This window comes from Buttiauxella cochleicola (assembly GCF_021283185.1).
GTDB lineage: Bacteria > Pseudomonadota > Gammaproteobacteria > Enterobacterales > Enterobacteriaceae > Buttiauxella > Buttiauxella massiliensis.
Window position 1 is genome coordinate 288358 of record NZ_JAJSOS010000003.1, and the last position, 56205, is coordinate 344562.

Annotated in this window: 60 protein-coding genes and 2 tRNA genes (2 of these 62 cut by a window edge); 24 read left to right on the forward strand and 38 right to left on the reverse strand. The window is 49.4% G+C overall.

The annotated features are described in order from the left end of the window. Together nrdD and nrdG are read left to right on the forward strand one after the other, a co-directional pair. A protein-coding gene (gene nrdD / locus LVQ76_RS06640) for an anaerobic ribonucleoside-triphosphate reductase (RefSeq protein WP_232921262.1) crosses the window boundary here: on the forward strand, positions 1-1488 show its 3' portion. Its footprint begins 663 nt before the window's first position; the window shows 1488 of its 2151 coding nt (coding positions 664-2151); its start codon lies off the left edge, out of view; the stop codon is at positions 1486-1488. A gap of 18 nt (positions 1489-1506) precedes the next feature. Then, a complete protein-coding gene (gene nrdG / locus LVQ76_RS06645; RefSeq protein WP_232921263.1) occupies positions 1507-1971 on the forward strand; it encodes an anaerobic ribonucleoside-triphosphate reductase-activating protein in 465 nt (154 codons plus the stop codon). 6 nt (positions 1972-1977) lie between these two features. On the opposite strand, the gene LVQ76_RS06650 is transcribed toward nrdG, so the two are convergent. Both LVQ76_RS06650 and LVQ76_RS06655 read right to left on the reverse strand, forming a co-directional pair. Beyond that, positions 1978-2619, reverse strand: a complete 642-nt coding sequence (locus LVQ76_RS06650; RefSeq protein ID WP_232921264.1) for an NAD(P)H-binding protein — start codon at positions 2617-2619, stop codon at positions 1978-1980. Positions 2620-2637: 18 nt separating this feature from the next. Further along, a complete protein-coding gene (locus tag LVQ76_RS06655; RefSeq protein WP_232921265.1) occupies positions 2638-3078 on the reverse strand; it encodes a YhbP family protein in 441 nt (146 codons plus the stop codon). Positions 3079-3131: 53 nt separating this feature from the next. Between LVQ76_RS06655 and LVQ76_RS06660 the strand changes: the two genes are divergently transcribed. Continuing rightward, positions 3132-3455: a GIY-YIG nuclease family protein gene (locus LVQ76_RS06660; RefSeq protein ID WP_151993001.1), complete on the forward strand. Its 324-nt coding sequence runs from the start codon at positions 3132-3134 to the stop codon at positions 3453-3455. Between the two features lie 84 nt (positions 3456-3539). Here LVQ76_RS06660 and LVQ76_RS06665 read toward each other — a convergent pair whose 3' ends face one another. Continuing rightward, the gene (locus LVQ76_RS06665) at positions 3540-4046 is read right to left on the reverse strand and encodes a GNAT family N-acetyltransferase (protein WP_232921266.1); all 507 of its coding nucleotides are present in this window, start codon (positions 4044-4046) and stop codon (positions 3540-3542) included. Next, positions 4040-4564: a ubiquinone anaerobic biosynthesis accessory factor UbiT gene (ubiT, locus tag LVQ76_RS06670; protein WP_034459662.1), complete on the reverse strand. Its 525-nt coding sequence runs from the start codon at positions 4562-4564 to the stop codon at positions 4040-4042. The genes LVQ76_RS06665 and ubiT overlap by 7 nt, the downstream gene beginning before the upstream one ends. Before the next feature lie 247 nt (positions 4565-4811). On the opposite strand from ubiT, the gene ubiU reads away from it, so the two are divergent. The 3 genes from ubiU to LVQ76_RS06685 all read left to right on the forward strand — a co-directional run bounded on the left by ubiU (position 4812) and on the right by LVQ76_RS06685 (position 7778). Continuing rightward, a complete protein-coding gene (ubiU, locus tag LVQ76_RS06675) occupies positions 4812-5807 on the forward strand; it encodes a ubiquinone anaerobic biosynthesis protein UbiU (protein WP_232864696.1) in 996 nt (331 codons plus the stop codon). Positions 5808-5815: 8 nt separating this feature from the next. Then, on the forward strand, positions 5816-6700 hold the full coding sequence (locus LVQ76_RS06680) for a U32 family peptidase (RefSeq protein ID WP_232921267.1): 885 nt from the start codon (positions 5816-5818) through the stop codon (positions 6698-6700). A gap of 82 nt (positions 6701-6782) precedes the next feature. Then, positions 6783-7778, forward strand: a complete 996-nt coding sequence (locus LVQ76_RS06685; protein ID WP_232921268.1) for a luciferase-like monooxygenase — start codon at positions 6783-6785, stop codon at positions 7776-7778. Between the two features lie 31 nt (positions 7779-7809). Here the strand turns inward: LVQ76_RS06685 and mtr are convergent, their stop codons facing one another. The 18 genes from mtr to rlmE form a co-directional block, all read right to left on the reverse strand. Continuing rightward, on the reverse strand, positions 7810-9054 hold the full coding sequence (gene mtr / locus LVQ76_RS06690) for a tryptophan permease (protein ID WP_232921269.1): 1245 nt from the start codon (positions 9052-9054) through the stop codon (positions 7810-7812). Between the two features lie 159 nt (positions 9055-9213). Further along, positions 9214-11202 carry a DEAD/DEAH family ATP-dependent RNA helicase gene (locus LVQ76_RS06695; protein ID WP_232904461.1) on the reverse strand — a complete coding sequence of 663 codons (1989 nt, stop codon included), beginning with the start codon at positions 11200-11202 and terminating at the stop codon, positions 9214-9216. Further along, on the reverse strand, positions 11195-11272 hold the full coding sequence (gene yrbN, locus LVQ76_RS06700) for a protein YrbN (protein ID WP_110510645.1): 78 nt from the start codon (positions 11270-11272) through the stop codon (positions 11195-11197). Before yrbN ends, LVQ76_RS06695 begins: the two co-directional genes overlap by 8 nt. A gap of 110 nt (positions 11273-11382) precedes the next feature. After that, complete coding sequence (nlpI, locus tag LVQ76_RS06705) at positions 11383-12267, reverse strand: lipoprotein NlpI (RefSeq protein ID WP_064514048.1); 885 nt, start codon at positions 12265-12267, stop codon at positions 11383-11385. A 117-nt stretch (positions 12268-12384) separates the two neighbouring features. Beyond that, positions 12385-14514, reverse strand: a complete 2130-nt coding sequence (gene pnp / locus LVQ76_RS06710) for a polyribonucleotide nucleotidyltransferase (RefSeq protein ID WP_232864701.1) — start codon at positions 14512-14514, stop codon at positions 12385-12387. 245 nt (positions 14515-14759) lie between these two features. Next, a complete protein-coding gene (rpsO, locus tag LVQ76_RS06715; RefSeq protein ID WP_064514052.1) occupies positions 14760-15029 on the reverse strand; it encodes a 30S ribosomal protein S15 in 270 nt (89 codons plus the stop codon). A 153-nt stretch (positions 15030-15182) separates the two neighbouring features. Then, positions 15183-16127, reverse strand: a complete 945-nt coding sequence (gene truB, locus LVQ76_RS06720; RefSeq protein WP_232921270.1) for a tRNA pseudouridine(55) synthase TruB — start codon at positions 16125-16127, stop codon at positions 15183-15185. Continuing rightward, entirely contained in the window at positions 16127-16531 is a 405-nt protein-coding gene (gene rbfA / locus LVQ76_RS06725) for a 30S ribosome-binding factor RbfA (RefSeq protein ID WP_034459684.1), read from the reverse strand. The genes truB and rbfA overlap by 1 nt, the downstream gene beginning before the upstream one ends. 68 nt (positions 16532-16599) lie before the next feature. Further along, positions 16600-19284: a translation initiation factor IF-2 gene (gene infB / locus LVQ76_RS06730; protein WP_232864703.1), complete on the reverse strand. Its 2685-nt coding sequence runs from the start codon at positions 19282-19284 to the stop codon at positions 16600-16602. Positions 19285-19308: 24 nt separating this feature from the next. Beyond that, complete coding sequence (gene nusA / locus LVQ76_RS06735) at positions 19309-20796, reverse strand: transcription termination factor NusA (protein WP_064555429.1); 1488 nt, start codon at positions 20794-20796, stop codon at positions 19309-19311. A 27-nt stretch (positions 20797-20823) separates the two neighbouring features. Continuing rightward, complete coding sequence (gene rimP / locus LVQ76_RS06740; protein ID WP_151992992.1) at positions 20824-21276, reverse strand: ribosome maturation factor RimP; 453 nt, start codon at positions 21274-21276, stop codon at positions 20824-20826. A 210-nt stretch (positions 21277-21486) separates the two neighbouring features. Next, positions 21487-21563: transfer RNA gene (locus LVQ76_RS06745), tRNA-Met, on the reverse strand. Between the two features lie 60 nt (positions 21564-21623). Next, a tRNA-Leu gene (locus LVQ76_RS06750) sits at positions 21624-21710 on the reverse strand. A 45-nt stretch (positions 21711-21755) separates the two neighbouring features. Next, positions 21756-22085 (reverse strand): preprotein translocase subunit SecG, encoded by a 330-nt coding sequence (secG, locus tag LVQ76_RS06755; RefSeq protein WP_034459692.1) that lies wholly within the window; start codon positions 22083-22085, stop codon positions 21756-21758. Between the two features lie 234 nt (positions 22086-22319). Beyond that, positions 22320-23657 (reverse strand): phosphoglucosamine mutase, encoded by a 1338-nt coding sequence (glmM, locus tag LVQ76_RS06760; protein WP_034459694.1) that lies wholly within the window; start codon positions 23655-23657, stop codon positions 22320-22322. Continuing rightward, the gene (gene folP / locus LVQ76_RS06765; protein ID WP_232864704.1) at positions 23650-24498 is read right to left on the reverse strand and encodes a dihydropteroate synthase; all 849 of its coding nucleotides are present in this window, start codon (positions 24496-24498) and stop codon (positions 23650-23652) included. Before folP ends, glmM begins: the two co-directional genes overlap by 8 nt. 99 nt (positions 24499-24597) lie before the next feature. Next, on the reverse strand, positions 24598-26535 hold the full coding sequence (gene ftsH, locus LVQ76_RS06770) for an ATP-dependent zinc metalloprotease FtsH (protein ID WP_232864705.1): 1938 nt from the start codon (positions 26533-26535) through the stop codon (positions 24598-24600). A 56-nt stretch (positions 26536-26591) separates the two neighbouring features. After that, positions 26592-27221 (reverse strand): 23S rRNA (uridine(2552)-2'-O)-methyltransferase RlmE, encoded by a 630-nt coding sequence (gene rlmE, locus LVQ76_RS06775; protein ID WP_064514064.1) that lies wholly within the window; start codon positions 27219-27221, stop codon positions 26592-26594. Between the two features lie 126 nt (positions 27222-27347). On the opposite strand from rlmE, the gene yhbY reads away from it, so the two are divergent. Then, complete coding sequence (gene yhbY / locus LVQ76_RS06780) at positions 27348-27641, forward strand: ribosome assembly RNA-binding protein YhbY (RefSeq protein WP_064514066.1); 294 nt, start codon at positions 27348-27350, stop codon at positions 27639-27641. Positions 27642-27747: 106 nt separating this feature from the next. Here yhbY and greA read toward each other — a convergent pair whose 3' ends face one another. Next, positions 27748-28224: a transcription elongation factor GreA gene (greA, locus tag LVQ76_RS06785; RefSeq protein ID WP_034459707.1), complete on the reverse strand. Its 477-nt coding sequence runs from the start codon at positions 28222-28224 to the stop codon at positions 27748-27750. Between the two features lie 254 nt (positions 28225-28478). On the opposite strand from greA, the gene dacB reads away from it, so the two are divergent. From dacB to pmrB, 3 genes are read left to right on the forward strand one after another with little or no spacing between them, the layout of a single operon-like run. Next, positions 28479-29912 (forward strand): serine-type D-Ala-D-Ala carboxypeptidase, encoded by a 1434-nt coding sequence (gene dacB / locus LVQ76_RS06790; RefSeq protein WP_232864706.1) that lies wholly within the window; start codon positions 28479-28481, stop codon positions 29910-29912. 3 nt (positions 29913-29915) lie between these two features. Next, positions 29916-30578, forward strand: a complete 663-nt coding sequence (gene pmrA, locus LVQ76_RS06795; RefSeq protein ID WP_232921271.1) for a two-component system response regulator PmrA — start codon at positions 29916-29918, stop codon at positions 30576-30578. Beyond that, entirely contained in the window at positions 30575-31633 is a 1059-nt protein-coding gene (gene pmrB, locus LVQ76_RS06800) for a two-component system sensor histidine kinase PmrB (RefSeq protein WP_232864708.1), read from the forward strand. Before pmrA ends, pmrB begins: the two co-directional genes overlap by 4 nt. A gap of 52 nt (positions 31634-31685) precedes the next feature. Here pmrB and cgtA read toward each other — a convergent pair whose 3' ends face one another. The 4 genes from cgtA to rplU all read right to left on the reverse strand — a co-directional run bounded on the left by cgtA (position 31686) and on the right by rplU (position 34546). After that, on the reverse strand, positions 31686-32858 hold the full coding sequence (cgtA, locus tag LVQ76_RS06805) for an Obg family GTPase CgtA (RefSeq protein WP_232864709.1): 1173 nt from the start codon (positions 32856-32858) through the stop codon (positions 31686-31688). Positions 32859-32874: 16 nt separating this feature from the next. Then, positions 32875-33840 carry a DMT family transporter gene (locus tag LVQ76_RS06810; protein WP_064514076.1) on the reverse strand — a complete coding sequence of 322 codons (966 nt, stop codon included), beginning with the start codon at positions 33838-33840 and terminating at the stop codon, positions 32875-32877. A gap of 118 nt (positions 33841-33958) precedes the next feature. Next, on the reverse strand, positions 33959-34216 hold the full coding sequence (rpmA, locus tag LVQ76_RS06815) for a 50S ribosomal protein L27 (protein ID WP_024549632.1): 258 nt from the start codon (positions 34214-34216) through the stop codon (positions 33959-33961). 18 nt (positions 34217-34234) lie between these two features. Then, positions 34235-34546 (reverse strand): 50S ribosomal protein L21, encoded by a 312-nt coding sequence (rplU, locus tag LVQ76_RS06820; protein WP_034498836.1) that lies wholly within the window; start codon positions 34544-34546, stop codon positions 34235-34237. 261 nt (positions 34547-34807) lie between these two features. On the opposite strand from rplU, the gene ispB reads away from it, so the two are divergent. Further along, positions 34808-35779: an octaprenyl diphosphate synthase gene (ispB, locus tag LVQ76_RS06825; RefSeq protein WP_232864710.1), complete on the forward strand. Its 972-nt coding sequence runs from the start codon at positions 34808-34810 to the stop codon at positions 35777-35779. Between the two features lie 224 nt (positions 35780-36003). Next, positions 36004-36267 (forward strand): DNA-binding transcriptional regulator SfsB, encoded by a 264-nt coding sequence (gene sfsB, locus LVQ76_RS06830; protein ID WP_151992984.1) that lies wholly within the window; start codon positions 36004-36006, stop codon positions 36265-36267. 42 nt (positions 36268-36309) lie between these two features. On the opposite strand, the gene murA is transcribed toward sfsB, so the two are convergent. From murA to mlaF, 7 genes are all read right to left on the reverse strand, one after another. Then, complete coding sequence (gene murA / locus LVQ76_RS06835; protein WP_034459732.1) at positions 36310-37578, reverse strand: UDP-N-acetylglucosamine 1-carboxyvinyltransferase; 1269 nt, start codon at positions 37576-37578, stop codon at positions 36310-36312. A 53-nt stretch (positions 37579-37631) separates the two neighbouring features. Beyond that, a complete protein-coding gene (gene ibaG, locus LVQ76_RS06840) occupies positions 37632-37886 on the reverse strand; it encodes a BolA family iron metabolism protein IbaG (protein ID WP_151992983.1) in 255 nt (84 codons plus the stop codon). Positions 37887-38011: 125 nt separating this feature from the next. Continuing rightward, complete coding sequence (gene mlaB, locus LVQ76_RS06845; RefSeq protein ID WP_232921272.1) at positions 38012-38314, reverse strand: lipid asymmetry maintenance protein MlaB; 303 nt, start codon at positions 38312-38314, stop codon at positions 38012-38014. Continuing rightward, entirely contained in the window at positions 38314-38943 is a 630-nt protein-coding gene (gene mlaC, locus LVQ76_RS06850; protein ID WP_232921273.1) for a phospholipid-binding protein MlaC, read from the reverse strand. The genes mlaB and mlaC overlap by 1 nt, the downstream gene beginning before the upstream one ends. An 18-nt stretch (positions 38944-38961) precedes the next feature. Further along, positions 38962-39513, reverse strand: coding sequence for an outer membrane lipid asymmetry maintenance protein MlaD (gene mlaD, locus LVQ76_RS06855; protein WP_134184814.1), 552 nt, complete (start codon positions 39511-39513; stop codon positions 38962-38964). 4 nt (positions 39514-39517) lie between these two features. After that, positions 39518-40300: a lipid asymmetry maintenance ABC transporter permease subunit MlaE gene (mlaE, locus tag LVQ76_RS06860; RefSeq protein WP_064514217.1), complete on the reverse strand. Its 783-nt coding sequence runs from the start codon at positions 40298-40300 to the stop codon at positions 39518-39520. Positions 40301-40307: 7 nt separating this feature from the next. Then, positions 40308-41123, reverse strand: a complete 816-nt coding sequence (gene mlaF, locus LVQ76_RS06865; protein ID WP_064514090.1) for a phospholipid ABC transporter ATP-binding protein MlaF — start codon at positions 41121-41123, stop codon at positions 40308-40310. 229 nt (positions 41124-41352) lie between these two features. Between mlaF and LVQ76_RS06870 the strand changes: the two genes are divergently transcribed. The 11 genes from LVQ76_RS06870 (at position 41353) to npr (ending at position 49343) form a co-directional block, all read left to right on the forward strand. After that, positions 41353-42330 (forward strand): calcium/sodium antiporter, encoded by a 978-nt coding sequence (locus LVQ76_RS06870; RefSeq protein WP_232866289.1) that lies wholly within the window; start codon positions 41353-41355, stop codon positions 42328-42330. Positions 42331-42345: 15 nt separating this feature from the next. After that, positions 42346-43332 (forward strand): arabinose-5-phosphate isomerase KdsD, encoded by a 987-nt coding sequence (kdsD, locus tag LVQ76_RS06875; RefSeq protein ID WP_232921274.1) that lies wholly within the window; start codon positions 42346-42348, stop codon positions 43330-43332. A 16-nt stretch (positions 43333-43348) separates the two neighbouring features. Then, complete coding sequence (kdsC, locus tag LVQ76_RS06880; protein WP_232866291.1) at positions 43349-43915, forward strand: 3-deoxy-manno-octulosonate-8-phosphatase KdsC; 567 nt, start codon at positions 43349-43351, stop codon at positions 43913-43915. Next, on the forward strand, positions 43912-44487 hold the full coding sequence (lptC, locus tag LVQ76_RS06885) for an LPS export ABC transporter periplasmic protein LptC (protein ID WP_064514098.1): 576 nt from the start codon (positions 43912-43914) through the stop codon (positions 44485-44487). Before kdsC ends, lptC begins: the two co-directional genes overlap by 4 nt. Then, complete coding sequence (lptA, locus tag LVQ76_RS06890) at positions 44456-45016, forward strand: lipopolysaccharide ABC transporter substrate-binding protein LptA (protein WP_151992975.1); 561 nt, start codon at positions 44456-44458, stop codon at positions 45014-45016. The genes lptC and lptA overlap by 32 nt, the downstream gene beginning before the upstream one ends. Before the next feature lie 6 nt (positions 45017-45022). Then, on the forward strand, positions 45023-45748 hold the full coding sequence (gene lptB / locus LVQ76_RS06895; RefSeq protein ID WP_034459758.1) for an LPS export ABC transporter ATP-binding protein: 726 nt from the start codon (positions 45023-45025) through the stop codon (positions 45746-45748). A gap of 104 nt (positions 45749-45852) precedes the next feature. Further along, positions 45853-47286: an RNA polymerase factor sigma-54 gene (gene rpoN / locus LVQ76_RS06900; protein WP_232866293.1), complete on the forward strand. Its 1434-nt coding sequence runs from the start codon at positions 45853-45855 to the stop codon at positions 47284-47286. Between the two features lie 22 nt (positions 47287-47308). Then, positions 47309-47596 (forward strand): ribosome hibernation promoting factor, encoded by a 288-nt coding sequence (gene hpf / locus LVQ76_RS06905; protein WP_151992972.1) that lies wholly within the window; start codon positions 47309-47311, stop codon positions 47594-47596. A gap of 78 nt (positions 47597-47674) precedes the next feature. After that, the gene (gene ptsN, locus LVQ76_RS06910) at positions 47675-48166 is read left to right on the forward strand and encodes a PTS IIA-like nitrogen regulatory protein PtsN (protein ID WP_151992971.1); all 492 of its coding nucleotides are present in this window, start codon (positions 47675-47677) and stop codon (positions 48164-48166) included. Positions 48167-48219: 53 nt separating this feature from the next. Continuing rightward, positions 48220-49074 carry an RNase adapter RapZ gene (rapZ, locus tag LVQ76_RS06915; RefSeq protein ID WP_034459766.1) on the forward strand — a complete coding sequence of 285 codons (855 nt, stop codon included), beginning with the start codon at positions 48220-48222 and terminating at the stop codon, positions 49072-49074. Beyond that, a complete protein-coding gene (gene npr, locus LVQ76_RS06920; RefSeq protein WP_034459769.1) occupies positions 49071-49343 on the forward strand; it encodes a PTS phosphocarrier protein NPr in 273 nt (90 codons plus the stop codon). The genes rapZ and npr overlap by 4 nt, the downstream gene beginning before the upstream one ends. A gap of 1 nt (position 49344) precedes the next feature. On the opposite strand, the gene mtgA is transcribed toward npr, so the two are convergent. The 4 genes from mtgA to mnmL all read right to left on the reverse strand — a co-directional run bounded on the left by mtgA (position 49345) and on the right by mnmL (position 54288). Continuing rightward, positions 49345-50073, reverse strand: a complete 729-nt coding sequence (gene mtgA, locus LVQ76_RS06925) for a monofunctional biosynthetic peptidoglycan transglycosylase (protein ID WP_232866295.1) — start codon at positions 50071-50073, stop codon at positions 49345-49347. Beyond that, positions 50070-50723, reverse strand: a complete 654-nt coding sequence (elbB, locus tag LVQ76_RS06930) for an isoprenoid biosynthesis glyoxalase ElbB (protein WP_232921275.1) — start codon at positions 50721-50723, stop codon at positions 50070-50072. The genes mtgA and elbB overlap by 4 nt, the downstream gene beginning before the upstream one ends. 233 nt (positions 50724-50956) lie before the next feature. Beyond that, entirely contained in the window at positions 50957-53305 is a 2349-nt protein-coding gene (gene arcB, locus LVQ76_RS06935; RefSeq protein WP_232921276.1) for an aerobic respiration two-component sensor histidine kinase ArcB, read from the reverse strand. Between the two features lie 50 nt (positions 53306-53355). Then, complete coding sequence (gene mnmL / locus LVQ76_RS06940) at positions 53356-54288, reverse strand: tRNA modification radical SAM protein MnmL/YtqA (RefSeq protein ID WP_232866301.1); 933 nt, start codon at positions 54286-54288, stop codon at positions 53356-53358. A 680-nt stretch (positions 54289-54968) separates the two neighbouring features. Here mnmL and gltB point away from each other — a divergent pair. Then, positions 54969-56205: the 5' portion of a glutamate synthase large subunit gene (gene gltB, locus LVQ76_RS06945; RefSeq protein ID WP_232921277.1), read on the forward strand. The gene runs 3221 nt beyond the window's last position; only the first 1237 of its 4458 coding nucleotides appear in the window; it begins with the start codon at positions 54969-54971; its stop codon lies off the right edge, out of view.

Below are 56205 nucleotides of genomic sequence, written 5' to 3' on the forward strand. Positions count from 1 at the left end.
GGCACCACTATTAACCGTATTGATGAAGTGCTGGCACCATTTGTTACCGAAAGCTTTGAGAAACACCGTAAAACTGCCGAAGAATGGCAGATCCCGGACGCTAAAGGTTATGCGCTTTCACGTACTGAGAAAGAGTGCTACGACGCTTTCCAGTCGCTGGAATATGAAGTGAATACGCTCCACACCGCTAATGGCCAGACGCCATTCGTGACCTTCGGTTTCGGTCTGGGAACTAGCTGGGAATCACGCCTTATTCAGACCTCTATTCTGCGTAATCGCATCGCGGGTCTGGGTAAAAACCGTAAAACAGCGGTGTTCCCGAAACTGGTTTTCGCCATTAAAGATGGCCTGAACCACAAGGCTGGCGATGCGAACTACGACATCAAACAACTCGCTCTGGAATGTGCCAGCAAACGCATGTATCCGGACATTCTGAACTACGACCAGGTCGTTAAAGTCACCGGCTCGTTCAAAACGCCAATGGGTTGTCGCAGTTTCCTGGGTGTGTACGAAGAAAACGGTGAGCAGATTCATGATGGTCGTAACAACATCGGCGTTATCAGCCTGAACCTGCCACGTATTGCGCTGGAAGCAAAAGGTGATGAAGCTACCTTCTGGACGCTGCTCGATGAGCGCCTGGAACTGGCTTATAAAGCTCTGATGACGCGTATCGCTCGTCTGGAAGGTGTGAAAGCGCGTGTTGCACCGATCCTATATATGGAAGGGGCTTGCGGTGTGCGTCTGAAAGCAGACGACGACGTTTCTGAGATCTTCAAAAATGGCCGTGCATCGATTTCACTGGGTTACATCGGCATCCACGAAACGGTGAATGCCCTGTTTGGTAACCAGCACGTTTACGACAGCGAAGAATTACGCGCGAAAGCTGTAGCGATTGTGGAACGCCTGCGCCAGGCAACCGACAGCTGGAAAGAAGAGACTGGCTACGGTTTCAGCCTGTACAGCACACCAAGTGAAAACCTGTGTGACCGCTTCTGCCGTCTTGATACCGCTGAGTTTGGCGTGGTTCCAGGCGTGACCGACAAAGGTTACTACACCAACAGCTTCCACCTGGATGTTGAGAAGAAAGTTAACCCGTACGACAAAATCGACTTTGAAGCAGCGTACCCGCCGGTCGCGAACGGTGGTTTCATCTGTTACGGCGAATACCCGAACATCCAGCACAACCTGCAAGCGCTGGAAGACGTCTGGGATTACAGCTACAAGCACGTTCCGTATTACGGCACCAATACACCAATTGATGAGTGCTATGAGTGTGGCTTTACCGGTGAGTTTGAATGCACCAGCAAAGGCTTTACCTGCCCGAAATGTGGCAACCACGATGCCGCTCGTGTATCGGTAACACGCCGTGTTTGTGGTTATCTCGGTAGCCCGGATGCACGTCCGTTTAACGCTGGCAAGCAGGAAGAAGTGAAGCGCCGCGTGAAGCATTTGGGTAACGGGCAGTTAGATTCTTCGCAAAGCAATTAACGTCAGAGCAAAGCGAAAATGAATGTGCATCAATACTATCCGGTAGACATTGTTAACGGGCCGGGAACACGCTGTACGCTGTTCGTTTCCGGCTGCGTACATGAATGTCCTGGGTGCTACAACAAAAGCACCTGGCGGTTAAATTCAGGTATGCCGTTCACCCAGGAAATGGAAGATCGGATCATTAACGATCTGAACGATACGCGTATCCGCCGCCAGGGTCTGTCGCTTTCGGGCGGCGATCCGCTTCATCCGCAGAATCTGGCTGATGTCCTGCAACTTGTGCAACGCGTGCGGGCAGAATGCCCGGGCAAAGATATCTGGATGTGGACGGGTTATAGGCTTGATGAATTAACGGTAGCTCAGCGCGAAGTGGTTGATTTAGTTAACGTGCTGATTGACGGTAAATTTGTTCAGGAGCTAAAAGACCCGGCACTTGTCTGGCGCGGCAGCAGCAACCAGGTCGTACATCATTTGCGATAAAGCCCCTTATGGGGCTTTTGCTATTTCACGTAACTGACTTGAGTCCAGAATATTCACACCCTCGCCTGCAGGTTTAAGCGCCTCATGCAGCATTGCTTTCGCCACATCCCTTGCTTCAATGGACTTCCACTTCCCAGGCATGATTTTGAACAAAGGTGCAAACAGCGACTCATTTAAACGCTGTGATTCCCGATGGCCGAGCAGCATGGATGGACGAGCAATCGTCAGACGCGGCCACTGTTGCGCTATCAATGCCTCCTCCATCTCCCCTTTTACCCGGTTATAAAAGAATGGCGATTTGCTATTCGCGCCAATGGCGCTAACCACCAGCATCTGCTTAGCTCCCAGACGCAGCCCGGTGATTGCGGTATCCACCACCAGCGTGTAATCCGCCAACACAAAAGCTTCTTTGCTGCCTGCTTCTTTCATAGTGGTACCGAGGCAGCAAAAGACTGTATCAATCGGCTCGCTTAATTGTGTGAGTGCATCACTCAACTGAGGATCGTAGGGATTGGTGACTTTATTCATTGCAGGCAAGGAGCGCCGTGTTGCAGCAACGATATGACTGATTTGTGGCTCATTGATTAGCATGCGCAGTAAGTGCCCACCAACAAGGCCTGTGGCCCCCGTAATCAAAACCCGGTTCATAAGATCTCCTGTAGCTTATTAACCAAGTTTAGTGTCATCTCGCAGCCAGTGGAGCTTTTTACCAAAACCGAGCGTGTTGTCGGTCATTTTTATTTCATCAAGACGAATTTCCCACACCGGCGCCTTCATTACTCGCGCTACTGGGAAGCGCTTGCAGTAACGAGTACGAATGCTGTCGGCTTCTTGCTCTGCAACCAGAGTGATTTCACCGCGAAACTGTACGCCACGAATTAACGCCACGGTTTTGGGCTGCCCATTAACCGTTCCGGCTACATTGGCGTGGTTTCCAATCAACTCTCCGTGACGAGTGTGACTTTCGCTTAACAGGTAGAAAGCGACGCGTTGTTCATCAAATAAGTAGAACGCATTTGCGCACCATAAATCACCATTACTGCCTACGCAGTAAGTCAGTACATGCTGTTTGTTCAGCCAACGACTAATGGCATTGAGAGTTTCCATGTGCAACCTGAAGAGTGATATTCTGCGGAAAACATCAATTATGCGCCCGACCTATGTCCCCCTGGTATCTCTATTTAGTCCGCACCCTCGATAACCGTTTATACACGGGCATTACCACCGATGTGGAGCGCCGTTTCTCTCAGCATCAAGCAGGTAAAGGTGCGAAAGCATTGCGGGGGAAAGGTGAGTTAACATTGGCCTTTAGCCATCTGGTGGGAGATCGCTCAAGCGCGTTGCGCCTGGAGTATCGCATCAAGCAGCTAACTAAAGCGCAGAAAGAGATGTTAGTGGCAGGGATTTTGCCTTTTGAAGACCTGTTGGCAGGCATCTTAACTCAATCCCCAATAGATTTCGTATCGCAGCAAGGCGGCAAGTGAGTAAATCCCCAGGAGCTTACTCAAGTAAGTGACTGGGGTGCATGAACGCAGCCAACACCGCTGTGATACGAAAGATTAAGGGGATCAAAACTCCCGGTTGAAATGCTCGTGATAGTCCACTAAACCACTCACGCCATTGAGCGCATCATCGGCCAACGGATGAATCAGGAAATGGGCTTCGGTATCGGGCCAGGTACAGCGCAAATCAAACTGCGCAGCCGGAACAAAACCAAAGCGGCTATACAGCGCGGGTTCGCCTAATGTCACAACGGCGGCATAACCAAATTCATTGAGTGAATCGAGTCCCTCATAAACCAGTTTTTTCGCCAGCCCCTGGCCGCGATAAGTTTCGTCTACAGCCAGTGGTGCCAGACCAACCCACTGTAGTTCTTCACCTTCTACCGCAACCGGACTGAATGCGGCATAACCAACGACCTGACCTTCGTCATCCGTGGCAACAACACCCAGTGTTAACAGGCCGTCTTCTCGTAAATCCTTTACCAAATCTGCTTCACCATTGCCATTAAAGGAGCGGCGAAGTAATGCGTCGATGCCTGGAGCATCAATAGGTATTTCTACACGAATTAGCATGGCTCACCTACCGAGTTACTTTCTGGAGCAGGTTTATGCTTCATCCCCGCTTCGACAAAATCAGCCAGTTGCAGCAGCAGCATGCGTAGTGGTTTTGGCATCGCATCCAGCTCAATGGCATCCATTAAATTTTTGACGTACAGACCCAGCTCAGTGTCACCTTCAATCATCAGGCGGCGTTGGAAAAACAGGGTATCGGGATCTTGTTTACGCGCAGCGATCATCAACAAATCGTTGGCTGTCGCACTGAAACTCACATCAGCCGGAGCATCTTCACGCACAACCAGTTTATTATCTTGTACCGAAGTAAACCATTTTAGACCGAGATCGCGTACTTCAATACTTAACCAGCGTCCCTCAAGAAATTCGAGTTCACCTTCTTCCATTGCCTGACGGAACTGCCAGCCAAGAACCTGTTCAAGCACCTGGCGCTTTAGAGCAAAGGGCGTCAGTTTAACCGGTGTTCTTAACAGTGACGGGCCAAGATGGACCAGGCGTGAACGCAATTTATCCAACACAAGCTTTACTCCTTGAGAAATTTAACCACCATTTTGCCACACCAGCCATTCTCCGTAGCGGTGTAAATCAACAAGTTTGCGGGTTATCAATACCATCATATTGATTTCATCAATACGCCATTAGCTGCCTTAAATCAAAATTTGTCGTGGACGGGTTAACTAAAATCCCAGTTCGTTAACAATTTTGCTGTCCGACACTGGGCCGCATGGGTTTCCTTTAAGGTTACCCAATGATTCAGGATAAATTATGGAGTTGCTTTGCCCAGCTGGAAACTTACCGGCGTTGAAAGCGGCCATCGATAATGGTGCCGATGCGGTTTACATTGGTCTTAAAGATGACACCAACGCCCGCCATTTTGCTGGACTAAATTTCACGGAGAAGAAACTGCAAGAAGCGGTGAGTTACGTGCATCAACATGGCCGTAAACTGCACATCGCTATCAATACGTTTGCGCATCCGGACGGCTACGTGCGTTGGCAACGTGCAGTCGATATGGCAGCGCAACTCGGAGCCGACGCTTTAATTCTGGCCGACCTCGCCATGCTTGAATATGCGGCTGAACGTTACCCACATATTGAGCGCCACGTATCGGTACAAGCCTCCGCCACCAATGAAGAAGCTGTCCGCTTTTATCATCGCAACTTCGACGTTGCACGCGTTGTTCTCCCACGCGTGTTATCCATTCATCAGGTAAAACAGTTGGCTCGGGTCACTCCGGTTCCGCTGGAAGTGTTTGCTTTCGGTAGCCTGTGCATTATGGCTGAAGGGCGTTGTTATCTTTCTTCGTATCTGACCGGTGAATCACCGAATACCGTTGGCGCGTGCTCGCCTGCGCGGTTTGTTCGCTGGCAGCAAACGCCACAGGGCCTCGAATCACGCCTCAACGATGTGCTGATCGACCGCTATCAGGACGGCGAAAACGCCGGTTATCCAACGCTGTGCAAAGGTCGCTATCTGGTTGACGATCAGAAATATCACGCTCTTGAAGAGCCAACCAGCCTGAACACACTTGAACTGCTGCCTGAATTATTAGCCGCAAATATTGCGTCGGTGAAAATCGAAGGCCGCCAGCGTAGCCCGGCCTATGTCAGCCAGGTGGCGAAAGTCTGGCGCCAGGCAATCGATCTGTGTATGGCTGATCCGGAAAACTACCGTGCGAAACCTGCGTGGATGGAAGATCTGGGAGCGATGGCCGAAGGCACGCAAACCACTCTCGGTGCCTATCACCGTAAATGGCAGTAGGGATGACCATGAAATATTCATTAGGGCCGGTTCTGTACTACTGGCCAAAAGAGACCCTGGAAAAATTTTACCAGGCTGCGGCAAGCAGCAGCGCAGAAACTATCTATCTTGGCGAGTCAGTGTGTAGCAAGCGCCGCGCAACCAAAACCGGTGACTGGCTGGATATGGCGAAGAGCCTCGCGGGCCAGGGCAAACAAGTGGTGCTTTCCACGCTCGCGCTGGTTCAGGCACCGTCTGAATTAAACGAGCTCAAACGCTACGTCGAGAATGGTGATTTCCTGATTGAAGCCAATGACCTTGGTGCTGTGAATATGGCGGCAGAACGCAAACTACCCTTTGTCGCAGGCCACGCGCTTAACTGCTATAACGCGGTTACGCTACGCTTGCTGTACAAACAAGGCATGATTCGCTGGTGTATGCCTGTTGAGCTATCTCGCGACTGGCTGGCAAACATGCTGACTCAGTGTGATGAGCTAGGTATCCGCAATAAGTTTGAAGTCGAAGTACTGAGCTACGGCCACTTGCCTTTGGCTTATTCCGCACGCTGTTTCACCGCGCGTTCCGAAGACAAGCCAAAAGATGAATGTGAAACCTGCTGCATTAAATATCCTGTCGGCCGCAACATGTTGTCTCAGGAAAACCAGCAAGTGTTTGTGCTTAATGGCATTCAGACCATGAGCGGCTATGTTTACAACCTCGGAAATGAACTGGCGTCGATGAAAGGCTTAGTCGATATGGTGCGTTTATCACCGATGGGTATGGAAACACTTCGCGTTCTGGAAGCCTTCCGCAAAAATGAAAATGGCAATGCGCCGTTATCTCTGGCACAGCAAACCGATTGTAATGGTTACTGGCGACGTGTCGCTGGCTTAGAACTGGTTACTCAGAGCTGAGAAAAGGCTCACTTTGTTACTTAATTGTTGATGATTTTGCGTAATACTGAAAAGTAATCAGCAGAAAACAAAGTGAGCCGTTATGACTTCAGTCCCGTTCTCTCTACTCGATTTAGCCCCGATTCCACTAGGCTCTCAGCCTCGTGATGCATTCCATCGTTCTTTAGATTTAGCTCGCCTGGCCGAAAAGCGTGGCTACCATCGCTATTGGCTGGCTGAGCACCACAATATGACCGGTATCGCCAGTGCTGCAACCTCCGTGCTTATTGGCTATCTGGCGGCGAATACCGAGACTTTGCGCCTGGGCTCTGGTGGCGTAATGTTACCAAACCATTCACCGCTAATGATTGCAGAGCAGTTTGGTACGCTGGAAACGCTTTATCCCGGGCGTATTGATTTGGGATTAGGCCGCGCGCCGGGAAGCGACCAGCGCACTATGATGGCATTGCGCCGCCATATGAGTGGTGATATCGACAACTTCCCACGCGATGTCAGCGAACTGGTGTCATGGTTTGATGCTACTGACCCAAACCCGGCAGTGCGCCCGGTTCCTGGCTACAACACTAAAATCCCTGTCTGGCTTCTGGGATCAAGCTTATATAGCGCCCAACTGGCGGCCCAACTTGGGCTGCCGTTTGCTTTTGCTTCACACTTTGCACCCGATATGTTGTTCCAGGCCCTGCAACTTTATCGTGCCCAGTTCAAACCTTCTGCCCGCCTGGAAAAACCGTATGCAATGGTATGCATCAATATTATTGCCGCTGACAGCAACCGCGATGCCGAATTCCTATTTACCTCGATGCAGCAAGCTTTCGCTAAATTGCGTCGTGGCGAAACGGGCCAGTTACCACCGCCGATTGAAAACATGGATAACTTCTGGAGCCCGGCTGAGAAATATGGCGTGCAGCAGGCATTGAGCATGTCTCTGGTGGGAGATATTGCAAAAGTCCGCCACGGTCTGATCTCATTGCTGCGTGAAACGCAGGCTGATGAAATTATGGTTAATGGCCAGATTTTTGATACCCAAGCTCGCCTGCATTCCTTTGATCTGGCGATGGATGTGTACGAGAGCTTGTAAAGTTTTCGCCCCTCGGTCGAGGGGCGAATTTTTAGTGATAAACCGGCAGTAAATCGAAGCTTGAAAGGATATGGATGGTGGCGTTAGTCACACCGAAGATAAGAATCAGCACAATCATTTTATTCCCGCCCCACACCCGATAAATTGGACTACCGAATTTCTTGCGAGAAGCTTTTGCCAGAAGAGCAGGAACAATTGCCGCCCAGATAGTCGCCGCCAGCCCCGCAAATCCAATCGCGTAGATAAAACCGTCAGGCCAGATAACGCCACCCAACATTGGCGGGATAAATGTCACCAGCGCAGTTTTCAGACGGCCCATCGGTGAATCGTCAAATTTAAACAGGTCAGCCAGGTAATCGAATAAGCCCAAGGTCACGCCCAAAAAGGAACTCGCAACGGCGAAATTAGAGAACACGATCAGCAGCAAATCCAACGCACGGCTATTCAACACACCGCTCAACGCGCCTACCAGCACATCAATATTTCCGCCTTTGTCGGCAATGGCAATAAAATCACTGCGCGGAATATTTCCCATACTGCCCACCAACCAAATGATGTACAGCACTAACGCCATTAACGTCCCCCAGACAAGGCAACGCTTAATGGTCTGTGGGTCTTTGCCGTAATACTTCATCAGGCTCGGCACATTACCGTGGTAGCCAAACGATGCCAGACAGAAAGGTAGCGTCATGAATAAATACGGCAGATAACTTGGATTAATCGCTTTGCTATCCAGAAGCGTTGCAGGTTCGACATGCCACATCAGGCCGCCAAACGTCATAAAGAAAGTCAGAATTTTTGCGCCAAGAACTATCGTCGTCATGCGGCTTACTGCACGGGTGCTGAGCCAAACAATAAAAGCGACGATAAAGGCAAAAATTAACCCGGCAAATCGCGCAGGGAAATCGACAGACATTTTACCGAGCGTGTGGTGAATCACCGAACCGCTTGCCGAAATGTAGGCGTAGGTAAGGATGTACAGAACAAATGCAATGGAAAGGCCGTTAATCAGGTTCCAGCCTTTGCCAAGCAAATCTTTGGTCACGGTGTCAAAACTTGAGCCTACGCGGTAGTTGAGGTTTGCTTCCAGAATCATCAATCCGGAGTGCAGCATACAAAACCAGGTCACTAATAACGCTGCAATAGACCAGAAGAACCACGCCCCAGACATCACCACCGGCAGAGAGAACATTCCTGCACCAATAATAGTGCCGCCAATAATCATTACCCCACCGAAAATAGACGGCGAAGCGTGGGTGGTTGCAAAAGTTGCCATACGAATTCCTGAGACAATGAACGACTGTCGAAGCGACAGGCTTACTGCGCTATATTGTACCAGTACATGAGTACAATTTGGATAAAAAAAATCCCGGTTGCATTAACCAGGATTTTTATCACTGCCTGCTGATTAACAGCAGGCATAAACTTCTGTCAATTAAGCTTCAGTTGTACGACGACGAGTTGGAGCTGCGCCATCTTCACGACGTGGGCCACGACCGCCTTCACGACGTTCGCCGCTGAAGCTACGTGGTGCACCAGCACCTGCAGGGCCATCACGACGTGGACCGCGACCGCCTTCACGACGCTCACCACCACCACCGAAGCTACGGCCTGCGCCTGCACCAGCACCGCCGCCACGACGTTCGCCGCCACGGTCAGTACGAGGTTGTGCATCACCCATCAACTGCATATTCATTGGTTTGTTCAGAATACGAGTACGGGTAAAGTGCTGCAGGATTTCGCCCGGCATGCCTTTTGGCAGTTCGATAGTAGAGTGAGTACCGAACAGCTTGATGTTACCGATGTAACGGCTGCTGATATCACCTTCGTTAGCGATAGCGCCAACGATATGACGAACTTCAACACCATCATCACGGCCAACTTCAATGCGGTACAGTTCCATATCGCCAACATCACGACGTTCGCGACGTGGTGCATCGCCATCACGCTGTGGACGATCTGAACGCTCTGGACGGTCACCGCGTGGTGCACGATCCGGACGATCGCCACGTGGAGCACGGTCTGAACGTTCGAAACGCTCATCACGCTCACGGAATTCACGCTTAGGACGCATTGGTGCATCTGGTGGCAGGATCAGAGGACGTTCGCCCTGTGCCATTTTCAGCAGTGCTGCAGCCAGTGTTTCCATATCCAGCTCTTCATCAGCCACAGGCTGAATTTTTGCCAGCAGGCCACGGTACAGATCCAGATCGCTGCTTTCCAGTTGCTGCTGAACTTTAGCTGCGAACTTAGCCAGACGGCGCTCGCTCAGCAGATCACGGTTTGGCAGTTCAACTTCAGGAATAGTCAGCTTCATGGTACGTTCGATGTTACGCAGCAGACGGCGCTCGCGGTTCTCAACGAACAGCAGAGCACGGCCAGCACGACCCGCACGACCGGTACGACCGATACGGTGAACGTAAGACTCGGAGTCCATCGGGATGTCGTAGTTAACAACCAGGCTGATACGCTCAACGTCCAGGCCACGAGCCGCAACGTCGGTTGCAATCAGGATGTCCAGACGACCGTCTTTCAGACGTTCCAGAGTTTGCTCACGCAGCGCCTGGTTCATGTCACCGTTCAGTGCAGCACTGTTGTAGCCGCTCTGTTCCAGCGCTTCTGCCACTTCCAGAGTTGCGTTTTTGGTACGTACGAAAATGATCGCCGCATCAAAATCTTCAGACTCAAGGAAACGAACCAATGCTTCGTTCTTACGCATACCGTGCACAGTCCAATAGCTCTGGCTGATGTCCGGGCGAGTAGTAACGCTAGATTGAATGCGAACTTCCTGCGGATCTTTCATGAAACGACGGGTAATACGACGAATCGCTTCTGGCATAGTTGCAGAGAACAGAGCGGTCTGATGACCTTCTGGGATCTGAGCCATGATGGTTTCAACGTCTTCGATGAAGCCCATACGCAACATTTCATCAGCTTCATCCAGTACCAGACCTTTCAGGCTGGACAGGTTCAGCGTACCGCGTTTTAAGTGGTCAAGCAGACGACCTGGGGTACCAACAACAATTTGTGGTCCCTGACGCAGGGCGCGCAGCTGCACGTCATAACGCTGGCCACCGTAAAGGGCTACAACGTTTACGCCGTGCATATGTTTAGAGAAATCCGTCATGGCTTCAGCAACCTGAACCGCCAGTTCGCGGGTCGGTGCCAGCACCAGGATTTGTGGTGCTTTCAGCTCTGGATCAAGGTTGTGCAGCAGCGGTAAAGAGAACGCTGCAGTTTTGCCGCTACCCGTCTGGGCCATACCCAGTACATCGCGGCCAGCCAGCAGTTGTGGGATACACTCTGCCTGGATTGGAGATGGTTTTTCGTAACCCAGATCGTTCAGGGCTTTAAGGATGGAGTCGTTAAGACCCAGATCAGAAAAAGTAGTTTCGATAGTAGTAGTCTCGATGATGTCAGTCATGTAGTACACGTGCCTCGTAGATGGCGGCCAGTCTACATAACTCATCGTGAAATTGACCTGCAATTTTCATTGAAAAGTGTGAACCGGCTCAAATTTGGTTGATTAACGAACAAAAACGCCCTCACCCGTTAAGGTGATGACTTTAATAAAAAAGTTTATGGGCTGATCGATGTTCGTCAGCTATTGCTGGTCCGATTCTGCCAGGTCATCTTGCTCCTGGCCCAAGAGCGCTAATTCCAACAATGCATAACGATGCTCAACGTAGTTGTGTACGTTGTTAGCGACCGCTAACTTGAACAGTGCCGTGGCGCTGTCCTTTTCCCCCAGACTTAGGTAGTACTTACCTAAATAGAAGTTGGTTTCACTGAGATGCTCAGCGAGCGAGGTGTTATCCGTTGCGTCCGCCTCGAGGCGTTCCATTAACGTTTTTTCGTTAATGTTCCCCAGGTAGAACTCGACAATGTTCCATCCCCATTGCTCTTTGTCCGATTTATCGAGGCGCTGTTGTAACGCCACTTTAGCCTGCTTTGCATCTAAATTGCTTTCAGCAATGTAGAGCCACAGACTACGGAAAGGATCATTGGGATCGTCTTGATAAAACGCTAGCAGATCATCTTGCGCTAAACGATAACGACCACCGTAGTAGAGGGCGATACCGCGATTTAAATGCGCATAGTTGTAAGTTGGATCAAGCTCAAGTACAGAATCAAACGCTTCATAGGCAGCATCAAAATTGCCTGCCTGCGTTAAATATATACCTAAGTAATTGAATACTTCAGGCATATCGGGGCGGATTGCCAACGCTTGTGAAAAATCATTTCGCGCCAGAGCCCGCAAGCCAAGGCTATCATACAACACTCCGCGCTCATATAAAAGCTGCGCGCGCTCATCATCGGTTAAAGCCCGGCTGGCAAGTATCTGTTCCATGCGTGCAAGAATGACTTCTTGCTGCAAAGTCGGCTGCAATGGCACCGCCAGGACTTCACGTTCACGCCAGGAGGAGTTGCTGCATCCTGCCAGCGCGAGAGCTGTCGCAACGAAACACCAGCGCAAAAAAGGCTTCATTTCCCACTCCCGAAGACAACATATGGATGACGTCCTGTCCGCCGGCTCTAAAACGAGACTCCCTGCCCCGTAATAAATAGCTCTCCATGTCGCCATGGAGAGCTTAATCGGTATCGCTTACTCAGCTTCTGGTGCAGCTGGTGCTGCGTTTTCCGCTGGAGACTGCTCAGTTGCTTCTTTGATGCTCAGACGAACACGGCCCTGGCGGTCAACTTCCAGTACTTTAACTGGAACTTCTTGACCCATCTGCAGGTAGTCAGTCACTTTCTCTACGCGCTTGTCAGCGATTTGAGAAATGTGCACCAGACCTTCTTTGCCGCCGCCGATAGCAACGAATGCACCGAAATCTACGATACGAGTAACTTTACCCTGGTAGATACGGCCGACTTCGATTTCAGCAGTGATCTCTTCGATACGACGAATAGCAAACTTCGCTTTCTCGCCATCGGTCGCCGCGATTTTCACGGTGCCGTCATCTTCGATTTCGATAGTTGTACCGGTTTCTTCGGTCAGCGCACGAATCACGGAACCACCCTTACCGATCACGTCTTTGATCTTGTCTGGGTTGATTTTGATTGTGTGAATACGTGGAGCGAACTGAGAGATATCGCCACGCGGAGCGTTGATAGCCTGTTCCATCACGCCAAGGATATGCAGACGCGCACCTTTAGCCTGGTTCAGAGCCACCTGCATGATTTCGCGGGTGATACCTTCGATTTTGATATCCATCTGCAGTGCAGAGATACCTTCACGGCTACCAGCAACTTTAAAGTCCATGTCGCCCAGGTGATCTTCGTCACCAAGGATGTCAGACAGAACAACAAAGTTCTCGCCTTCTTTAACCAGACCCATCGCAATACCGGCTACAGCGGCTTTGATTGGCACGCCTGCATCCATCAGTGCCAGAGAAGCACCACATACGGAAGCCATGGAAGAAGAACCGTTAGATTCAGTGATTTCAGACACTACACGTACGGTGTACGGGAAGCGGTCAGCTTCTGGCATAACAGCCAGTACGCCACGCTTAGCCAGACGACCATGACCAATCTCACGACGCTTAGGAGAACCGACCATGCCGGTTTCGCCTACGGAGTACGGAGGGAAGTTGTAGTGGAACAGGAAGTTGTCGGTACGTTCGCCCATCAACTCATCCAGGTTCTGTGCGTCACGTGCGGTACCCAGAGTTGCTGTAACCAGCGCCTGAGTTTCACCACGGGTGAACAGTGCAGAACCGTGAGTACGTGGCAGAACGCCAGTACGCACATCCAGACCACGGATCATGTCTTTTTCGCGGCCATCAATACGCAGTTCACCAGCCAGAATACGGCTACGAACAACATTTTTCTCGATAGCATGCAGGATGTCGCTGATTTCGCCAGCATCAATTGAATCGTCTTCAGCTGACAGTGCAGCGATAACGTCAGATTTGATGATGTCGACTTGTGCGTAACGCTCTTGCTTATCAGTAATACGGTAAGCATCGCTCAGACGGGATTCAGCAAGTGCAGCAACGCGCGCATTCAGCGCTTCGTTAGCGGCTTCTGGCTGCCAGTCCCAACGTGGTTTGCCAGCTTCAGCAACCAGAGAGTTGATGTTCTGGATAACAACTTGCTGTTGTTCGTGGCCAAATACTACCGCGCCCAGCATCTGGTCTTCGCTCAGCAGTTCAGCTTCGGATTCAACCATCAGCACAGCACCTTCGGTACCGGCAACAACCAGATCCAGCTTGCTGGTTTTCAGTTCGTCAGCAGTTGGGTTCAGAACATACTGGTCATTGATATAACCAACACGTGCAGAGCCAATTGGGCCGTTGAATGGAATACCAGACAGGCTCAGAGCGGCAGATGCACCGATCATTGCAACGATGTCTGGGTGAACTTGTGGGTTCACGGAAACAACAGTCGCGATAACCTGAACTTCGTTCACGAAACCTTCCGGGAACAGCGGACGCACTGGACGGTCAATCAGACGCGCGATCAGTGTTTCGCCTTCGCTTGGACGGCCTTCACGACGGAAGAAGCTACCTGGGATGCGACCAGCAGCGTAAGTACGCTCCTGATAGTTAACAGTCAGAGGGAAGAAGTCCTGGCCTGCTTTCGCTTTTTTCTGACCGACTACGGTCACGAATACAGCGGTGTCGTCCATGCTTACCATTACTGCTGCGGTAGCCTGGCGAGCCATCATACCGGTCTCTATTGTGACCGTATGCTGACCGTATTGAAATTTACGGACAATCGGAGTTAGCAAAATAATATCCTTAATAATCTTTGGTAGCAGGTGATTGCACTTGCTCCGTTTAACCCGATCTCTATCGCATCCTCGCGACTAATGACAACCCTAACCCGCCTATGCGGATAAAGCCTCTCATTAGCCGCGCGAACCTCTGCAACAAAGATCACACACTGCAACAATACATTAGTTTCCATAGAATTGCTGCCATCTGGTTGAAAAAAGGGGCCTTAAAAGGCCCCTTTTTCTGAAACTCGCAAGACTTAGCGACGCAGACCCAGACGCTCGATCAGGCTGGTGTAACGTGCTACATCTTTACGCTTCAGGTAGTCGAGCAGTTTACGACGCTGAGAAACCATACGCAGCAGACCACGACGGCTGTGGTGATCTTTTTTGTGCTCAGAGAAGTGACCCTGCAGATGGTTGATCTGAGCAGTCAGCAGTGCAACCTGAACTTCGGTAGAACCGCTGTCGTTAGAACCACGACCGAACTCGGAAACGATTTTTGCTTTAGCTTCAACGCTTAGAGACATTTTAAACTCCAAAATTATAGATAAAAAGATAGAGTGCCGATCTCTAATTCAGCAACCCCAGTGCACTTTCACAACAATGTTAAACAAAGGTATGAAAGTTAAGCCGCGCCATTTTACCTGTAGCCACCTCTTATCGCAAGGCAACTCCAGGTGTCAGAGCGGATACTCAACAACCAGACGACGAGGCGCTACGCGTCCATCATCATCAATTTCGGCCATGCCGATAAATTTGCCTTCATCACCTTCGGTGACGCGGACTAGCCCTTCTACTGGGCTACCTGCCACTTGCACCGGCTGCCCATTCTTGAAGTAACCCGCAACAGCAGGTAATAAATTCACGATTGGGAAGTCTGAAGCCGGACTATCCATTGGCATCAATAATGGATCTAACAGCACCGATGGCTCAATTTCTTGCGCTTGTGCTTGCTCAAGCAATGCATGCAATTGCTCAAGTGTCACCATGCGTTCAACAGGATACTTGCTCACCGCAAGACGGCGCAGGAAAGTCACATGAGCACCACAACCGAGTTTTTCACCTAAATCATCAGTGATGGTCCGGATGTATGTTCCCTTAGAACAGTGAATTTCCAACTCAAGTTCATTGCCTTCATGGCGAATAAACAGAAGTTCGTAAACCGTGATAGACCGCGCTTCACGCGGCACTTCGATACCCTGGCGCGCATACTCATAAAGTGGCTTGCCTTGATATTTCAGTGCGGAGTACATCGATGGAACTTGCTGCGTTTCACCACGAAAGCTATCTAACGCTTGCGCCAACTCTTGCTCGGTAAAGGTTACCGGACGCTCCTGAACGATTGTGCCATCAGCATCAGAAGTATCAGTACGCTGCCCAAGGCGGGCAATAACACGATAACGCTTATCGGAGTCGAGCAGATAACGCGAGAACTTTGTCGCTTCACCGAGGCAAATTGGCAGCATGCCAGTTGCAAGTGGGTCAAGCGCTCCGGTATGGCCGGCACGGTTAGCGTTATAAATACGCTTCACTTTCTGCAATGCATCGTTCGAAGATAAACCCTGAGGTTTATCTAACAATAGTACTCCGTGGATATCACGACCACGACGACGAGGACGACTCATTAATCCTCCTTGCTGTCATCCGTATCGTTTACACGGCGCTCATCATCGTTTCTAATGACGTTAGATACCAGATTCGACATGCGCATACCTTCAACCAACGAGTTATCGTAGAAGAAAGTCAGTTCAGGCACGATACGCAGGCGCATTGCTTTGCCCAGCAAAGAACGAATGTAGCCAGAAGCATCCTGTAAAACCTTGATGCCTTCTTTCACTGCTTGTTCGTCTTTATCGTTCAGGAAGGTTACAAACACTTTGGCATAAGCCAGATCGCGTGACACTTCGACACCAGAAACGGTGGTCATCATGCCCAGACGCGGGTCTTTAATTTCACGCTGCAGGATGATTGCGATCTCTTTCTGCAATTCCTGGGAAACACGCTGTGGGCGACCAAATTCTTTCGCCATAATAAATTCTCCATAAAATCAGGGGGCGCTCGGCCCCCTAAAGATATTAGCTATGTACCCGGCTGATATCAGGCGATGGTACGTTGGATTTCGATGATTTCGAATACTTCGATCACATCACCAACACGCACATCGTTGTAGTTCTTCACGCCGATACCACATTCCATACCATTACGAACTTCGTTAGCGTCATCTTTGAAGCGGCGCAGGGATTCCAGCTCGCCTTCATAGATAACAACGTTGTCGCGCAGAACACGGATTGGGTTGTGACGTTTGACCACACCTTCGGTAACCATACAACCTGCGATTGCGCCAAATTTCGGTGATTTGAACACGTCGCGAACTTCGGCCAGGCCGAGGATCTGTTGTTTCAGTTCCGGAGACAGCATGCCGCTCATTGCTGCTTTAACTTCGTCAATCAAATGGTAGATGACGGAGTAGTAACGCAGATCCAGGCTTTCTGACTCGATAACGCGGCGTGCAGATGCATCAGCACGAACGTTGAAGCCAACCAGAATAGCGTTAGAAGCTGCAGCAAGCGTTGCGTCAGTCTCAGTGATACCACCAACACCGGAACCGATGATTTTAACTTTAACTTCATCAGTAGACAGTTTCAGCAGGGAATCGCTGATCGCTTCAACAGAACCCTGAACGTCCGCTTTCAGCACAACGTTAACTTCAGACACTTCGCCTTCGGTCATGTTGGCGAACATGTTTTCCAGTTTAGATTTCTGCTGGCGAGCCAGTTTAACTTCGCGGAATTTACCCTGACGATACAGAGCAACTTCACGAGCTTTTTTCTCGTCACGAACAACTGTTACTTCATCACCCGCTGCCGGAACACCAGACAGACCAAGGATTTCAACAGGAATAGACGGACCCGCTTCAGTAACTTCACGCCCCATTTCGTCACGCATTGCACGAACACGGCCATATTCGAAGCCACAAAGAACGATGTCGCCTTTGTTCAGCGAACCTTCACGAACCAGAACAGTTGCTACCGGGCCACGACCTTTATCCAGGAAGGATTCGATAACTACACCGCTCGCCATACCATCACGCATTGCTTTCAGTTCGAGAACTTCAGCTTGCAGCAGGATTGCGTTCAGAAGTTCGTCAATACCAGTACCTGCTTTAGCAGATACGTGGATGAACTGGCTTTCACCGCCCCACTCTTCTGGCATGATGCCGTACTGAGACAGTTCCTGCTTAACGCGGTCTGGATCAGCTTCTGGCTTATCGATTTTGTTCACCGCAACGACTACCGGCACCTGCGCCGCTTTCGCGTGCTGGATAGCTTCGATAGTTTGTGGCATTACGCCATCGTCTGCAGCAACAACCAGAACAACGATATCCGTCGCCTGAGCACCACGAGCACGCATAGAAGTAAACGCTGCGTGTCCCGGGGTATCCAGGAAGGTAACCATACCGTTGTCAGTTTCTACGTGGTATGCACCGATGTGCTGGGTAATACCACCCGCTTCGCCAGACGCTACTTTAGTAGAACGAATGTAGTCGAGCAGGGAAGTTTTACCGTGGTCAACGTGACCCATGATGGTAACAACTGGAGCACGTGACTCAGCAACTGCGTCAGTGTCACGGTCGCTCATCAGCGCTTCTTCCAGCTCGTTTTCACGACGCAGGATAACTTTGTGGCCCATCTCTTCGGCAACCAGCTGTGCGGTTTCCTGGTCGATGACCTGGTTAATGGTCGCCATAGCACCCAGTTTCATCATCGCTTTGATGACCTGAGAGCCTTTAACAGCCATTTTGTTAGCCAGTTCTGCAACAGTCACTGTTTCGCCGATAACGACGTCACGGTTAACTGCCTGCGCAGGCTTGTTGAAGCCTTGCTGCAGAGAACTTGGTTTACGCTTGCCTTTACCACCACGAACTGCAGCACGCGCTTCTTCACGGTCAGCTTTAGACTCGCCGTGTTTGCCGCCTTTCTTCTGGCGTGGTGCTTTAGTTGTCGCAGTACGAGCACGAGTACGGCCAGCTTCAACTTCGCGGTCGTTTTCGTCTTCAGCCTGGCGAGCGTGTTGAGAAGTGGTTACATGGTAATCAGATTTGTCGTCTTCCACTTTCTCTTCTTCCGTCCATACACCTGCGTTAGCTTCAGCCATTTTACGGGCCTCTTCAGCTACACGACGGGCGTCTTCTTCTAATTTGCGACGGGCTTCTTCTTCAGCTTTGCGCTTAAGCTCTGCAGCTTCAGCTTCGCGACGGGCTTTATCTGCCTGGGCGCTTTTCGTCATATCGTCTTGTTGATTGCTCACTTTGTCTTTTTCCGCAGCTTCACGTTTCGCTTTATCAGCGGCTTCACGCTTAGCTTTATCTTCAGCTTCACGTTTAGCTTTTTCTTGCGCCTGACGATTGGCAGCTTCCTGCGCCTCACGTTGGGCTTGCTCTTCCGCTTCACGCTGCGCCTGTTCTTCCGCGGCAAGACGTTCTGTCTCTTGCGGATCACGTTTCACAAAGGTGCGCTTCTTGCGGACTTCGATTTGTACCGATTTACTTTTCCCACCGGTACCTGGAATGTTTAAAGTACTGCGCGTTTTGCGCTGTAATGTCAACTTATCTGGCGCAGAACCGTGTTCACGATTCAGGTGCGCCAGTAATGTCTGTTTTTCCTGGGCCGAGACAGAATCATCAGCAGCCTTAGGGATCCCTGCATCAGCAAATTGCTGTACCAGGCGGTCCACGGAGGTCTGAATCTCTGCGGCCAGCGCTTTTACGGTTACATCTGTCATGCTGTTCCTTCCTGCTACAGTTTATTACGCTTCGCCGCCAAACCAGCAGATATTGCGAGCAGCCATAATCAATTCCCCGGCTTTCTCGTTGGTTAAACCTTCAATATCTGACAGATCGTCGACACCTTGCTCAGCCAAATCTTCCAGCGAGCTCACACCGCGCGAAGCGAGTTTAAAGGCCAGGTTGCGATCCATACCTTCGAGGTTCAGCAGATCCTCTTGAGGTTTGTTATCGCCCAGGCTTTCTTCCTGCGCCAATGCCAGTGTGGTGAGGGCGTTTTTGGCGCGATCACGTAATGCTTCCACTGTATCTTCATCAAGGCCGTCAATTTCCAGCAGCTCTTTCATCGGCACGTATGCCAACTCTTCGAGGGTGGAGAAGCCTTCTTCTACCAATACAGTGGCAAAATCCTCGTCGATCTCGAGGTATTTGGTAAAGGTATCAATGGCAGCATGTGCTTCAGCCTGATGCTTGGCTTGCAGGTCATCAACAGTCATAACGTTGAGTTCCCAGCCGCTCAGCTGTGCAGCCAGACGAACGTTTTGTCCGTTACGACCGATTGCTTGTGCCAGATTGCCTGCCTCTACCGCGATATCCATTGTATGTTTGTCTTCGTCAACAACAATGGAAGCCACGTCAGCCGGAGCCATAGCATTGATAACGAATTGTGCCGGGTTATCGTCCCACAGCACGATATCAATACGCTCACCGCCCAGTTCAGTAGAAACTGCCTGAACACGCGCACCGCGCATGCCAACACAAGCACCTACTGGGTCGATACGCTTGTCGTTGGTTTTCACGGCGATTTTCGCACGAGAACCAGGATCACGAGCAGCGGCTTTGATTTCAATAACTTCTTCGCCAATTTCCGGCACTTCAATGCGGAACAATTCGATCAGCATTTCTGGCTTGGAACGGCTAACAAACAGTTGAGCACCACGAGCTTCCGGACGCACAGCATAAAGCACACCGCGAATACGGTCACCTGGGCGGAAGTTTTCACGTGGCAGCATATCTTCGCGAAGAATTACAGCTTCAGCGTTGCTACCGAGATCAAGAGAGATGTTGTCACGGTTAACTTTCTTCACCACACCGGTGATGATTTCACCTTCGTGCTCGCGGAACTGATCAACCACCATTGCACGTTCAGCTTCACGTACTTTTTGTACGATAACCTGTTTTGCAGTTTGAGTAGTGATACGGTCAAAGGTTACAGATTCAATCTGATCTTCAACATATCCGCCAACATTCAGCTCTGGATCTTCGAATTGAGCTGCATCAAGAGTGATTTCACGCGTAGGTTGAGTAACTTCTTCTACAATGACCCAACGGCGGAAAGTATCAAAGTCACCACTTTTACGATCGATGCTAACGCGCACATCAATCTCTTGTTCGTATTTTTTCTTGGTCGCTGTTGCCAGTGCACTTTCCAGCGCTTCGAAAATCTTCTCACGCGGCAGTGATTTTTCGTTGGAAACTGCTTCTACAACAGCCAAAATTTCTTTGTTCATCCTGGGTTTTCACCTCAATCCAAACTATTAAAAGTGGGGTACCAGGTTCGCTTTCTGGATGTTGCTCAGCGCGAACACTTCATCTTTGCCTTCCACCGTAACCGTGATCATCTCACCTTCTACGGCTTTAATAATACCCTGCCATTTACGACGGTTTTGCACGGCCATTCGCAATACAATGCTTACTTCTTCACCGGTAAAACGGACGTAATGCTCGGCGGTAAACATCGGGCGATCAAGGCCTGGTGAGGAAACTTCCAGGTTGTAAGCCACAGTGATTGGGTCTTCGACATCCATAACTGCACTTACCTGGTGACTGACATCAGCACAATCATCAACATTGATGCCATCTTCACTATCAATATAGATGCGCAGCGTGGATTGGCGACCTCGAACAAATTCGATTCCTACCAATTCATAGCCCAGCGCCTCGACCGGTGCTGAAATCATCTCTGTTAATTTTTGCTCTAATGTGGACAAGCCCACCCCCAAGAAATAAAAAAAGGGCATATAGCCCAGTTATTCTAAAGTCAGATAACAAAAAACCCCGATAAATCGAGGCTTTATATAACTGAACCCTGTACACCGCGAATGCGGCTCGGACAATATCCAGGAGAATTTTTTTCTAAATTCTTCGCGAGGCACCATCTGGTGTTCACAGTATATTTGAAAAAGAACTCTCAGGGAAAGTGGTTGCGGGGGCCAGATTTGAACTGACGACCTTCGGGTTATGAGCCCGACGAGCTACCAGGCTGCTCCACCCCGCGTCCGAAAACGTGGCAAATATTACGCCGATATTGCATAAAATGCAAGAAATGCAGATATTTTGGTACCGAGGACGGGACTTGAACCCGTAAGCCCAATCGGGCACTACCACCTCAAGGTAGCGTGTCTACCAATTCCACCACCTCGGCACTTTGAACACGGTAATCACTTCTTACCGTATTGAAGCTTACTACTTACTGCGGGATATCGCTGCTCGGCTTGGTAGGTGCCGCTGGCTGTGACTCAGTTTTTGTTGGCTGAGTTAAATTATCCCACACACTTCCTTTATCGGTTTTGTTGGTATTGAGGTTACCCAGTACCAGGCTGATGATAAAGAACAGCGTTGCTAACACAGCGGTCATGCGGGTCATGAAATTACCAGAACCACTTGAACCGAACAGCGTAGCGGAAGCGCCTGCTCCGAAGGAGGCTCCCATATCAGCGCCTTTACCTTGTTGCAGCATGATAAGACCTACAAGGCCCAGGGCTACAATAAGGAAAACAACTAAAAGAGCTTCGTACATATTATCAACCTGTTCCTTGCGGTATTACCGCATACCAAAGCTTCAAACCAGTCAAGCGGATACGTTTAAGTTTACCCACTGAAGCGGGTGAGAATACTAACCAAAGCCGGGGTCACGCGCAAGGGCAATTTATTCACATTTCACTGACTGGAGAAAAAAACAGCAATACATTTGGATTTGTTTATAAAAAAGGCGGCAAGTGCCGCCTTTTTACACAACCATAGCGATAATAAATTAAACCGCTTTTACGGCATCAGCGATGCGGTTGGCATACTCAATAACCAGCGCTTCATCTTCACCTTCTACCATCACACGGATTAAAGGCTCAGTTCCCGATTTACGCAGTAGCACACGACCACGGTTACCCAGTGCTTCTTCAACTTCAGCGGTCACTTTTTTCACGGTGTCGTGCTCAAGCGGATCGCCACTGCCCGCAGTAAAGCGTACGTTAACCAAAACCTGTGGGAATAATTTCATTCCGCTACACAAGTCATGAAGGCTCATATGGTTACGCACCATAGCGGTAAGTACTTGCAAACCTGCAACGATACCGTCACCAGTGGTGGTTTTGTCCAACAAGATCACATGGCCTGAGTTTTCAGCACCAATTCTCCAGCCTTTTTCCTGTAGTTTTTCCAGCACATAGCGGTCGCCCACTTTTGCACGAGCAAACGGAATACCCAGCTGTTTCAACGCCAGCTCCAGACCCATATTGCTCATCAGTGTACCAACGGCACCGCCGCGCAGTTGGCCCTGACGAAGCCCTTCGCGAGCAATGATGTAGAGGATCTGGTCGCCATCAACTTTATGGCCCAGGTTGTCGACCATGATGACACGGTCGCCATCACCATCCAGTGCAATACCAATGTCAGCTTTCTCAGCCAGCACGCGCTCTTGCAGCATACGCACGTCAGTGGCACCACATTTTTCGTTGATGTTGACGCCGTTCGGTTCACAACCCACGGTAATGACCGTAGCACCCAGCTCACGCAGCACATTTGGCGCGATGTGATAAGTCGCTCCATTGGCGCAATCGACAACAATTTTGAGGCTGCTGAGACTTAACTCATTTGGGAATGTGCCTTTGCAGAATTCGATATAGCGACCAGCCGCATCAACAATACGGCTGGCTTTGCCCAGTTCCGCAGAATCAACACAGGTGATCTCTTTTTCCATTTCCGCTTCAATGGCTTCTTCAACTTCATCCGGCAGTTTTGTGCCGTCGATTGAGAAGAATTTGATCCCGTTATCATAGAACGGGTTATGCGATGCAGAGATAACGATCCCTGCTTCGGCACGGAATGCACGGGTCAGATAAGCAACAGCAGGCGTTGGCATCGGACCGGTGAATGAAGCAGACAAACCCGCAGCAGCGAGGCCCGCTTCGAGAGCAGATTCCAGCATGTAACCTGAGATACGAGTATCTTTGCCGATAATAATCTTACGCGAGCCGTGGCGTGCTAATACTTTACCCGCAGCCCAGCCGAGCTTCAGCACAAAGTCAGGGGTAATCGGGGAATCGCCTACACGACCGCGGATGCCATCTGTGCCAAAATATTTACGGTTACTCATAGCGTTTTTTTTCCTTCGCTGAAAGTGTGGCTTCCACCACGCGCATCGCTTCGACTGACTCTTTTACATCGTGAACTCGAATGATATTAGCCCCTTGCATCGCAGAAATGACTGCACACGCAATACTGCCACTCAGGCGTTGATCCGGCCCGACATTGAGCAGTTGGCCAACCATTGATTTACGCGACATCCCCACCAATAGCGGTAAGCCAAAGTGATGGAATTCGGAAAGTCGGGCTAAAAGTTGATAATTGTGGGTCAGATTTTTACCGAAACCGAAGCCGGGGTCGAGCAACAATTTTTCTTTTGCGATGCCCGCCGCTTCACAGCGTGCTATTTGGTCGATAAAAAAGCGATTCACATCTGCAAAAACATCATCGTAACGCGGAGCCTGCTGCATATTCTTAGGTTCGCCCTGCATGTGCATCAGGCAAACGGGCAAACCAGTTTCAGCGGCTGCTTCAAGCGCGCCAGGTTCTTGCAACGAGCGAATATCGTTGATGATATGTGCCCCAACCCGTGCTGCTTCGCGAATCACTTCAGGTTTGGAGGTATCGACTGAAATCCAGATCTCAAAGCGCTGTGCAATTGCTTCAACGACCGGAATCACACGCGACAGCTCCTCATCTACACTCACGTCAGCCGCCCCTGGGCGCGTCGACTCACCACCAATATCAATAATCGTCGCACCAGCGTTAATCATCGCGTTAGCGTGTTTTAAGGCTTCCACTAACGAATTGTGCTTTCCACCATCGGAAAAAGAGTCTGGCGTGACGTTCAAAATACCCATGATATGAGGATGAGAAAGATCGAGCGTAGTGCCCTGAGCGGTGAGTTTCATCAAAATTCCCTGCATAGACTTTGGTTAAGACAAAAACAAAAACCCCGGGACAAGCCCAGGGTTTTATAGATTACTGCAGTAACATCCGGCAGAGACGACTTATTTATCGCCCAACTGCTCTGACATAGTATTACCAGGATTTGGCGTACGCGGTTCGTCGACCGGACGCGGTGCTCGTGGTGTACCATTGTTATCAGAATTGTTGTTGCCGTTATTTGATTCTTCCCAGCCCGCTGGCGGACGCACATCACGACGATTCATCAGATCATCAATCTGTGGCGCATCGATGGTTTCATACTTCATCAGTGCGTCTTTCATGGTGTGAAGAATATCCATATTTTCATTCAGGAGCTGACGAGCACGAGCGTAATTACGCTCAATCAACAGCTTCACTTCCTGATCGATGATACGTGCAGTTTCATCGGACATATGTTTTGCTTTCGCCACGGAGCGGCCCAGGAACACTTCACCGTCCTCTTCCGCATATAGCAACGGACCGAGTTTCTCAGAGAAGCCCCATTGGGTGACCATGTTACGAGCGATAGATGTTGCTACTTTGATGTCGTTAGACGCACCGGTAGAAACATGCTCAGCACCGTAAATAATTTCTTCAGCAAGACGACCACCGTACAGCGTAGAAATCTGGCTTTCAAGTTTCTGACGGCTGGCACTGATTGCATCACCTTCTGGCAGGAAGAACGTCACACCCAGCGCACGACCGCGCGGAATGATAGTTACTTTATGCACAGGATCATGCTCTGGAACCAGGCGACCAATAATTGCGTGACCCGCTTCGTGGTATGCGGTGGATTCTTTTTGCGCTTCAGTCATCACCATGGAGCGACGTTCCGCACCCATCATAATTTTGTCTTTCGCTTTTTCGAATTCAACCATGGAAACCACACGCTTGTTGCCACGGGCAGCAAACAGAGCAGCTTCGTTCACCAGGTTTGCAAGATCTGCACCGGAGAAGCCTGGAGTACCACGTGCAATGATTGCTGGATCGACATCTGGAGCCAGTGGCACACGGCGGCTATGCACCTTCAGGATTTGCTCACGACCACGCACGTCTGGCAGGCCAACAACAACCTGACGGTCAAAACGGCCTGGACGCAGCAACGCTGGGTCAAGTACGTCTGGACGGTTAGTCGCAGCGATAACGATGATACCTTCGTTACCTTCGAATCCATCCATTTCAACCAGCATCTGGTTCAGTGTCTGTTCACGCTCATCGTGACCACCACCAAGACCCGCGCCACGCTGACGGCCTACGGCGTCGATTTCATCGATGAAGATGATGCATGGTGCCGCTTTCTTAGCTTGTTCAAACATGTCACGAACACGAGATGCACCCACGCCCACGAACATTTCAACAAAGTCAGAACCGGAAATGGTAAAGAATGGTACTTTCGCTTCGCCTGCAATGGCTTTCGCCAGCAAGGTTTTACCGGTACCCGGAGGGCCAACCATCAGCACACCTTTCGGGATTTTACCGCCCAGTTTCTGGAAACGGCTTGGCTCACGAAGGTACTCAACCAGCTCAGCAACCTCTTCTTTTGCTTCGTCACAACCAGCAACGTCAGCAAAAGTGGTCTTAATTTGGTCTTCGGTGAGCATACGCGCCTTGCTCTTACCGAACGACATGGCACCTTTGCCACCGCCGCCCTGCATTTGACGCATAAAGAAGATCCAGACCCCTATCAGCAATAGCATTGGGAACCAGGAGATGAAAATAGAAGCCAGCAGGCTTGGCTCTTCAGGCGGTTCGCCTACTACTTTCACATTTTTGGTCAGCAGATTATCAAGCAGCTTAGGATCGTTAACGGGGATGTAAGTCGTGTATCGGTTACTATCTTTCTTGGTAACTTTGATTTCACGTCCATTGATACTCGCTTCGCGAACCTGGTCTTGATTTACTTCAGACAGGAAAGTGGAGTAATCCACCCTACGGCCGTTTGACTCGCTGGGCCCAAAGCTCTGGAACACAGACATCAGCACAACCGCGATGACCAGCCAGAGTATTAGGTTTTTCGCCATGTCACTCAAGGGATTAACCTCATATTACAACTGTGTTAACAAACAGCGTCAGGGGACTATACTTTTCGCCCAGTCGCTACAATGTACACTTCACGTGAGCGGGCACGAGAAGAGTCCGGTTTACGAACTTTAACTGTCGTAAACAGGGAGCGAATTTCCCGCAGGTACTCATCGAAACCTTCGCCCTGAAACACTTTCACTAAAAAACTACCACCCGGTGCAAGAACATCACGACACATTTCCAGTGCCAGCTCTACTAAATACATAGACCGAGGAATATCAACTGCCGGTGTCCCGCTCATATTTGGAGCCATATCTGACATGACAACCTGAACTTTACTGTCACCAACACGATCCAACAGAGCTTTCACGACTAGTTCATCACGAAAGTCACCCTGAAGGAAATCAACACCAACGATAGGATCCATTGGTAAAAGATCGCAAGCAATGATTCGCCCCTGATTCCCGATTTGAGTCACCACATACTGTGACCAACCTCCGGGAGCAGCACCAAGATCAACAATAGTCATTCCTGGCTTAAAAAGTTTGTCACTTTGCTGTATTTCATCAAGTTTAAACCAGGCACGGGAGCGTAACCCTTTTTTCTGCGCCTGAATTACATATTTATCGCTAAAGTGTTCCTGCAGCCAGCGACTGGAGCTGGCAGAACGCTTTTTACCTGTCATCTCAAATTCCAACTTTGTTCATCGTGAATAGCAGGCTGTAAGAGTTATCAGCACAGCCGATTGGCGATACGGGAGATATGGCGGTAGAATGAACCGTTTTCAATCCCAACGTAAGCAAAAAATACGATGAATCTGAGTACTAAACAAAAACAGCACCTGAAAGGTCTTGCTCATCCGCTCAAGCCAGTAGTTATGCTTGGCAATAACGGTTTGACCGAAGGGGTACTGGCCGAGATTGAACAAGCGCTTGAACATCATGAGTTAATCAAGGTGAAAATCGCAACGGAAGATCGCGAAACTAAAACCTTGATCGTGGATGCCATCGTGCGTGAAACCGGCGCCTGTAATGTACAGGTTATCGGTAAAACGCTGGTGCTCTATCGCGCGTCTAAAGAGCGCAAAATTTCTCTGCCAAAATAAGCAGAGAGTGTGCAAAATGCCACGCTCTGTTAGTTGATAAAAGGCCGCGGTGCGGCCTTTTTCCTTTCTTTACAATACGCCACGCTATAAAAAAGCGTAGCAGATATTATAAATATTCCACTTTTAGTATCTCGAACTCAACATCACCGCCCGGCGTGCGGATAACAACAACATCCTCCTGCTCTTTGCCCACAAGGCCACGAGCAATCGGTGAGTTCACTGAAATAAGATTCTGTTTAAAATCAGCTTCATCATCACCAACAATGCGATAAGTCTGCTCTTCGTCGTTATCCAGATTCAAAACCGTAACGCTCGCGCCAAAAATGACACGGCCATTGTTTGGCATTTTGGTGATATCGATAATCTGAGCGTTGGACAGCTTCGCTTCGATATCCTGGATACGGCCTTCACAAAAACCCTGTTGCTCACGTGCGGCATGGTACTCAGCGTTTTCTTTCAGATCGCCATGTTCGCGAGCATCAGCAATCGCGGCAATAATTTGTGGGCGACGCACAGACTTCAGGAAATCCAGCTCTTCACGTAATCTTTCTGCGCCACGTAGGGTCATCGGAATAGGTTGCATTGTTATACCTCTTCAAAACTTTCCTGTTCAGAATTACCAAACGGCATTCCTGAATCCAGAGCCTGGTTTGCTTTAAATAAGCCAAACCCCTGGCACTAAGCAAAATAAAACTGACCCGGAGCAAAGCACCAGGTCAGGAACGGTTTCCAAATTGACCTGTATTTTACCCTGGAGTTCACTAAGGGTCATCGTTTACTTTGCACTGCGATGCACCGTAGTATGACGATACGTTTCCAGGTTGTTACCGCGAGATTATGCGATTTTTTAGATTTGTCATTGGATTGACCAGCGCTGTGGTGTTTACCGTCCAGGCCGCCAACGTTGAAGACTATACTTCCCAGCTCCCCGCTGGCGCGAACTTGGCTTTGATGGTGCAAAAAATTGGTGCGCCGGCCCCATTGATTGACTATCACAGTCAACAGATGGCGCTGCCCGCAAGTACCCAAAAAGTCATCACGGCTCTGGCAGCATTATTACAATTGGGCCCAGATTTCAGGTTTAACACCACGCTTGAAAGTAATGCACAAGTCAGTAACGGTGTATTACAAGGTGACCTTATTGCCCGATTTGGTGGCGATCCTACGCTAAAACGTCAGGATATTCGCAATATGGTCGCTGTCCTGAAAAAATCAGGCGTACAGCAAATTCAGGGTAATGTACTGATCGACACATCCATATTCGCCAGTCATGACAAAGCGCCTGGCTGGCCGTGGAATGATATGACTCAGTGTTTTAGCGCCCCGCCTGCTGCTGCAATTGTCGACCGAAACTGTTTTTCTGTTTCGCTCTATAGTGCCCCAAAAGCTGATGATTTAGCCTTCATCCGCATCGCTTCCTACTATCCTGTGGTTATGTTCAGCCAGGTTAGAACTCTCGCCAAAGGCTCACCAGATGCACAATATTGTGAACTGGATGTGGTGCCAGGCGACCTGAATCGCTTTACGCTTACCGGCTGCATGACACAACGTGCAGACCCCCTCCCGCTAGCCTTCGCAATACAGGATGGAGCCAGTTACGCAGGCGCGATTTTGAAAGCCGAACTGAAAGAGGCCGGGATAAGCTACAGCGGGACCTTATTGCGTCAGACGCAATCCAATACCCCAGGAACGGTAATTGCCAGCAAGCAATCTGCACCACTGCACGATTTGCTAAAGGTAATGCTGAAGAAATCAGACAACATGATCGCCGATACTGTTTTTCGAACCATCGGCCATAACCGTTTTGGCGTCCCGGGGACGTGGCGTTCAGGTGCTGACGCAGTACGACAAATCCTGCGACAAAAAGCGGGTGTCGATTTAGGTAATAGTATCCTGGTAGATGGTTCGGGGTTGTCTCGACATAATCTGATTTCACCCGCCACCATGATGCAGGTGTTGCAATACATCGCCCAGAATGACACTGAGCTTAACTTTATCTCAATGTTACCGTTGGCCGGTTATGACGGCTCGCTGCAGTATCGTGCAGGCCTACATCAGGCGGGTGTTGACGGCAAAGTTTCGGCTAAGACAGGCTCACTGCAAGGTGTATATAACCTTGCAGGATTTATCACCACTGCCAGCGGCCAGCGCATGGCCTTTGTGCAATATTTGTCAGGCTATGCTGTTGAGCCTGCCGATCAACGTAACCGTCGTATCCCATTAGTGCGCTTTGAAAGTCGTCTCTATAAGGATATCTACCAGAATAATTGAGTTATGAAACTGCTGATTGTTGAAGACGATTTACTGTTACGGGAAGGCTTGGTGCTGGCATTAAACAACGAGGGTTATGCTCTCGATTGTGCAACGACAGCCGCCGAAGCGGATGCACTGATAGAAAGTGGCGAATATGGCATGATCATCCTCGATCTTGGCCTACCAGACAAAGATGGTGCCACCCTTTTGAGGCAATGGCGACGCCGTAGTATCAGTACACCAGTGTTGATATTAACAGCACGTGACGCTCTTGAAGATCGAGTTAACGGTCTGGACTCTGGTGCCGATGATTATCTGGTCAAACCCTTTGCTCTAGCTGAATTACAAGCTCGTACGCGGGCATTGATTCGCCGTTATCAAGGACATAGCGATAACCTTCTTCAGCATGATGATCTGACACTCAACCTGCAGACTCAGCAAGTACTTCTACAAGACCAGGCCGTTGAAATCACGCCAAAAGAGTTCGCGTTACTCACACGATTGATGATGCGAATCGGGCAGACGGTGCACCGTGAAACATTACAACAAGATATCTACAGTTGGCAGGATGACCCTGGCTCAAATACGTTAGAAGTGCATATCCACAATCTTCGACGCAAGCTAGGCAAAGACAGAATAAAAACCGTGCGTGGTGTTGGCTATCGACTGGAGAGCCGAACATGAACAGCATGCGCCAGCGTTTGATGATACTTCTCGCTCTTATTCTTTTGTTTTTCCAGTTAATTAGTGTCATTTGGTTATGGCATGAAAGTCGTGAGCAAATCAGTTTCCTGGTCAGTGAAACGCTGTCCGCCAAGGCACGAAATCAGCATGTAGAGAAGGAGATCCGCGAAGCTATTGCTTCATTGCTGGTTCCTTCTCTGGTGATGATTGGTTTCACATTGTTCTTCTCTTTCTGGGCGATCACCTGGATTACCCGTCCATTGAATCGACTGCGCACCAGCCTTGCTAATCGTTCCGCTGATAATCTTACCCCTCTGCCAATGTATTCAGACATGGAAGAGATGGTTGCCGTCACCAATTCACTGAATCAATTGCTGGCAAGGCTTGACCATACTATTCAGCAAGAACGCTTATTTACTGCCGATGCTGCCCACGAGCTTCGTACGCCATTGGCTGGCATTCGACTGCACCTTGAGTTGATGGCAAACTCAGGCGTTCAGCAAGCTCCTATGCTGTTGGAGCGAATAGATCAGCTGATGCATACCATAGAGCAGTTGCTAATGCTCTCGCGTGCAGGGCAAGCTCTGGCGAGTGGGCATTACGATACGCTGAACTGGCAACGCGACATTATTTCGCCGCTCAAAATGGAAATGGAAGAAATGGTCGCCTCGCGTGAACAATCGATCATCTGGCCAAAGGAAAGTGAAAACATCGTTCAGGGGGATGCCGTACTACTGCGTCTGATGCTGCGTAACCTGCTGGAAAACGCATCCCGTTATAGCCCGGTCAAAAGTAACATTACGGTGTCATTAACTGCTGAGGGTAATGGCGCAACACTTGCGGTGTCCGATCAAGGGCCAGGTATAGACGAAGAACATCGCCAGACGATTACCGATCCTTTCCGCCGTATGGATCAACGTTATGGCGGCAGTGGCTTAGGTTTGAATATTGTTCAGCGTATCGTTCAGCTACATCATGGGAAATTAGCGTTAGAGAGTGGCCCTAAAGAGATTGGTCTTCAGGCGAGCTGCTGGATCCCTGCGCAAAGCCAGTGACTCCCAAATAAAAAAAGGCCGGAAAATTTCCGGCCCCTTCAAAGATAACGTCTTATTTCTGGTAGATGATCTCGACACCTTCGTCGTCATCTTCATCCCAATCGTCATCCCAGTCATCATCTTCTTCTGCTTCTACTGCATCGAGTTGCTGCTGATGATAATCATCCCACATAAACTCGACTTTCTCAGGAGCAACAGGCTGAAGCTCAGTGATTTTCGGGTTAGCAATGATGAAGTCCATTACATCCCAGCACAGCGCGTTAACGCCTTCGCGGTTAACTGCAGAGATCAGGTAGTATTTCTCTTCCCAGCCCATTGCGGTCGCAATTTCTTTTGCACGCGCTTCGGCGTCTTCTTTGCTCATCAAATCGCATTTGTTGAAGACCAACCAGCGTGGCTTCTCAGCAAGTTTCTCGCTGTATTTTTCCAACTCACCAATGATGACTCGGCCATTTTCAACCGGATCTGATTCGTCAATTGGTGCGATATCGATGAGGTGCAATAACACGCGGCAACGCTCAAGGTGTTTCAGGAAGCGGATGCCGAGGCCTGCGCCATCAGCTGCACCTTCGATAAGCCCTGGAATATCGGCAACCACAAAGCTCTTCTCGTTATCCATACGGACAACGCCAAGGCTTGGGATCAGGGTAGTAAACGGATAATCCGCTACTTTTGGTTTTGCCGCAGAGACAGAACGAATAAAGGTAGATTTACCCGCATTTGGCAAACCAAGCATACCCACGTCTGCCAGCAGCAGCAGCTCAAGTTGGATATCACGCTTCTCACCTGGGGTACCCATGGTTTTCTGGCGTGGTGTACGGTTTACAGATGACTTGAAACGGGTATTACCCAAACCGTGCCAGCCGCCTTTAGCAACCATCAGCTTCTGACCATGCAGGGTCATGTCACCCATAGTCTCGCCAGTGCCTTGATCGATAACACGCGTCCCTACAGGGACTTTAACGGTAATGTCTTTACCACGTTTACCGGTACAGTCACGGCTCTGGCCATTTTGACCACGTTCAGCGCGGAAAGATTTCTCAAAGCGATAGTCGATAAGGGTGTTGAGGTTTTCGTCAGCCTCAAGCCACACATCACCGCCATCACCGCCATCACCACCGTCCGGGCCACCTCTGGGAATATATTTTTCACGACGGAAGCTAACGCAGCCGTTACCGCCATCACCTGCTACGACCAGGATCGTTGCTTCATCAACAAACTTCATTTCACTTCTCCGTAAATCATTCGCCCGAACGTTGTACTGGAAGAACAGCTTCGGTTTTGCGCCAGCGTCCCCAAAGACGGTGACCAATGGCTGAATACATCGCACCTGCAACCACGATAAACGCGCCGCAATAACCCACAAGGTTAAGTAACGGCATGGCGAAGAAATCGGGCCAGGCTAACGCTAATAAATCTGAAAATAGCAAAGTAAACAGCGGAGTTAGCGTAATAATGGCGCTAACCTGTGCCGCCTGCCACCGTGCCATGGCTTCTGCCAGTGCCCCATACCCAACCAGTGTATTCAGGCCACAGAAAACTAAACACGCCAGTTGCCAATTACTGAGTTGGAAGATTTTATCCAACTGAGCCAATGGGAAAAGCGCAAGAGTACATAAAGTGTACAGCAAAAAGAGGATCTGTTGCGAGGCCAGGCGGCGTAATAATACCTTCTGCGCCACACCATAGGTGACCCACACTGTCGCCGCCAGAACACCGAAAATCACCCCAAGGGTGTAATCTGTCAGGCGGGTAAAAATTTCTATCAGGCTGGTATTAAAAAACATCACCAACCCGCAAAGAAGCATTGTGGCCCCGATGACCTGCGTACCGCGCATTTTTTCTTTCAGCACAACAACGCTTGCCACCATCATTCCCACTGGGGAAAGCTGGCCAATAACCTGTGATGCCGTCGGGCTTAAATACTGTAGTGATGAACTAAACAGCAAAAAGTTACCGAACAAGCCACCCGTTGCAATCGCGAGTAAGCCCAACCAACGTGGCTTTCTGAACAACGCCAACGGAGGCAATTTTCCGCGTATAGCAAGAATGCTACCCAAACCCAGGCTTGCCATCAGGAAGCGATAAAAAACAACTGTTGGCGGTTCCATTACCGTCAGCACCTGTTTCATCGCTATTGGCAATGCACCCCAGCAAATTGCTGTTGTAAGCGCCAGGAGAATGCCAATCCCTGCCTGCTGTTTCATGATCTAATCCTGCAACCCGAAATCTGAAGAAAATACTTCATTGATTTACCGGTCGCAGAATGTAAAAAGCCCCGCAACGTGTTGCGGGGCTTCTATCCGTTACCGGGACGCGAAAAACTTATTCAGCAACGATGCTGATGAACTTACGGTTTTTCGGACCTTTAACTTCGAACTTAACTTTACCGTCAGTCAAAGCGAACAGAGTATGATCTTTGCCGCAACCTACGTTAGTACCAGCGTGGAATTTAGTACCACGTTGACGAACGATAATGCTGCCTGCCAGAACTGCTTCTCCGCCGAAACGTTTTACGCCCAGACGTTTAGCTTCGGAATCGCGACCGTTACGAGTAGAGCCGCCAGCCTTTTTATGTGCCATTTAATATGCTCCCCTGTATTAAGCGCTGATGCCGGTGATTTTCACATCAGTGAACCACTGACGATGACCCTGCTGCTTACGGTAGTGTTTACGACGACGAAACTTAACAATCTTAATTTTCTCGCCACGACCATGAGCAACAATTTCAGCTTTAACTACGCCGCCATCGACGAAAGGAACGCCGATTTTGATTTCTTCACCATTAGCGATCATCAGAACTTCTGCGAACTCAACTGCTTCGCCAGTTGCGATGTCCAGCTTTTCCAGGCGAATGGTTTGACCTTCGCTTACTCGGTGTTGTTTACCACCACTTTGGAAAACCGCGTACATATAAAACTCCGCTTTCCGCACGCACCCTACGTATGTTTCAGGTGGCGCTATAAATATTCACAATAGGGCGCGAATATTACGCAAAACGAGAGCCTTTGACAAGCCCTGTCATTAAACAGAGTAGAAAAAAAACGCAACATCACACCAGCCGTTTATCTGCCTCGTTTTTTCAGTACAATCTGTACTACATTATTACTCCTCTACCCTCACGTGATTCCATAAAGACATGTGGTAAACAGGACTTTAAGCCAGACTTTTGCGATGAATTTAGAAAAAATTAACGAGTTAACCGCGCAAGATATGGCGGGAGTCAATGCGGTCATCCTTGAACAGTTGAATTCAGATGTCCAATTGATCAATCAGTTAGGGTATTACATCGTCAGTGGCGGTGGTAAACGTATCCGTCCAATGATTGCTGTTCTTGCTGCTCGCACGCTTGGTTATCAGGGAAGCGCGCATATCAATATTGCGGCGCTCATTGAATTTATCCATACCGCGACACTGCTTCATGATGATGTCGTTGATGAGTCAGATATGCGTCGCGGGAAAGCAACGGCTAACGCCGCATTTGGCAATGCCGCTAGTGTATTGGTTGGTGATTTTATTTATACCCGCGCCTTCCAGATGATGACTCAACTAGGCTCGCTCAAGGTTCTGGAAGTGATGTCCGAAGCAGTGAATGTCATTGCCGAGGGTGAAGTTCTGCAATTGATGAATTGTAATGACCCTGATATTACTGAAGAAAGCTATATGCGGGTGATTTACAGCAAAACAGCGCGTTTGTTCGAAGCTGCAGCTCAATGCTCAGGTATTTTAGCTGATGCATCTGCGGAACAAGAACTCGCACTTCAGGATTATGGCCGCTATCTCGGGACGGCTTTCCAGCTTATCGACGATCTTCTGGACTATAGTGCCGATGGCCAAACGCTTGGTAAAAATGTGGGGGATGATCTGAACGAAGGCAAGCCAACTCTCCCTTTACTGCACGCAATGCGTAACGGTAATGCTGAGCAAGCCAAAATGATTCGTGAGGCTATTGAGCAAGGCAACGGGCGTCATTTACTGCAGCCGGTGTTAGATGCTATGGCGGCCTGTGGCTCGCTGGAATGGACTCAACTACGTGCAGAACAAGAAGCTGACAAAGCTATTTCAGCTCTGAATGTTCTGCCTGAAAGCGAGTACAAAGAAGCTTTAATTGCTCTGGCCCGCATGGCTGTTCAACGCGATCGTTAATCTCTATTTAGTGCGCCGTTCAAAGGCGCACTAAGTTTCCAATAAATTCATTCCAGCCCTCAAAACCACTCTCCCTAGCATCCTGTATTCATTGGTTTCATTCACTTTGTGTGTGTTAACACAAATTTGAATTTTTACGCCATTTATTGGAGTCTTTTGGATTAATGCTGTGCTATAACCGCAATTGAGTAAACCGGTAAATAGAAGCGGTTACAGGGAGAAACATGGAAAGTAACAATACTGACTGGCACCCGGCAGATATCATTGCAGGGCTACGCAAACGCGGAACATCACTTGCGGCTGAATCACGGAAAGCAGGTCTAAGCTCTTCTACTTTAGCTAATACGTTGACACGCCCTTGGCCAAAAGGTGAATTAATCATCGCGCAGGCACTGGAAACTTCACCTTGGGTGATTTGGCCTTCACGCTACTACGATCCGCAAACTCATCAGTTCATTGACCGAATGAGCCTTATGCGGAAAAGATAAAAAAAACCGGGCAAGCCCGGTTTTTCTTTTTAACAACGAATTTTATTCGCCGCTATTACCTTTCACACGTTCAATCTTCGCACCTAACGCCTGAAGTTTATCTTCAATGCGCTCGTAGCCACGATCGATGTGGTAAATACGATCAACCACGGTGGTACCTTCTGCGATACAACCCGCCAGAACGAGGCTTGCTGACGCGCGCAGGTCGGTTGCCATTACTTGTGCACCAGACAGCTTCTCAACGCCGTGGCAAATCACTGTATTGCTCTCAATCTCTGCATGTGCGCCCATACGGATAAGTTCCGGGACGTGCATGAAGCGATTTTCAAAAATAGTTTCAGTGATAACACCAGTACCTTCCGCCACGAGGTTCAACAAAGTGAACTGAGCCTGCATGTCAGTAGGGAAGCCTGGGTGCGGCGCAGTACGGATTGTCACGCCTTTCGGACGCTTACCGTGCATATCGAGGCTAACCCAATCTTCGCCAACTTCAACATCGGCACCCGCTTCGCGCAGTTTCGCCAACACAGCATCAAGCGTGTCTGGTTGAGCATTGCGGCAAACAATTTTCCCACCAGAAATCGCAGCTGCTACCAGGAAAGTACCGGTTTCGATACGATCCGGCACCACACGATAAACACCGCCACCCAGGCGTTCAACACCCTGGATAGTAATGCGATCGGTGCCTGCACCAGTGATTTTCGCACCCAGCGTGTTGAGGAAGTTCGCTGTATCAACGATCTCCGGCTCACGGGCTGCGTTTTCAATGATAGTTGTACCTTCAGCAAGAGTTGCAGCACTCATGATGGTGACAGTGGCACCTACGCTAACTTTATCCATCACAATATGCGCGCCCTTCAGACGGCCCTGAACAGAAGCTTTAACGTAGCCTTCTTCCAGTTTGATTTCCGCACCGAGCTGTTCAAGACCTGTAATGTGCAAATCAACCGGACGTGCGCCAATGGCACAGCCGCCAGGTAAAGAAACCTGACCCTGGCCAAAGCGTGCGACCAGCGGACCAAGCGCCCAGATAGAAGCACGCATGGTTTTAACCAGATCATAAGGCGCACAGAAGATATTTACTTCACTGGCATCAATCCACACTGAACCGTTACGTTCAACTTTGGTACCCAACTGGCTTAACAGCTTCATTGTGGTATCAATGTCTTTCAGTTTTGGAACGTTTTGAATCTCAACTGGCTCTTCGGCCAACAGTGCTGCGAAGAGGATCGGCAGCGCGGCGTTCTTCGCCCCGGAGATCGTCACTTCACCACTCAGTCGGGTTGGCCCCTGAACTCGAAATTTATCCATTGCAACTGCTCTCTATTAAATTCAAATCGTTACAACCCGCCGTGGCGAATTGCTCAAAGACCATTAAGTTTACGATCGCGATCCCACTCTTGCGGAGTATAGGTCTTGATGGAAACCGCATGGATACGGTTATCAGCAATCAGCTCCATCAATGGCGCATAAACTGTTTGTTGCTTCTTCACGCGACTTAACTCGGCGAATAACTCACCCACCGCAATCACCTGAAAATGGCTGCCATCGCCTGAGACGTGGACTTCCTGGAGGGGCAGTGCGTTCATCAGCACTGTCTGAATTTCATGATTTTCCATGGGATATAATTCGTCGGTTAAGGAAACAAGCCACACATCTTAGAGGAAAGTGGCGCAGGCTTAAATAAGCAAAAAGCCCCTGATCCAATTAGATCAGGGGCAATGATAGTAACGTTATGAAAACACTAGCCTGCAAATGCAGGAAGGATGTCTTCTGGCAGGTTATAAAGTTTAGTCAGCGTCTGTAAGTTCTCGCTGGCGCCCTGGAGTTCTATCTCAACATTTTGACGTCTGGCGAAATCCACAAGATGAATCAAAAGCGCTAAACCTGAAGTATCAACACGCGATAAACCAGAGAGGTTCAACACTTCGATACCTGCCATAATTTGCTCACGCTGGCGCCATACTGGCCCCACCGTATCGCTATCTAACTCACCCGCCAGGTGCAACGTTGCGGCTTCACGCTGCCAGTTAAGTTCGTCAGCCATTACTTTTTATTTTCCAGGGTAATTGGCAGTTTAGAGATTGATTGCAGCTGAGAAGTCAAACCATCAATCCCTTTGGTACGCAGGATATCGCTCCACTCGTTTTGCTTAGTGGTAATCATGCTGACACCTTCAGCAATCATGTCGTAAGCCTGCCAGTTACCAGTTTGTGTGTTTTTGCGCCACTGGAAATCAAGACGCACAGGTGGACGGCCGTTTGGATCAACGATCGTTACACGAATCGCCACAATGGTGGCATCACCCAGAGGCTGCTCAGGTGCGATTTGGTAGGATTGCCCGTTATACATCGCAAGCGCCTGGCCATAAGCCTGTTTCAGATACGCTTCGAACGCTTTGAAGTAGGCATCACGCTGTGCAGGGGTTGCATCTTTGTAGTAACGACCCAGTACCAGTGCACCCGCGTATTTCACCTGCACATATGGCAGAAGTTCCTGCCCAACAACTTCACGCAAATAATCGGGATTTTGACGAATTTTAGACTGCTCATTTTTCAATCGGTCAAATGTTTTTTGCGCCGCTTCGCCCATCAGTTTGTATGGGTTGCTTTGATCCGCAGCATTCGCCAGTGGTGCGATAACCAACATGGCAATCATAATAAGTCTTTTAAACATTAAACTTTTCCTCTTAGATTAGTGCGTCGTGCCAGGCTGTGGCGCTGCACTATTATTCTCTGAATCCTGCGATGAGGAATCCTCTGATTTCTGATTATCGCCATTACCGCTCTTATACAAGAATTGGCCAATCAGATCTTCCAGCACCAGGGCTGATTTAGTGTCCTGAATCGTGCCGCCCTCTTTAAGGATAGATGAACCGAGTTCAGGGTCATCAAAACCAAGGTTCAGTGCGAGGTATTGCTCACCGAGTAAACCTGAAGTGCGGATAGCCAACGAACTGGTGTCAGGAATATGGTTATAGCGTTCTTCGATATCCAGAGTGACTCTCGGTAAGTAAGTTTTTGGATCAAGCGTAATGTCATCAACGCGTCCAATCACCACGCCGCCAAGGCGTAATGGAGAACCGGTTTTCAAGCTACCGATGTTATCAAACGTCGCGTAAACCCGATACGTTGGCTCACTGCGCAGCGAAGTGACATTAGCCACTTTCAGACACAAGAAGACGATGGCTGCCAATGCAATAATTAAAAATGCCCCAACCCCAGTTTCAAATTTCTTAGTTTGCATGAACTTAATTCCCAAACATCAGTGCAGTGAGCACAAAATCCAGCCCTAAAACGGCCAATGAAGCGTGCACAACGGTTCGTGTTGTTGCCCGGCTAATCCCTGCGGACGTAGGAATAGCATCGTAGCCATTGAATAACGCAATCCAGGTCACGGTTATCGCAAACACTACGCTCTTGATAACACAGTAAATCAGATCGGTACGCCAGTTGACGGCATCTTGCATGGCAGACCAGAAGAACCCAGAATCGATTCCCTTCCAGTTCACACCAACTAATGCCCCTCCCCACACCCCTACTGCGACAAAGATAAGCGTCAGTAATGGCAAGGAAATTACACCAGCCCAGAAACGAGGAGAAACGACACGGCGCAAAGGATCAACCGCCATCATCTCCATACTGGAAAGCTGTTCTGTTGCTTTCATCAGGCCAATTTCTGCGGTCAAAGCCGAACCTGCGCGTCCGGCAAACAACAGCGCTGCCACGACAGGCCCAAGCTCACGCAATAGAGACAAGGCAACCAGCATCCCCAGGCTTGATTCCGCACTATAAGTAGTCAGAACTAAGTAGCCCTGCAAGCCAAGAACCATGCCGATAAACAGACCAGAAACGATAATAATCAGCAGCGACAATACGCCGACGTTATACAGCTGGCGAATCAGCAATGGCGCATGTTTGCGGAATTCCGGTTTCCCCACCAGCGCATTAAAAAGCATTATCCCGGCCCGGCCGAATGACGCGCAGGTTTTCAGTCCCCGCTGCCCGAACGATGCCAGTGCATTAAAGAGCATGAGTAACTTAACTCCCTGTTTTTGATAATAAGTCATTCCGATAATCCGTTGCCGGATAGCGGAACGGTACTGGCCCATCGGCTATACCATCAAGGAACTGACGAACCCGAGGGTCACAATTTTCGCGCAAGGCGGTTGGAGTCCCTTCAGCGACGATATGCTGATCTGCTGCAATATAGGCGTAATCCGCGATGCTCAGCACTTCAGGTACATCATGCGAAACCACAATACAGGTCACACCCAGTGCGCTGTTTAATTCTGAAATGAGTTTAACCAGCACACCCATTGTAATAGGGTCCTGACCAACGAATGGCTCATCAAACATAATAAGGTCAGGTTCGAGAGCTATGGCACGCGCAAGTGCGGCTCGTCGAGCCATACCGCCAGAGAGTTCGTTTGGCATCAGTTTAGCGGCCCCACGTAATCCCACCGCCTCCAGCTTCATCATAACGGTGCTATGCAGCAACTCCTCCGGTAAGCGGCGATGTTCGCGAAGCGGATACGCCACATTTTCGAAGACGTTGAGATCGGTAAATAACGCGCCGGATTGAAACAGCATGCTCATACGTTTACGCACGTTATATAGTCGTGAGCGCGACATTGCCGGCACGTTTTCACCGTCGAACAGGATTTCGCCATTGTCAGGCTGAATTTGACCACCAATCAGCCGCAGCAATGTCGTTTTACCAATGCCCGATGGCCCCATGATGGCTGTAATTTTGCCACGGGGCACGTTCAGGGAAATATTGTCAAAGATGCGCCGACTGCCGCGAGTAAAACTAACATCGCGAATTTCGACCAGATTCGTCTGCGTCTGGCTCATCATCTTTCCTTTTATCAAGTTCACGGACGAAGCATTGGATAGCAACTCAGTTCCAACCCAACATTTTCACAGAATGTTATCAGCCCTGATTAGCGAAAACTGGCATTTGTTTTACTTTTCTGCCACATAAAGTCAGAATTAAGAATTCATCATGGCCTACAGATCTGTATGCTCTGCCGGTACTTTCACAGCAAGAGACCGGCGATTATACCTGAATAAAGGATTTTGCATGCTGTTAGCTACAGCTCTGTTAATTATCGGTTTGCTTTTGGTCGTCTATGGCGCGGATCGTCTGGTGTTCGCCGCCTCGATACTTTGCCGTAGTTTCGGCGTTCCGCCACTCCTTATCGGTTTAACCGTTGTTAGCATCGGGACATCATTACCTGAACTGCTCGTCGCAAGCTCTGCTGCTCTAAATGGCCAATTGAATTTAGCGGTGGGGACAGCATTAGGTTCGAATATCACCAATATCTTACTGATTCTCGGCTTAGCGGCACTTTTGCATCCATTTACCGTGAATTCCGATATTCTACGGCGTGAATTACCCCTAATGTTAGTCGTCAGTGGCGTGATCGGCTGGCTTCTTTTTGATAACCAGCTTAGCCGTATTGATGGCGTAATACTGATTGCTGTCGCAGTAGCTTATCTGCTGTTTACGATTAAAATAGCTCGCCTTGCCGGAAATGAAGGTGCTGACAACCTGACCCGCGAGCAGCTGGCAGAGCTTCCTCGTGAAGGGAGCCGTCCCGTCGCATTTTTATGGCTCGCCGTGGCTTTAATTATTATGCCGATGGCCACTCGCATGGTTATCGATAACGCCAGCGTACTGGCACATTACTTTGGCATAAGCGAGTTAGTGATTGGCCTGACGATTATTGCTGTGGGCACGAGCCTGCCTGAACTTGCAACGACCATCGCAGGTGCACGTAAAGGTGAAGACGATATTGCGATTGGCAATATCATCGGCTCGAACATATTCAATATTGTTTTGGTATTGGGTATTCCTGCCTTGATTGCACCGGGTGAAATTGACCCACATGCCTTTGCTCGTGACTATTGGGTCATGTTGGTAGTCAGTGCCATTTTTGCAGTACTTTGCTGGCGTAAATCACGCTCTATCGGCAAGGCAGCAGGTGCTCTGTTAACATGTAGTTTCTTCGTATGGATTGTGATGCTGTGGTTTATTGCATCACCTGTCGTAGGGTAAAGCGGAACGGAAATTATGTCACAGATAGAATTACAACCGGGTTTTGACTTTCAGCAAGCAGGTAAAGAAGTACTGAAGATCGAACGTGAAGGCCTGGATCAGCTTGGGCAATACATCAACACAGACTTCTCTGCGGCCTGTGAAAAAATGTTTTATTGCCAGGGCAAAGTCGTTGTCATGGGTATGGGCAAATCCGGTCACATTGGTAAAAAGATGGCGGCAACTTTTGCAAGTACCGGTACACCTTCGTTTTTCGTTCACCCAGGTGAAGCAAGCCATGGCGACCTCGGCATGGTTAGCGCACAAGATATTGTTATCGCTATTTCTAACTCTGGAGAATCTAACGAAATTCTGGCGCTGATTCCGGTTCTTAAACGATTGCAGGTGCCACTGATTTGCATCACCAGTCGCCCGGAAAGCTCAATGGGCAAAGCGGCCGACGTCCATCTTTGTGTCAAGGTTCCCCAGGAAGCTTGTCCGTTAGGACTGGCTCCAACGTCCAGCACCACGGCAACGCTTGTGATGGGTGACGCGCTTGCTGTTGCTCTGTTGAAAGCTCGTGGCTTTACTGCAGAAGATTTTGCTCTTTCTCACCCAGGCGGTGCATTGGGACGTAAACTGTTATTACGTGTCAGCGATATTATGCACACTGGCGATGAGATTCCGCATGTCAGTAAAGATGCTTCATTGCGCGATGCATTACTGGAAATAACGCGCAAAAATATGGGTATGACCGTAATCTGTGACTCCCTGATGAAAATTGAAGGGATCTTTACTGATGGTGATTTACGTCGGGTCTTTGATATGGGCGTTGATCTCCACTCCCTGAATATCGCAGATGTCATGACTGTCGGCGGAATTCGTGTTCGCCCAACGTTATTGGCGGTTGATGCACTGAACTTGATGCAGTCCCGCCATATAACCTCAGTACTGGTTGCAGATGGCGAGCAACTACTGGGTGTGGTACATATGCATGACATGCTACGCGCAGGCGTGGTTTAACAAAGGATTAGCCTTAATGAGTAACCATGAAGCGTCTCTTGCCACTTGTTATGGGCCGGTAAGCACGCGCGTGATGGAGCAGGCAGCAAACGTGCGCCTGCTTATTTTAGACGTTGACGGTGTAATGTCTGACGGCCTGATTTATATGGGTAATAGCGGCGAAGAGCTGAAAGCATTCAACGTCCGTGATGGCTATGGAATTCGCTGTGCACTAACCTCTAATATCGAAGTGGCGATTATTACTGGCCGGAAAGCAAAACTTCTTGAGGACAGGTGCGAAACGCTTGGCATCACCCATCTTTATCAAGGGCAATCTGACAAGCTGCTGGCTTTTCAGGATCTATTAGATAAGCTCGCCATTCCAGCTGAGCAAGTGGCTTATGTCGGGGATGATTTAATCGACTGGCCTGTAATGGCTAAAGTAGGTTTGAGTGTCGCGGTAGCGGATGCTCATCCTTTACTTATTCCTCGTGCCGACTACGTTACACGTATTGCTGGCGGACGAGGAGCAGTACGCGAAGTCTGCGATCTCCTTTTACTGGCTCAAGGAAAGCTTGATGAGGCCAAAGGGCTATCTATATGAGTAAGACCAGACGTTGGGTTATCATCCTGCTTTCATTGCTGGCACTGGTATTGATTGGTGTAAATCTGGTCGATAAAGACACTGTTGCACCACAAACAGTGAACAGTAACGAGCCAACCTATAAAAGTGAACATTCTACGACCCTCGCCTACAGTCCTGAAGGGGCTTTAAATTACCGGCTGGTCGCAGAACACGTTGAATACTTTTCCGATACCGCTGTTTCGTGGTTCACCAATCCGGTGATGACACAGTACGACGAAAACAAAGTAGCAACCTGGTCATTACGGGCAGATCGCGCCAAACTGACTAACGATCGGATGCTGTATTTGTACGGAAATGTGGTGCTGACAGCCCTGACACCAGATTCACAGCTACGCAAAATTACCACGGACAATGCGCAGGTTAATTTAGTCACTCAGGATGTTGCCTCTGATGACCAGGTAACCTTGTACGGAACCAGCTTTAACTCTACCGGCCTCAAAATGCGTGGAAACTTACGCAGCAAAAATGCCGAGCTGATTGAAAAGGTTAGAACATCCTATGAAATCCAGAATAAACAAACTCAGCCGTAATTTAGTACTGACCAGTACGCTTTTAGCCGCCAGTTTTTCGGCATTTGCGCTGACCGGTGATACCGATCAGCCGATTCACATTGAATCTGACCAACAGTCGCTGGATATGCAAGGCAACGTCGTCACCTTCACCGGCAATGTGATCGTGACGCAAGGCAGTATCAAAATTAACGCCGATAAAGTCGTTGTGACTCGCCCGGGCGGTGAGCAAGGCAAAGAAGTGATTGATGGTTATGGTAACCCCGCCACTTTCTATCAGATGCAGGATAGCGGTAAGCCTGTAAGCGGCCACTCAGCGACCATGCACTATGAGTTGCAAAACGACTTTGTGGTTCTGACCGGTAATGCATATCTGGAACAGGTAGATAGCAATATCAAGGGTGACAAAATTACCTATCTGGTTAAAGAACAGAAGATGCAGGCCTTTAGCGAAAAAGGTAAACGTGTCACCACCGTTCTGGTTCCTTCTCAGTTGCAGAAGAAAGACGGCAAAGCTGCTCCAGCACCTGCCCCGAAAAAGAGTAACTAATTCGTTATGGCTACTTTAATTGCAAAACATCTCGCCAAAGCCTACAAAGGCCGCCGCGTTGTTGAAGATGTCAGCCTGACCGTTAAATCAGGTGAAATTGTCGGTTTACTTGGCCCTAACGGTGCAGGCAAAACCACGACTTTTTACATGGTTGTTGGCATTGTTCCGCGTGATGCTGGCAACATCATTATTGATGACGAAGACATTAGTCTTCTGCCGCTCCATGCTCGCGCCCGTCGTGGGATTGGATATTTACCGCAAGAAGCGTCAATTTTCCGTCGCTTGAGCGTGTTCGATAACTTGATGGCAGTCCTGCAAATTCGTGATGACCTCAGCGCTGAACAGCGTGAAGACCGCGCGAATGAGTTGATGGAAGAGTTTCACATTGAGCATTTGCGCAATAACCTCGGGCAGTCTCTGTCTGGTGGTGAGCGCCGTCGTGTTGAAATTGCCCGCGCTTTGGCTGCAAACCCGAAATTTATTCTTTTGGACGAACCTTTTGCAGGTGTTGACCCAATCTCCGTCATCGACATCAAGCGGATTATCGAGCACTTGCGCGATAGCGGGCTTGGTGTGCTGATTACTGACCATAACGTACGCGAAACGTTGGCCGTGTGTGAACGAGCTTACATCGTAAGCCAGGGCCAGTTAATTGCCCATGGCACGCCTGCGGAAATCCTGGAAGATGAGCATGTTAAGCGCGTCTATCTGGGCGAAGAGTTCAGACTCTGATAGGGTAGGAAGTATAATTATTAATACTCTGGGTAATTCGAGTTGCCCACGTTCCTGCAACTTGAAGTATGCCGGGTATATACCTGAGGAAGCTCGCTCTGAATATGAAGCAAGGTTTGCAATTACGGCTTAGCCAACAACTTGCTATGACTCCACAGTTACAGCAGGCAATTCGCCTGTTGCAGCTGTCAACGTTAGAGCTGCAGCAAGAACTCCAACAAGCCCTGGAAAGTAACCCACTGCTTGAGCAAACCGATCTGCATGAAGAAATTGAAACTCAGGAAGTTCGTGAAAATGAAGCTTTAGACACTCGTGAGGCGCTTGAACAAAAAGAGATGCCTGACGAATTGCCGTTAGATACCAGCTGGGACGAAATCTATACCGCCGGTTCCCCATCGGGCGCCGGTTCAGATTATAGTGACGATGAGTTGCCGATTTATCAGGGGGAAACGACTCAGTCACTCCAGGATTACCTGATGTGGCAGGTCGATTTAACCCCGTTCTCTGATACCGACACTGCCATTGCGACATCTATTGTTGATGCCGTTGACGAAATGGGCTATCTCACGGTTTCGCTGGAAGAAATTCTGGAAAGCATGGGCGATGAAGAAATCACCATCGACGAAGTGGAGGCGGTACTTAAACGCGTCCAGCGTTTTGATCCTGTTGGAGTTGCCGCACGCGATCTACGCGATTGCTTACTCATCCAGCTTTCTCAATTTGCCCGTGAAACACCGTGGCTGACCGAGGCACGACTGATTGTCAGCGATCATCTGGATCTGCTCGCCAATCATGATTTCCGTAGCCTGATGCGCGTCACTCGCCTGAAAGAAGAAGTTCTGAAAGAGGCAATGTGCCTGATTCAGTCTCTTGATCCACGCCCAGGCCAATCGATTCAAACCAGTGAACCCGAATATGTCATTCCCGATATTCTGGTCAAAAAGATTCAGGGGCGCTGGACGGTAGAATTAAACGCCGACAGCATTCCACGCCTTAAAATCAATCAGCAGTACGCTGCGATGGGTACCAATGCCCGCAATGACAGCGACTCGCAATTTATTCGCAGTAACCTGCAAGAAGCGAAGTGGTTGATTAAAAGTCTTGAAAGTCGCAACGATACGCTGCTGCGCGTCAGTCGCTGTATCGTTGAGCAGCAACAAGGTTTTTTTGAGCACGGCGAAGAGCACATGAAACCGATGGTTCTTGCTGATATCGCCCAGGTAGTCGAGATGCATGAATCGACTATTTCCCGTGTGACCACGCAAAAATATTTGCACAGTCCACGCGGCATTTTTGAATTGAAGTATTTCTTCTCCAGCCATGTGAATACCGAAGGCGGAGGCGAAGCCTCCTCTACGGCGATTCGGGCACTGGTGAAGAAATTAATTGCTGCGGAAAACCCAGCGAAACCTCTGAGTGATAGCAAGTTAACGACTATGCTATCCGATCAGGGGATCATGGTGGCACGCCGCACTGTTGCGAAGTACCGAGAGTCTTTATCCATACCACCGTCAAATCAGCGTAAACAGCTGGTATGACTTAACCGATAAGGAAGACACTATGCAGCTCAACATTACAGGACATAACGTCGAAATCACTGACGCACTGCGCGATTTTGTGAGTACGAAGTTTGCCAAACTGGAGCAGTACTTCGATAGAATTAACCAAGTCTACATTGTGTTAAAAGTGGAAAAAGTCACGCATATTGCCGATGCAACGCTTCATGTGAATGGTGGTGAAATCCATGCAAGCTCTGATGGCCAGGATATGTATGCGGCAATTGATGGCTTAATTGATAAACTGGCGCGCCAGTTAACCAAACATAAAGATAAACTAAAACAACACTGATAATCCGGGCAACTGTTCCAGCATAGACGGCTCGTTACTTAACGGGCCGTTAGCATAACAGGGTGCTTAGGTGAACTTATGATGAACAACGATTCTGCTCTACAACTTAGTAATGTCCTGAACAAGGAATGTACTCGTACCAACGTACATTGCCAGAGTAAAAAACGTGCACTGGAAATCATCAGTGAGCTGGCAGCAAAGCAACTCGGCCTGCCACCACAAGTGGTTTTTGAAGCCGTGCTGACGCGCGAACGTATGGGGAGCACCGGTATCGGTAACGGTATCGCTATACCTCATGGGAAGCTGGAAGAAGATACCACCCGCGCCGTTGGGGTGTTTATTAAACTGGAGACCCCGATCGCATTTGATGCGATTGATAACCAGCCTGTAGACCTCATGTTTGCGCTGCTTGTACCTGCGGATCAAACAAAAACGCATTTGCACACTTTATCTCTGGTGGCAAAGCGTCTGGCAGACAAAACAATTTGTCGACGCCTGCGTTCTGCGCAAAGCGATGAAGAGCTTTATCAGATCATTACCGAAACAGAAAATGGTAGTGAAAGTGAATAATCTGGCTGTGGTTGTGTTGAAATCACAGCAAGAGAAGTTGGGGGAGTGAAAAAATGGTGCTGATGATCGTCAGCGGCCGCTCTGGTTCAGGGAAGTCTGTAGCCTTGCGTGCACTAGAAGATATGGGATTCTACTGTGTAGATAATCTACCAGTGGTGCTGTTACCTGATCTTGCCAAAACTCTCGCGGAGCGAAAAATTTCTGCGGCAGTGAGCATCGACGTGCGTAACATGCCGGAAAACCCGGAAATTTTTGAACAGGCGATGAGTAATCTGCCTGACTCATTCTCGCCACAATTGTTATTCCTCGACGCCGATCGCAATACGCTGATCCGTCGTTACAGCGACACGCGTCGATTGCATCCACTTTCCAGCAAAAATCTTTCATTAGAAAGTGCTATTGATGAAGAAAGTGACCTGCTGGAACCACTGAAATCCAGAGCTGATCTGATTATTGATACCTCTGAAATGTCAGTGCACGAACTTGCGGAAATGTTGCGTACACGTCTGCTCGGCAAGCGTGAGCGCGAATTGACTATGGTATTCGAGTCCTTCGGCTTTAAACACGGTATTCCAATCGATGCTGACTACGTGTTCGACGTGCGCTTCCTGCCAAACCCGCACTGGGATCCTAAGCTCCGTCCGATGACCGGTCTCGACAGACCCGTCGCTGCGTTCCTTGACCGTCACACTGAAGTGCACAATTTTATCTACCAGACACGCAGCTATCTTGAGCAGTGGTTACCAATGCTGGAGACCAACAACCGCAGCTATTTGACTGTGGCAATTGGTTGTACAGGCGGTAAACACCGTTCAGTTTATATTGCTGAGCAACTGGCAGATTATTTCCGTTCGCGCGGCAAAAATGTGCAATCCCGTCACCGTACGCTGGAAAAACGCAAAACATGACCGTAAAACAGACCGTTGAGATCACCAACAAACTGGGCATGCATGCACGCCCAGCAATGAAGCTGTTCGAACTGGTGCAAAGCTTTGATGCCGAGGTGATGCTGCGTAACGAAGCAGGCACGGAGGCGGAAGCCAACAGCGTGATTGCATTGCTGATGCTGGATTCCGCTAAAGGTGGACACATCGAAATTGAAGTTACCGGGCCTGAAGAAGAGCAAGCCTTGAATGCGGTTATCGCCCTGTTTAATTCAGGTTTTGACGAAGACTAATTTACTTCAGCTCATTGTGCGCCATGAATGACTCGCCACCCAACTGGCGCATCTGGCGCAATATCCATTGCTGCCGCTGGCGTACATAGCCAGAAGGTGCATTCGCTTTAAAGCGAATCGGATTGGGCAATACAGCAGCCAGTAATGCCGCTTCTGATGCCGTCAGACGGCTTGCTGGTTTGTGGAAATAGCGCTGTGAAGCGGCTTCGACACCAAAAATCCCCTCGCCAAATTCCGCGATATTTAGATAAACCGTGAGAATGCGGCGTTTAGTCCAGACGGCTTCCATTCCCAGCGTTAACCCAGCCTCAAGACCTTTACGGACATAGCTACGTCCATCCCATAAAAACAAGTTCTTGGCAGTTTGCTGAGAAAGTGTCGATGCGCCGCGAACGCGATTTTCATTACGTTCATTATGGGCAATGGCCTTTTCGATAGCATTAACGTCAAACCCCCAGTGGTCGGGAAATTTCTGGTCTTCTGCCGCAATAACTGCAAGCCCCATCAATGGTGAGATCTCATCCATGCTCACCCAATCCGAGTGAGCGACGTAACCAAAATCACCGCTAAACCAGGCGCTGAGCTGCCGCTCTACCATTACGGCTGAAAACGGCACAGGCAAAAAGCTAAACAGAATAATCCCCGCCAGCCAGACTCCAGCGAAAGCCAGTACACCGCGCAACAACCAGCGCTTCAGGGTACTCAAGAGCGCAATTCGCCCTTTCTTCATGCAGTCATATCCACAACGCGAGCGACCAGTTTCTCGATGCCCAATGCGGCTTCATCAATACGTGTTGCCAACATATAAGCTGGCGTAGTCACTACTTTTTGCTCTTCATCAACCACGATATCATCCACCGGGCAAGGGACATGTTCTGCCCCCATCTCTTCAACGATTTCTGCGGTGTCGATATCCGTGCCAATGGTCAAACGCACTGGTACATCAAGAATCTTTGGCAACATCACAGGAGCAATACAGATAAAACCAAGAGGCTTACCCTGCGCGTGACAATCCCTGGCAAGGCGGCGTAAATCGCCATCAATCTGGCACTCACTCCCATTACTGGCAAAATCGCACAGATTTTTTGCCGCGCCAAAGCCACCCGGAACAATCAACGCATCCAGTTCGTTGGCATCGGCCTGCTCCAGAGGGGTAATAGCCCCACGGGTAATTCGAGCAGCTTCAACCAGTACATTACGATGCTCATTAGACTTATTATTAGTCAGGTGATTAATAACATCTGCTTGAGGTTTATCAGGTGCAAAACAAACAGCTTCAGCGCCAGAGCGAGCGATTGCCAATAGAGTTATAACAGCTTCTTGAATCTCGCTACCGTCGTAAACCCCACTGCCACTAAGCACCACACCAATCTTCTTCATTCGCCATTCCTATTGATCATGCGATAATTATCATCAGTTATTATGATTTGATCGCTATGCTTCACACATTTTACTGATTCACGTAACAAATCATTTAAGATTTGCTATCTTAATGCCTGAGCAGCATACGAGATTATCGGCTGCGCCGACTGGATAAAAACTTATAACTTACGGCGCAACCGGGCTTTTCCCTGGTGTTGGCGCAGAATTCGCGCACCCCGGTTTATCCGGGGTCATTTTTTGGGGGCGTTCGCAACCCAGGCTTTCAGAACATCAACATCGTGTTGCCATTCCTGCTTCAATTCTTCAATCCACTCACCCACATTTTCTGACCATGCTGGTAAGTCCGGCGACTGAATTTGCTGAGCAACTTGCTGCAAATGGCGTAGCCCAATAGAACCCGCAGCACCTTTAATTTTATGGCCTTCTTCCACCACACCTTTCTGGTCGCGAGCGGTCATATTGGAATCCAGCACACTCAGGTAACCCGGCATCATTTTTTCAAACATCGCCAGTCCATCAGTAATCAGTTTTGGTCCTACTAAGTCCATGTACTGCTCAAGCATCGGAATATCGAGCAAGGCTTGTTGCTTTTCACTATTAACTTGAGACATTGGAGACTCCTTTTCAGACTCTGACTTTTGGTTGTCCCAGAATTTTTGGATCATCGCCATCAACGCCGGAACTGCGAGTGGTTTGCTCAGCACGTCATCCATGCCAGCATCCAGATACTCTTTTTTATCTTTCAATACGTTAGCCGTCAAGGCCACCAGCGGTGGTAAATCTTCGCGGGCGTAACGCGTTGTCAGCTGACGGGAAATATCCAGCCCCGTCATATCAGGCAACTGAATATCCAACAGCACCAGGTCATATTCTCCTGGGGTGAATTTTTCTAACGCCTCTTTGCCCGTCATTGCGACATCTACGCTATTACCGAGCTTCTCAAGCACCGAGCGTGCAACAATCACGTTGAGCTCAATGTCTTCCACCAGCAACACGTGCAACGCTGGCAGCGGCATTTCGTCGTCTTCGAGGGTATCTTCAACTTCATCCGCCACACGCGGTGCCTGAATAGTCAGGGTAAACAGAGAGCCTTCACCCGGCTTACTGCTAACGGTAATATCGCCACCCATGCTCTTAGCCAGACGGCGCGATACCGCAAGACCAATCCCCGTACCGGTTGCTGGTTTACCACCGTGGCTATCTTTCACCTGATAATACATGGCGAAGATCTTGTCCTGCTCATCCTGAGGAATACCAATGCCGGAATCCTGCACTTCAAAGCGCAGCGTATTTTCTTCTTCATAACGCACACGAACCGCCACCAGTCCGCCTTTCGGCGTAAACTTCACCGCATTGCTAATCAGGTTCCAGAGAATCTGGCGCAAACGCGTACCGTCCGTCACCACTTTATGCGGCAACGGCAAGGTTGGGTTCATTTCGAGCGTCAGCCCCTTTTGCTGCGCCTGCAAGCCGGAGAGGTTTTCAAGATCAGCAAGGAAGCTGGTGAAATCAATCGGTTGGTTATCAAGCTGAACCTTACGGCGCTCAAGCTTATCCATATCAATGATATCGTTGAAAATATTACCAAGCGTAATCGCGGATACGTGGATGGTTTTAAGGTAGTTCGTTTGTTCAGGATTGAGCTCGGTATCAAGCAAGATACGGCTTAAACCGACTATACCGTTCAACGGTGTACGTAGTTCGTGGCTGATCGTAGAAATGAAGGTAGTTTTGTCACGGCTGGCGCGCTCAAGCGCATCCTGATAACGCTTACGCTCAGTAATATCGCGACCAAAGCCCATCAAGCCATGGCGTTTGCCGACACGGTCGTAGTAGGGAACTTTACGGATTTCAAAACAGGCTTTACGCCCATCAGGGTAATCCAGCCATTGTTCGTAGGTGAGGGAAACATTATGACGGAATACTTTCTCGTCGGTTTCGATAACCTTCTGCGCCGCTTCTGGCGAATAAACATCTTCCGGTTTCAGGCTAATCAGCTGTTTTTCGCTTTTGCCCGTCAACAGTTCCATCGCACGGTTACAACCGGAAAACTCTTTGTCTTCATTACGATAAAAAACAAGGTCAGGAGATGCGTCGAGAAATGAGCGTAAAAACGACGATTGCTGCTCAAGCTGTAGTTGCGTCTCTTCACGTTCCTGCATCTCAACTTTAAGTTGCTCCAGCATCGTCTGGCGTTCATCTTCCGCTTTAACGCGGTCGGCGATTTCCTGGTTCAGTTGGGCAATATTGTCTTTGAGCTGCACATTGAGTTTTAGATCTCGTTCGCGCATCTCCTCGAGTTTTTGCACAAGCTTAGAAAGCCGCTGGCGCGACTCTTCAAGTTGCTCAACCACCACAGAAAGGAAATAGACGGCCCAGGGAGTAATTAGCAGGCCAAAGAAGATAGAACGGACGACATCAATACTTTCAACCTGGCCGCGTAATAACATCGTCACGGCCATTTGTACCACGATAGCCAACACCACCAGGGCTGAGGCCAGTAACAAAGAGAAGCGCACTAATCCGAGCTTCACCATCAAATCAACGTAATATTGCGCCAGTAACCGGATTTGCTTCATGGAACGTTTCCCTCGTCATCAATCAGCTAAATATACCGCACGCTTAGGGATTACAACAGAATTGCCGGGCTCCATGGTGTACCTATCGCCGAACCTTGTGTGCCATGCTCAGTCAGATACTTATCGATAGCGCCCATCCCGGCCCAACGATTCTCACACCACAGTGGTGCCAACAGGGTTGGTTGCCGAGCGTTAGCCGAAATTCGGTGGAACACGACATCAAGCGGGGTATGGCGAATCATTTCACCGGCCGTTGTCGCATACTCTTCTAATTCAATCGCCTGCAAGCGTCCTGCCTGCCAGCTTTTGGCCATCGTGCTGCCGTTGACGATATGCAATGGGTGGAGTTTGATACCGTCCACGCCTGTCTCAACGACTTTTTCCAGCGTCTCCATGGAGTGTGATTTCGTTTCACCCGGCAAGCCGACAATAAGATGACTGCAAACTTTCAACCCACGTGCTCGTGCTCGGCGTGTGGTTTCCTGGTAACAGGCAAAATCATGCCCACGATTAATACGATGCAATGTTTTGTCATGAGCCGTCTGTAAACCTAACTCCAGCCAAACTTCGTAGCCTTTATCGTGATACTCACTTAACAGATCCAGCACACTATCCGGTACGCAGTCAGGACGAGTCCCCACGCATAAACCAACGATACTGGCCTTGCTGACCGCTTGTTGGTACATCGAACGTAGAACCTGAACTTCAGCCCATGTGCTGGTGTACGCCTGGAAATAGGCCAGATAATGTTGAGCACGATTCACTAACTGTGATTGGCGCTCCAGTTGGTCGGCGATAGAGTGGTTTTGTTGGGTTTCATCGGCAAAAGAGGCAACATTGCAAAAAGTACACCCCCCACGCCCAATGGTGCCGTCGCGGTTTGGGCAACTGAAACCGCCATGCAGCACGAGTTTATGGACCTTATGGCCATAACGACGCTGAAGATCGCCACCAAACATATTGACTAATTTTTGTAACTGCATAATCTGATGGGCCGCCCTGTAAAAGGGACGTAGCCTGCCATTATCTGCCCAATTTAGCGATGACCTGGATCAATCGCTTTGGCGCAGCTTTATCCATTGCATAACAATGCAAAATTAGTGCAAGTTTACGCACGCAAAAGATGATTACTTTTCCTTATGTTGACTCCCTATTTTTAAAGAATATGTGACCTTGTGAAAAACAGTGTCATACAACACGCTAACCCGCATTGATAGCACAAGATCCTGCCAACTTAGACATTGCCAGCACGGTCTGGAATTTTGCAGCCCGCCAGATAGTGAGAGAGATCACAATACCCAAGCGATTCCCCTGCCGCTTAAATACGATAAAAATGATAATAAAATGTTTACATTCATGATGTTAAATACCATTTAGCACATAATCGTATAAATAAGAATGCCATTTGACCTGTGTGCGCTTTCCCGATAACTTGGAAATCCGCTGGAAGCTTTCTGGATGGGTTCTGTGCCCATCATATTTATGCAGTAATTTAGATTCCCTCTAAAGCAAGTCCTCAACACTTGTGAAACCGGATGCGTTAGACATCAAGAGGGCGACACACGCGGTAAGCGTAGATTCGCAAACCCCGTCGCCATGCCCTTGTTGCGTCTGGACGCAAACGGTATCGGGAATCACGTAGAGCCTGGGGAGGTTCACTGATATGTTGTACGATAAATCCCTTGAGAAGGATAACTGTGGTTTCGGCCTGATCGCCCACATAGAAGGCGAACCTAGCCACAAGGTAGTGCGTACTGCTATTCACGCACTGGCCCGAATGCAGCACCGTGGAGCAATCCTCGCCGATGGTAAAACCGGTGATGGTTGTGGCCTGCTGTTGCAAAAACCTGACCGTTTCTTCCGAATCGTTGCGGAAGAACGTGGTTGGCGTTTGGCAAAAAATTATGCGGTAGGCATGATTTTCTTAAACAAAGACGACGCGCTGGCAAGTGCAAGCCGCCGCATCGTTGAAGAAGAGTTGCAAAACGAGACCTTGTCGATTGTCGGCTGGCGCGAAGTGCCAACCAATGAAGACGTACTCGGTGAAATCGCCCTCTCCTCAAAACCTCGCATCGAACAAATTTTTGTTAATGCTCCGGCTGGCTGGCGCCCACGTGATATGGAACGTCGCCTGTTTATCGCCCGTCGCCGCATTGAGAAACGCATCCAGGATAAAGAATTCTACGTTTGTAGTCTCTCCAACCTGGTTAACATCTATAAAGGTCTGTGTATGCCGGCAGACTTGCCGCGCTTTTACCTGGACCTGGCGGACTTACGCCTGGAATCAGCTATTTGCCTGTTCCACCAACGTTTCTCCACCAACACAGTGCCACGCTGGCCGCTGGCTCAGCCGTTCCGCTACCTGGCGCACAACGGTGAAATCAACACCATCACCGGTAACCGCCAGTGGGCACGCGCCCGTACCTACAAGTTCCAGACTCCATTGATTCCGGACTTGCATGACGCAGCACCATTCGTGAACGAAACCGGTTCCGACTCAAGCTCCATGGATAACATGCTCGAGCTGCTATTAGCTGGCGGTATGGACATCGTTCGCGCCATGCGTTTACTGGTTCCACCAGCCTGGCAGAACAACCCGAACATGGACCCAGAGTTGCGCGCCTTCTTCGACTTTAACTCCATGCATATGGAGCCATGGGATGGCCCGGCCGGTATCGTTATGTCCGATGGTCGCTATGCGGCTTGTAACCTGGACCGTAACGGTCTGCGTCCAGCACGCTACGTCATCACTAAAGATAAGCTGATCACTTGTGCTTCTGAAGTTGGGATCTGGGATTACCAGCCTGACGAAGTCATCGAGAAAGGCCGTGTCGGTCCTGGCGAGTTGATGGTTATCGATACGCGTATTGGCCGAATTCTGCATTCAGCTGAAACCGATG

What these genes read in the sequence shown, in the direction of transcription:
- nrdG (WP_232921263.1), top strand. Translation starts at nt 1,507, where the DNA reads ATGAATGTGCATCAATACTATCCGGTAGACATTGTTAACGGGCCGGGA.
- LVQ76_RS06650 (WP_232921264.1), bottom strand. Translation starts at nt 2,619, where the DNA reads ATGAACCGGGTTTTGATTACGGGGGCCACAGGCCTTGTTGGTGGGCAC.
- LVQ76_RS06655 (WP_232921265.1), bottom strand. Translation starts at nt 3,078, where the DNA reads ATGGAAACTCTCAATGCCATTAGTCGTTGGCTGAACAAACAGCATGTA.
- LVQ76_RS06660 (WP_151993001.1), top strand. Translation starts at nt 3,132, where the DNA reads ATGTCCCCCTGGTATCTCTATTTAGTCCGCACCCTCGATAACCGTTTA.
- LVQ76_RS06665 (WP_232921266.1), bottom strand. Translation starts at nt 4,046, where the DNA reads ATGCTAATTCGTGTAGAAATACCTATTGATGCTCCAGGCATCGACGCA.
- ubiU (WP_232864696.1), top strand. Translation starts at nt 4,812, where the DNA reads ATGGAGTTGCTTTGCCCAGCTGGAAACTTACCGGCGTTGAAAGCGGCC.
- LVQ76_RS06680 (WP_232921267.1), top strand. Translation starts at nt 5,816, where the DNA reads ATGAAATATTCATTAGGGCCGGTTCTGTACTACTGGCCAAAAGAGACC.
- LVQ76_RS06685 (WP_232921268.1), top strand. Translation starts at nt 6,783, where the DNA reads ATGACTTCAGTCCCGTTCTCTCTACTCGATTTAGCCCCGATTCCACTA.
- mtr (WP_232921269.1), bottom strand. Translation starts at nt 9,054, where the DNA reads ATGGCAACTTTTGCAACCACCCACGCTTCGCCGTCTATTTTCGGTGGG.
- LVQ76_RS06695 (WP_232904461.1), bottom strand. Translation starts at nt 11,202, where the DNA reads ATGACTGACATCATCGAGACTACTACTATCGAAACTACTTTTTCTGAT.
- yrbN (WP_110510645.1), bottom strand. Translation starts at nt 11,272, where the DNA reads ATGAAAATTGCAGGTCAATTTCACGATGAGTTATGTAGACTGGCCGCC.
- nlpI (WP_064514048.1), bottom strand. Translation starts at nt 12,267, where the DNA reads ATGAAGCCTTTTTTGCGCTGGTGTTTCGTTGCGACAGCTCTCGCGCTG.
- rpsO (WP_064514052.1), bottom strand. Translation starts at nt 15,029, where the DNA reads ATGTCTCTAAGCGTTGAAGCTAAAGCAAAAATCGTTTCCGAGTTCGGT.
- truB (WP_232921270.1), bottom strand. Translation starts at nt 16,127, where the DNA reads ATGAGTCGTCCTCGTCGTCGTGGTCGTGATATCCACGGAGTACTATTG.
- rbfA (WP_034459684.1), bottom strand. Translation starts at nt 16,531, where the DNA reads ATGGCGAAAGAATTTGGTCGCCCACAGCGTGTTTCCCAGGAATTGCAG.
- infB (WP_232864703.1), bottom strand. Translation starts at nt 19,284, where the DNA reads ATGACAGATGTAACCGTAAAAGCGCTGGCCGCAGAGATTCAGACCTCC.
- nusA (WP_064555429.1), bottom strand. Translation starts at nt 20,796, where the DNA reads ATGAACAAAGAAATTTTGGCTGTTGTAGAAGCAGTTTCCAACGAAAAA.
- secG (WP_034459692.1), bottom strand. Translation starts at nt 22,085, where the DNA reads ATGTACGAAGCTCTTTTAGTTGTTTTCCTTATTGTAGCCCTGGGCCTT.
- glmM (WP_034459694.1), bottom strand. Translation starts at nt 23,657, where the DNA reads ATGAGTAACCGTAAATATTTTGGCACAGATGGCATCCGCGGTCGTGTA.
- folP (WP_232864704.1), bottom strand. Translation starts at nt 24,498, where the DNA reads ATGAAACTCACCGCTCAGGGCACTACGCTCGATCTTTCTCATCCTCAT.
- ftsH (WP_232864705.1), bottom strand. Translation starts at nt 26,535, where the DNA reads ATGGCGAAAAACCTAATACTCTGGCTGGTCATCGCGGTTGTGCTGATG.
- rlmE (WP_064514064.1), bottom strand. Translation starts at nt 27,221, where the DNA reads ATGACAGGTAAAAAGCGTTCTGCCAGCTCCAGTCGCTGGCTGCAGGAA.
- yhbY (WP_064514066.1), top strand. Translation starts at nt 27,348, where the DNA reads ATGAATCTGAGTACTAAACAAAAACAGCACCTGAAAGGTCTTGCTCAT.
- greA (WP_034459707.1), bottom strand. Translation starts at nt 28,224, where the DNA reads ATGCAACCTATTCCGATGACCCTACGTGGCGCAGAAAGATTACGTGAA.
- dacB (WP_232864706.1), top strand. Translation starts at nt 28,479, where the DNA reads ATGCGATTTTTTAGATTTGTCATTGGATTGACCAGCGCTGTGGTGTTT.
- pmrA (WP_232921271.1), top strand. Translation starts at nt 29,916, where the DNA reads ATGAAACTGCTGATTGTTGAAGACGATTTACTGTTACGGGAAGGCTTG.
- pmrB (WP_232864708.1), top strand. Translation starts at nt 30,575, where the DNA reads ATGAACAGCATGCGCCAGCGTTTGATGATACTTCTCGCTCTTATTCTT.
- cgtA (WP_232864709.1), bottom strand. Translation starts at nt 32,858, where the DNA reads ATGAAGTTTGTTGATGAAGCAACGATCCTGGTCGTAGCAGGTGATGGC.
- LVQ76_RS06810 (WP_064514076.1), bottom strand. Translation starts at nt 33,840, where the DNA reads ATGAAACAGCAGGCAGGGATTGGCATTCTCCTGGCGCTTACAACAGCA.
- rpmA (WP_024549632.1), bottom strand. Translation starts at nt 34,216, where the DNA reads ATGGCACATAAAAAGGCTGGCGGCTCTACTCGTAACGGTCGCGATTCC.
- rplU (WP_034498836.1), bottom strand. Translation starts at nt 34,546, where the DNA reads ATGTACGCGGTTTTCCAAAGTGGTGGTAAACAACACCGAGTAAGCGAA.
- ispB (WP_232864710.1), top strand. Translation starts at nt 34,808, where the DNA reads ATGAATTTAGAAAAAATTAACGAGTTAACCGCGCAAGATATGGCGGGA.
- sfsB (WP_151992984.1), top strand. Translation starts at nt 36,004, where the DNA reads ATGGAAAGTAACAATACTGACTGGCACCCGGCAGATATCATTGCAGGG.
- murA (WP_034459732.1), bottom strand. Translation starts at nt 37,578, where the DNA reads ATGGATAAATTTCGAGTTCAGGGGCCAACCCGACTGAGTGGTGAAGTG.
- ibaG (WP_151992983.1), bottom strand. Translation starts at nt 37,886, where the DNA reads ATGGAAAATCATGAAATTCAGACAGTGCTGATGAACGCACTGCCCCTC.
- mlaB (WP_232921272.1), bottom strand. Translation starts at nt 38,314, where the DNA reads ATGGCTGACGAACTTAACTGGCAGCGTGAAGCCGCAACGTTGCACCTG.
- mlaC (WP_232921273.1), bottom strand. Translation starts at nt 38,943, where the DNA reads ATGTTTAAAAGACTTATTATGATTGCCATGTTGGTTATCGCACCACTG.
- mlaD (WP_134184814.1), bottom strand. Translation starts at nt 39,513, where the DNA reads ATGCAAACTAAGAAATTTGAAACTGGGGTTGGGGCATTTTTAATTATT.
- mlaE (WP_064514217.1), bottom strand. Translation starts at nt 40,300, where the DNA reads ATGCTCTTTAATGCACTGGCATCGTTCGGGCAGCGGGGACTGAAAACC.
- mlaF (WP_064514090.1), bottom strand. Translation starts at nt 41,123, where the DNA reads ATGAGCCAGACGCAGACGAATCTGGTCGAAATTCGCGATGTTAGTTTT.
- LVQ76_RS06870 (WP_232866289.1), top strand. Translation starts at nt 41,353, where the DNA reads ATGCTGTTAGCTACAGCTCTGTTAATTATCGGTTTGCTTTTGGTCGTC.
- kdsD (WP_232921274.1), top strand. Translation starts at nt 42,346, where the DNA reads ATGTCACAGATAGAATTACAACCGGGTTTTGACTTTCAGCAAGCAGGT.
- kdsC (WP_232866291.1), top strand. Translation starts at nt 43,349, where the DNA reads ATGAGTAACCATGAAGCGTCTCTTGCCACTTGTTATGGGCCGGTAAGC.
- lptC (WP_064514098.1), top strand. Translation starts at nt 43,912, where the DNA reads ATGAGTAAGACCAGACGTTGGGTTATCATCCTGCTTTCATTGCTGGCA.
- lptA (WP_151992975.1), top strand. Translation starts at nt 44,456, where the DNA reads ATGAAATCCAGAATAAACAAACTCAGCCGTAATTTAGTACTGACCAGT.
- lptB (WP_034459758.1), top strand. Translation starts at nt 45,023, where the DNA reads ATGGCTACTTTAATTGCAAAACATCTCGCCAAAGCCTACAAAGGCCGC.
- rpoN (WP_232866293.1), top strand. Translation starts at nt 45,853, where the DNA reads ATGAAGCAAGGTTTGCAATTACGGCTTAGCCAACAACTTGCTATGACT.
- hpf (WP_151992972.1), top strand. Translation starts at nt 47,309, where the DNA reads ATGCAGCTCAACATTACAGGACATAACGTCGAAATCACTGACGCACTG.
- ptsN (WP_151992971.1), top strand. Translation starts at nt 47,675, where the DNA reads ATGATGAACAACGATTCTGCTCTACAACTTAGTAATGTCCTGAACAAG.
- rapZ (WP_034459766.1), top strand. Translation starts at nt 48,220, where the DNA reads ATGGTGCTGATGATCGTCAGCGGCCGCTCTGGTTCAGGGAAGTCTGTA.
- npr (WP_034459769.1), top strand. Translation starts at nt 49,071, where the DNA reads ATGACCGTAAAACAGACCGTTGAGATCACCAACAAACTGGGCATGCAT.
- mtgA (WP_232866295.1), bottom strand. Translation starts at nt 50,073, where the DNA reads ATGAAGAAAGGGCGAATTGCGCTCTTGAGTACCCTGAAGCGCTGGTTG.
- elbB (WP_232921275.1), bottom strand. Translation starts at nt 50,723, where the DNA reads ATGAAGAAGATTGGTGTGGTGCTTAGTGGCAGTGGGGTTTACGACGGT.
- arcB (WP_232921276.1), bottom strand. Translation starts at nt 53,305, where the DNA reads ATGAAGCAAATCCGGTTACTGGCGCAATATTACGTTGATTTGATGGTG.
- mnmL (WP_232866301.1), bottom strand. Translation starts at nt 54,288, where the DNA reads ATGCAGTTACAAAAATTAGTCAATATGTTTGGTGGCGATCTTCAGCGT.